The sequence below is a fragment of the Klenkia terrae genome (assembly GCF_900491935.1).
Classification (GTDB): Bacteria; Actinomycetota; Actinomycetes; order Mycobacteriales; family Geodermatophilaceae; genus Klenkia; species Klenkia terrae.
The window spans coordinates 1,764,126-1,819,045 of sequence record NZ_UEXK01000004.1 but is presented as its reverse complement, the minus strand read 5'-3'; the positions used below and the strand labels follow the sequence as shown (position 1 = coordinate 1,819,045).

Below are 54,920 nucleotides of genomic sequence, written 5' to 3'. Positions count from 1 at the left end.
CGGCCCGCCGAGGTCCGCGACCTGGTGCTCGGCCTCAGCGGCTGACCGCCGGCGGCCGCGCGGTGTGCCAGGCGGTCTGCTCCTGGAACCACAGCCCGGCCGCGAGCAGCACGTCCTCGGCGTCCACCGGCGCGGTCAGCTGCACGCCCACCGGCATCCCCGACTGCGGGTGCCGGCCCACCGGCAGCGCCAGCGTGGGCCCGGCGTGCAGCGACCACGGGTAGGTCAGCTGGCCCAGCCGCCGGGACACCCGCAGCACGTCGTCGGGGTCGGCGCGCGGCACGTCGACCGGCATCGTGGGGGTGAGCAGCAGGTCGACGCCGTCCAGCGCCGCGGAGATCCGGTCCTGCAGCGCCTGCCGGGCGAGGACGGCGGCCGCCCGCTCGTCAGCGGTGATGCCGCGGCCCAGGCCGACCCGGACCAGCGTGTCCGGGTGGAACCGGTCCGGCTCCGTGGCCAGCCGGTCGGCGTGGATCCGGGCCAGGTCGGCGTAGACCAGCGTGTAGACGATGTCCTGGGCGTCGAGCAGGCCCTCGACCTCGATCGGCACGACCTCGGCCCCGAACACCGCCACCGCGGCGTCCACCACCGCCCGGACGCCGGGGTCGACGTCGGTGAGCAGCTGCACCGGCAGCCCGATCCGGCGCGGGACGGCGGGTGCGGGCAGCGCCGCCGTCGAGCAGGTCAGCACCCGCTGCGCCCGGGCCACCAGTGCGACGTCCCTGGCCAGCGGGCCGACGGTGTCCACGTCGTCGCAGACCGGGAAGACGCCGTCGGTCGGGATCGAGCCGATCGTGGGCCGCAGCCCCACGACCCCGCACGCCGAGGCCGGCAGCCGGATCGACCCGCCGGTGTCGGTGCCCAGCGCCAGGTCCACCACCCCGGCGGCGACCGCCGCACCCGACCCGCCCGACGAGCCACCCGGCACCCGGTCGAGGTCCCACGGGTTCCGGCACGGCCCGGCCGCGGAGTTCTGGTTGGTCACCCCGACGGCGAACTCGCTCAGGTTCAGCGTCGCCACGAGCTGGGCGCCGGCGGCGGTCAGCCGTTGCACGACCTCAGCGTCCGCGCCGGGCACCCGGTCGGCGAAGAACGCCGACGCGCAGGTCGTCGAGCCGCCGGCGACGTCGATGTTGTCCTTCACCCCGAGCCGGATCCCGGACAGGGTGCCCCCGGGGACGACGGGGCGGTCGACCCGGCGGATCACGGAGTTGGTGCGGGCGTCGTCCATCGGTCCTCCACGGGTCGAGGGGTTGCGCGCGTAATCATCAGACGTTTACCGTCCGGCTGTCGAGGGAGGTCTCCATGACCACACACCCAGCCGTCCTGGGTCGGTACTTCGAGGACTACGTCGTGGGCGACGTCTACCAGCACCCGCTCGGCCGCACGATCTCCGAGGCCGACAACACCTGGCTGACCATGCTGACGATGAACACCAACCAGCAGCACGTGAACGCGCACCTCGCCGCGCAGAACCCCATCACCGGCGGCCGCGTCATCGTGAACTCGGGGCTGACCATCGCCCTGACGCTGGGCCTGAGCGTGCTGGACATGAGCCAGAACGCGGTGGCGAACCTGGAGATGACCGACGTCCGGCTGACCCACCCGGTCTACGTCGGCGACACCCTCTACGCGGAGAGCCTGTGCACCGGCCTGCGGGCGTCGAAGTCCCGGCCCTACGCGGGCATCGTGTCGATGGTGACCCGCGGGCTGACCTCCGAGGGCGACGAGTGCATCTCGTTCAAGCGCTCGGTCATGGTCGCCACGAGGGAGTCCGGCATCGGGCAGGGCCACTTCCCCGAGGCCAAGACCGGGCCGCTGACCGCATGAGGCCGCTGGAGGACGTGCGGATCATCGCCCTGGAGCAGTACGGCGCCGGCCCGTTCGGCAGCGTGCACCTGGCCGACCTCGGCGCCCAGGTCATCAAGATCGAGGACCCGCGCACCGGCGGGGACATCGGCCGCTACGTCCCGCCGTACGTGCACGGCGAGGAGTCGCTGTTCTTCGAGACCTTCAACCGCAACAAGCAGAGCCTGTCCCTGGACATCTCCACGCCGGCCGGGCGCGCGGTGTTCGAGGACCTGGTGCGCACCAGCGACGCCGTCTGGTCCAACCTGCGCGGCGACGTCCCGGCCAAGATCGGCATCCGGTACGCCGACCTCGCGCACCTCAACCCGGCCGTCGTCTGCTGCAGCCTGACCGGCTTCGGCATGACCGGCCCGCGCGCGGCCGAGCCCGGCTACGACTACGTGCTGCAGGGCATCGCCGGCTGGATGAGCCTGACCGGCGACCCCGACGGCCCGCCGACCAAGACCGGGCTGTCGCTGGTGGACTTCTCCAGCGGTTTCGTCGCCGCGCTGTCGCTGATGGCCGGGCTGCACGCCGCGCGGCGGGACGGCGTCGGCGGGGACTGCGACGTCTCCCTCTACGACACCGCCATGTCGCTGCTGACCTACCCGGCCACCTGGGCGATGACGGCGGGGTACGAACCGGTCCGCACCGTCGACTCCGCGCACCCCTCGCTGGTCCCGTTCCAGGCGTTCCAGGCCGCCGACGGCTGGCTGGTCGTCGGCTGCGCCAAGGAGAAGTTCTGGCAGCGGCTGGTCGCCGTCCTCGAACGGCCCGACCTGGGGGACGACGACCGGTTCGCCACCTTCCAGCTCCGCGACGTGCACCGCGCCGAGCTGTTGCCCCAGCTCAAGGCGGTGTTCGCCGCCGACACGGTGGCGCACTGGATGGCGTTGCTGCAGGCCGCGGGGGTGCCGTCGTCCCCGATCAACGACGTGGTCCAGGCGCTGGCCGACCCGCAGGCCGCCGCCCGGGGGCTGCTGCTGGAGACCGAGCACCCGCACTGGGGCACCGTGCGGCAGGTGGGCAGCCCGGTCCGCTTCGGCGACCAGCCCACCGAGCACCGCCGCGCCCCGCACCGCAACGAGCACCAGGATGCGATCACCGACCTGCTCGGCTACCCACCCGAGAAGGTCGCCGCACTGGCCGCCGCCGGCGCCTTCGGACACCAGGAGCACTGACGTGGACTTCACCCTCAACGAGGAGCAGCGCGACTTCCAGCAGGCGCTGCGCCGCTTCGTCGACCGCGAGATCGTGCCGGTGGCCTCGGAGTGGGAGCGCACCGGCCGCTACCCGACCGAGATCGTCGACCACCTGAAGGCGATGGGCCTGTTCGGCCTGACCACGCCCGAGGAGTTCGGCGGCCTGGCGCTGGACATGGTCAGCTTCACCCTCGTCTACGAGGAGATCAGCCGCGGCTGGATGGGCATCGCCGGCATCCTCGGCAGCCACGGGCTCTCGGCCTGGATGATCGCCAAGCACGGGACCGAGGAGCAGAAGCAGCGCTTCCTGCCCAAGCTGGCCACCGGCGAGTGGCGCACCGGCGTCGGCCTCACCGAGCCCGGCGCGGGCACCGACCTGCAGGGCATCGCCACGACGGCGGTGCTGGACGGCGACACCTACGTCGTCAACGGCACCAAGACCTGGATCACCAACGCCCGGCACGCGAACGTGCTGCCGGTGCTGGTGAAGACCGACCCGAAGGCCGAGCCCCGGCACCGCGGCATGTCGCTGCTGCTGGTGGACACGTCGTCCCCGGGCTTCGAGGTCAGCCGGGACCTGGGCAAGCTCGGCTACAAGGGCACCGAGTCCTGCGAGATCTCGCTGGTCGACGTCCGGGTGCCGGCCACCGACCTGCTCGGCGGCGTCGAGGGCCTGGGCATGAAGCAGGCCCTGAGCGGCCTGGAGATCGGCCGGCTCAACATCGCCGGCCGCAGCGTCGGCGTCGCCCAGGCCGCCTACGACGCGGCGCTGAAGTACGCGGGCGAGCGGGAGGCGTTCGGGCACCCGATCGCGGAGTTCCAGGCCATCGCGCTCAAGCTGGCCGAGATGGCCACCCAGCTGCAGGCCGCCCGGCTGCTCACCTACTGGGCCGCCTCCAAGGCCGACGCCGGCCAGCGGGTGGACGCGGAGTCCGGCATGGCCAAGGTGTTCGCCTCGGAGACCGCGCTGGCGCTGTCCCTGGAAGCCATGCGGATCCACGGCGGCTACGGCTACTCCACCGAGTTCGTCGTCGAGCGGCTCTACCGCGACGCCCCGCTGATGGCGATCGGCGAGGGCACCAACGACGTGCTGCGCACCGTCATCGCCAAGTCGCTGGTCGCGGGCACGACGGTCGTCGGGTGACCGTCCGCAGCTGGCTCTACGTGCCCGGCGACCGGCCCGACCGGTTCGCCAAGGCGGTCGCCACCGGGGCCGGGGCCGTCGTCCTCGACCTGGAGGACGCCGTCCCGCCGGCCGGCAAGGACGCCGCCCGGGCCGCCGTCCTCACCCTGCTCGGGGAGCGGCCGGCGGCCCAGGTGTGGGTACGGGTCAACACCGGCGAGCGGGGTCGGGACGACGTCGACGCCGTGGCCCGGGCGCCCTGGCTGACCGGCGTCGTGCTGCCGAAGGCGGCGTCCCGGGAGCTGCTGGAGCGGGTGCACAGCCAACTGCTGGCCGCCGAGGAGGCCACCGGGCGCTCGCCGGGGGGCATCGGGGTCAGCCCGCTGGTGGAGAGCGCCGCCGGGGTGCTCGCCGCCCCCGCGCTGGCCGGCGGGCCGCGGGTGCGCTGCCTGCAGCTCGGCGAGGTCGACCTGGCCGCCGACCTCGGCGTCACCCCCGGCCCGGACGGCGCCGAGCTGCTGCTGGCCCGCAGCGCCGTCGTGCTCGCCTCGGCCGCCGCCGGCATCGCGCCGCCGCCGGCCGCGGTGTCCACCGAGTTCCGCGACCTGGCCGCCTTCGAGGCGCAGACCCGGGCGCTCACGGCGATGGGCTTCCGCGGCCGGGCGTGCATCCACCCGGCGCAGGTCGAGGTGGTGGAGCGGGTCTGCCGGCCCACGCCCGAGGAGGTCGCCGAGGCCCGCGACGTGCTGACCCGGCTGGCGGCGTCCCCCGGGGTGGCGATCGGTGCCGACGGCCGGATGCTCGACGAGGCCGTCGCCCGCCAGGCCCGCAGCACCCTCGCCCTGTCCGGCTGACGCACAGGTGTCCGTAGCCTCCGGAGGGTGACCGATCGGCCCGCCGTCCCCCGGCCTCGCTGGGGACGCCTGCCGGATGCGGCCCGCCGGGCGGTGTCCGGCACCGGGCCGCCCACCGAGCCGCTGGCCCTGCGCGCCCGGCCCAGCGGGGTGGACGTCGAGACCGCGCGGTCGGCGCTGTCGCTGGCCCTGCGGATCGGCGAGTCGATGATGGCCGTGGGCGCCTCGGCGGCCGACGTGACCGCCGGCGTCCTGCGCGTGGCGGCGGCCTACGGGCTCACCGACTGCCAGGTGGACATGACCTTCACCTCGCTGACCATCGGCTACGACCCCGACGACGTCCCGCCGCTGGTGCTGATGCGGATCGTCCGGCCCCGGGGCGTGGACTACACCCGGCTGCGGGGCATCGCCGAGCTCGCCGCCCAGGTCACCACCGGGGGCCTGCCGCTGGAGGAGGCCCACCGCCGGCTGGACGACGTGCTGGCCGCCCCGAACCCCTACCGCCGGCAGATCCACGCGCTGGGCTGGTCCGGCGTGGCCGCGTGCGTGGCCTTCCTGCTCGGCGGCGACTGGCTGGTCGCCCTCGTCGCGGCGGTCACCACCGCGGCCGTCGAGCGCACCATCCGGGCGCTCAACCGACGGGGTCTGCCCGTGTTCTTCCAGCAGGCCGCCGGCGCCGCCATCGCCACCGGCACGGCGGTGCTGCTGGTGGTGGCCGGGATCGACGTCCGGGCGTCGCTGGTGGTCGCCGCCGGCATCGTGGTGCTGCTGGCCGGGTTGTCGCTGGTGGGCGCCGCGGAGGACGCGATCAGCGGCTTCCCGGTGACGGCCGCGGCCCGGGCCTTCGAGGTGGTCACGCTGACCACCGGCATCGTCGTCGGCATCGCCGCGGTGCTGGACGTCGCCCAGCGGTTCGAGGTGCCGCTGCGGGTGATCGACCCGGCCACGGTCGCCGTCCCCTTCGTCGTGTCGCTGACCGCCGCGGCCGCGATGGGCGGGTCGTGGGCGCTGGCCTCCTTCGCCCGGCCGCGGGCCATGGCGGTCGCGGTGCTGGCCGGCGCGGCGGCGTGGGCGACCTCCAGCGCCGCCGGCCTGGTGGGCGCCGGCCCCGCGGTGGCCGCTGCTGCCGCCGCGGTCGTGGTGGGCTTCTCCGGCGAGGCCCTGGGTGACCGGCTCGGGGTCCCCGCGCTGCTGGTCGCGGTGTGCGGCATCGTGCCGCTGCTGCCGGGTCTGGCCATCTACCGCGGCCTGTTCGCCGTGGTGGTCGACGGCGACGTGCCCGGCGGCACCGCCCGCCTGGTGGGCGCGGCCGCAGTGGGGCTGGCACTGGCCGCGGGCGTCGTGCTGGGCCGCTACCTGGGCCGGCCGCTGGGCGGCCGGATCGACCGGTTCGAGCGGCGGGTGCGCGGCCGGGCGATCCGGCGCGACTGAGCAGAGGCATGCGCGGTCGAGGGTCGGGTCGCTACTGTTCCCGTCGTCGGAAGACCCGTGCACGACGGGATCCGTGGGGGAGGCCGTGATGTCGGAGCGTCCGCCGATGGCGTTGGACGACACCTCGCGCGCGATCATCGAGCAGCTGCAGCAGGACGGACGTCGTCCCTACGCCCGGATCGCCGAGGCGGTCGGGCTCAGCGAGGCCGCCGTCCGGCAGCGGGTGCAGCGCCTGCAGGACTCCGGCGTCATGCAGATCGTCGCGGTGACCGACCCGCGGCAGGTCGGCTTCCCGCGGCAGGCGATGGTGGGCATCCGCACCGAGGGCGACTCGCGCCTGGTCGCCGATGTGGTCGCCGGGTTCGACGAGGTCGACTACGTGGTCATCTCCGCGGGCTCGCTGGACCTGCTGGTCGAGGTGGTCTGCACCGACGACACCCAGCTGCTGGACACCGTCAGCCGGATCCGCGCGGTCGAGGGCGTCACCTCGACCGAGACCTTCCTCTACCTGGGGCTGCGCAAGCAGACCTACGCCTGGGGCACCCGCCGCGCCGACCCCGGACCGGCGGTCTGAGCCACAGGCTGCGCACACGTGCGCATGGGTTGATGGGCGCCAGTCACCACCCCTCACGGAGGACCCTGTGCCCGAGACCCTGTTCGGCCTGCCCGCGCACCCGTTGATCGTGCACGCCACGGTGGTGCTGGTCCCGCTGGGCGCCCTCCTCGTGCTGCTGCACGCGCTCTGGCCGGCCGCCCGCCGCCGGCTGGGCATCGTCACGCCGTTGGTCGCCCTGGTCGGGGTGGTGCTGGTGCCGCTGTCGACGGAGAGCGGGGAGAACCTGGAGCACGCGCTGGGCCGCAGCGAGCTGATCGAGGCGCACTCCCGCCTCGCCGACGGGCTGCTGCCGTGGATGGTCGGGCTCTTCGTCATGGCGGTCGCCGTCTACGTGCTGGGCCGTCGTCCGGCCGGGCCGCGGCTGGTCGGCGTCCTGGCCGCGGTGCTCGCCGTGGTCGCCGTGGTCGGGGTGACCCAGCAGGTGGTCCGCATCGGGCACTCCGGCGCCGAGGCCACCTGGTCCGACACCGCCTCGGCGGACGGTGACTGAGGGCACGCAGCCGAGCCTGACCTTGCTGGCACGCGGTGCCGGGGAGCCCTACCGTCGCGCCGTGAGCACCGATCTGCCCGTCACCCACACCGGGGAGCCGCACGCCGGCGCCCTCGGCACCCGGCTCAACTGGCTGCGCGCCGGCGTCCTCGGCGCGAACGACGGCATCGTGTCCACCGCCGGCCTGGTGGTCGGCGTGGCCGGGGCGACGACGGCGCACGCCCCGGTCCTCACCGCCGGTGTCGCGGGCCTGGTCGCCGGGGCGGTCTCGATGGCGCTGGGCGAGTACGTGTCGGTGAGCAGCCAGCGCGACAGCGAGCAGGCGCTGCTGGACAAGGAGCGCCGCGAGCTGGTCGAGATGCCCGAGCAGGAGCTCGCCGAGCTGGCCGCGATCTACGAGTCCAAGGGCCTGTCGCCGCAGACCGCCCGCACGGTCGCCGAGGAGCTGACCGCCAAGGATGCGTTCGCCGCGCACGTCGAGGCCGAGCTGGGCATCGACCCCGACGAGCTCACCAACCCCTGGCACGCCGCGGGTGCCTCCGCGGTGGCCTTCACCGTCGGGTCGCTGCTGCCGCTGGCCGCGATCCTGCTGCCCCCGCCCGGCGCCCGGGTGCCGGTGACCTTCCTCGTGGTGCTGCTGGCCCTGGCGCTGACCGGTGCGGTCGGCGCGCGGCTGGGCGGGTCGCCGGTGGCCCGGGCCGTCGTCCGGCTGGTCGCCGGCGGCGCGATCGCGATGGCGGTGACCTTCGCGATCGGCGCCCTGGTCGGCGGCCTCGGCGTCTAGCGGTTGAGGGCCAGGACGCTGAGCAGCTCGTAGGCGACGTGGCTTGCCGCGATCGCGGTCAGCTCGGCGTGGTCGTAGGCGGGGGACACCTCGACCACGTCGGCGCCGACGACGTCCAGGCCGACCAGGCCGCGCAGGGTGTTGAGCAGCTCGCGGCTGGTCAGCCCGCCGGCCTCGGGGGTGCCGGTGCCCGGGGCGTGCGCCGGGTCCAGCACGTCGATGTCCACCGACACGTAGACCGGGCCGTCGCCGAGCCGGCGGCGCATCCGCTCCACGACGCTGGCCACGCCGTCGACCTCGTAGTCGTCGCTGCGCACCACCTGGAAGCCGAGCACGGCGTCGTCCTCCAGGTCCTGCTTGGAGTACAGCGGGCCGCGGATGCCCACGTGCATCGACCGCTCCAGGTCGATCAGCCCCTCCTCGCTGGCCCGGCGGAACGGGGTGCCGTGCGTGTACGGGGCGCCGAAGTAGGTGTCCCAGGTGTCCAGGTGCGCGTCGAAGTGCAGGACGGCGACCGGTCCGTGGTCGCGGGCCACCGAGCGCAGGATCGGCAGCGCCACCGTGTGGTCCCCGCCCAGGGTCAGCACCTGGGCGCCGTCGGCCCGCAGCGCGCTGATCCCGGCGTCGATGGTGCCGATGGCCTCCTCGATGTCGAACGGGTTCACCCCGAGGTCGCCGGCGTCGGCCACCTGCTGGGTGCCGAACGGCATCGCGTCCAGCGCCGGGTTGTACGGGCGCAGCAGCTTGGACCCGGCCCGCACGTGGCCCGGGCCGAAGCGGGCGCCCGGGCGGTAGCTGACGCCGGAGTCGAACGGGATGCCGACGACCGCGACGTCGGCCCGGGAGACCTCGTCGAGCCGGGGCAGCCGGGCGAAGGTGGCCGGCCCGCCGTAGCGGGGGACCTTCGTGGCGTCGACGGGGCCGATCGGGGTGCTCACGGGGTGTCTCCAGACGGTGAGAGGTGTTCGTGGACGACGAGCCAGCCCGCGCCGTCCCGGGCGAGGACGACGGTCTCCCGCTCCTGCGTGGTGGCCTCGCCCTCGTGGGTGGCCACCGTCGTCGTCACGTGGTGGGTGACCAGCGCAGTCTCCCCGACCCACTGCAGCTGCTGGTCGGTCGAGGTGCAGGCCAGCACCCGGAAGCCGTCCTCGGCGACCCAGGTGCGCCAGGCGTCCCGGTACTCCTCGCGGGAGCCGAACCGGGGGCTGCCGGGCAGCACGAAGGTGGCCTCGGGGTGCAGGCAGGCGAAGTAGGCGTCCTCGTCGGAGGAGGCGAACGCCGCGACCAGCGCGTCCAGCGCCTCGAGCGGGGTCATGCCGGCAGGTCCGCACCGGGCCGGCGGACCGGGTCGGTGATCGGCGGTGCCTCGCCCGCCGCGCGGGGCACCCAGCGCGGGCCCTGCGGCCCGAAGACGTAGCGCGGCCCCGGGAAGAGGAACAACGACCCCAGGTAGAGGACGGCGGCCAGCAGCAGCGCCCCCGGCAGGCTGACGTCGACCCCGCCGAACGCATTGGTGAACGGCCCGACGATCAGCGGCGGGTAGTTGGCGAACAGCAGCCCGATCACCGCCGAGGGGATCCAGGCCACCATCCCGCGCCAGTTCACCCCGCCGGAGAACCAGTAGACGCCGCCCTCGCGGCCCTGGTTGAACACCTGGACGGCGGCCGGGTCGTAGTAGCCGCGCCGGACGACGTAGCCCAGCGTCATGATCACCATCCACGGCGTGGTGCAGATGACGATCGCGCCGATGAAGGCGTTCACGCTGCCGACCAGGTCGAAGGCCAGTCGGCCGACCACGATGAACACGAAGCTCAGCGCCCCGATGACCAGCGAGGCGCGCACCCGGGACAGCCGCGGCAGCACCGAGGAGAAGTCCAGCCCGGTGCCGTACAGCGAGGTGACGCCGGTGGACAGCCCGCCGAGGACGGCGACCACCATCAGCAGCAGGGCGTACCAGAGCGGCGAGGCCTGGACCAGCGCGAAGACGTAGTCGACCTCACCGGCCACCAGCGTCGCCGTCCCCACGCCGAACAGGAACGGGACCAGCGTGGCCAGCTGGGCCACCACCGTCGCCGACAGCAGCGACCGGCGGGAGGTGTCGGCCGGGATGTAGCGCGACCAGTCGCCGAGGAAGGCGCCGAAGGAGACCGGGTTGCCCATCACGATCAGCACCGACAGCACGAACGTCGGGGCGAAGGAGCCCAGCGCGTAGGCGTCCGGGCCCGGGTCGTAGGACAGGTCGAAGACGTTCGCGTAGGCCACGATCCCCAGCAGGATCAGCACCGTGTTGCCGACCACCACGACCTTGTTGACCAGCAGCATGAACTGGTAGCCGTAGACCACGACGACGATCACCAGCGCGCCCAGCACGGCGTAGACCAGCGCGCGGGTCAGGTCGCCGTCGGGCAGGCCGAAGAGCCGGTTGCCCGCGGCGACCAGGGCGTCGCCGGAGACCCAGACCGAGATCGAGTAGAACGCGATCGCGGTCAGCAGGGACAGGAACGACCCCAGGATCCGGCCGCGGACGCCGAAGTGCGCCGAGGACGACACCGCGTTGTTCGTCCCGGTCTTGGGGCCGAACAGGCCCATCGGGGAGAGCACCAGCCCGCCGAGGACGACGCCGACCACCGTGGCGAGCACCGCCTGGCCCAGCGAGAGCCCGAGCAGGATCGGGAAGGTGCCCAGGATGATGGTCGCGAAGGTGTTGGCACCGCCGAACTGGATGCGCAGCAGGTCCAGCGGCCGCGACGTGCGTTCGGCGTCGGGGATGGTGTCGATGCCGTGCTGCTCGACCTCCAGCGCGCGGGGGCGCCGGGTCGGGTCTGCGCTGGGGGCCATCGCGGCTCTCCTCGGTCGGGGGTGACGGGGGCCACCGGCCGGTACCGTAAGGCCACTGTTGCCCGCAAGGCAACGAAAGTTCACCGGGACGAAACGAGGACACGTGCGCGTCACACGGCTGGTCGACCTGTCCGTCCCGGTCGACGCGGGCACGCAGGTGTTCCCGGGGGACCCGGTGTTCGCCTCGCAGCCGCACACCACGGTGGCCGCCGACGGCTACAACGTGCAGGCCGTGCGCATGGGCTCGCAGACCGGCACGCACGTCGACGCCCCGTTCCACTTCGCCCCCGACGGCCTGCGCGTCGACGAGCTCGACCTCACCCGGCTGACCGGGTCGGCCGTGGTCGTGGACGTCCGCGGCCGGGCGCCACGCAGCCGGCTGACCTGGGACGACGTCGCCGACGACCGCATCTCCGTGGGCTCCATCGTGCTGCTGCACACCGGCTGGTCGGCGCACTACGGCACGCCGGCCTACTTCGACCACCCGTTCCTGGACGCCGACGCCTGCCGCCGGCTGCTGGCCGCCGGGGTGCGCACGATCGGTCTGGACGCCCCGAACATCGACCTCACGCCCACCGACGACGACCCGGGCGAGGGCTACCCGGTGCACCACCTGGTCGCCGCCGTCGACGGGGTGATCTGCGAGAACCTGACCAACCTCGCCGCCGTCGACTTCGCCGACCCGTTCGTCTCCCTGCTGCCGCTGCGGCTGACCGGCGCCGACGGCGCCCCGGTGCGCGCGGTGGCGATGCAGGTGCAGCCGTGACCCGACCGACCCCGCCCGAGGCCCGGATCGGCGCCCGGCTGCGGGCGGCCCGGCAGGCCCGCGGGCTGACCCTGGACCAGGTCGCCTCCGCGACCGAGCTGACCAAGGGGTTCATCAGCCGGCTCGAGCGCGACGAGGTGTCGCCGTCGGTGGCCTCGCTGGTCGCCGTGGCCGGGGTGCTCGGCCTGGGCATGGGCGAGCTGTTCGACCCGCCGTCCACCCAGCTGGTGCGCGCCGGCCCCGGCCCGCCGATCGCGTTCGGCGGGCAGCGGGTGCACGAGACGCTGCTCACCCCGGGCACCCAGCGGGAGCTGCAGGTCATCCACTCCCGGCTCGAGCCCGGCGGCACCGGCGGGGCGGACCTCTACACGCTGCGGTCGGCGGTGGAGTTCGTCTACGTGGTGGCCGGGTCGCTGGACGTCGTCCTGGCCGACGAGGTGATCGCGCTGCAGCCGGGGGACGCGCTGACCTTCCCCGGTCGGACGCCGCACACCTGGCGCAACGGCTCGGACGCCGAACCGGCCGAGGTGCTCTGGGCGCTGAGCCCGGCTCCCTGATCCCCCGTGCGGGTCGGGCCGCGTCGATCGCGCGGGCGACGGCGGCCCACGGCTGGTCTACTTGCGCGGGACCGGGTCGAGGCGAGGAACGGGGGTGGGTGTGGCGCTGTCGTTGCACGCTGCCGCGCGCTCGCACACCGGGCCCCGGCCGGACAACCAGGACTCGGGTCTGGTGTCGCCCTCGCTGGTCGCCGTCGCCGACGGCGTCGGCGGCAACGTGGGCGGTGCCGTGGCCTCCTCGCTGGTCATCGGCTGGCTGGCCCCGATGGGCCGGGAGCTCGAGGCCGACCTGCCCGACGGCGGCCTGGCCGACCTGGTCTCCGCCTGCAACGAGCGGATCCGCACCGCCGTGGGCCACCGGCCCCGGCTGGAGGGGATGGCCACCACGCTGTCGGCGATCGGCGTGGTCGGCGACGCCGCCGTGCTGGTGCACATCGGCGACTCCCGGGCCTACCGCTGGCGGGCGCCCGAGCTGGTGCAGCTGACCCGCGACCACACCCTGGTGCAGGCCCTCATCGACGCCGGCTCGATCACCGAGGCCGAGGCGCTGGTGCACCCGCAGCGCTCGGCGGTCTACGCGGCGCTGCACGGCGGCACCGACGACGTCGAGGGCCTCGAGGTGCTCTCGGTCGACCTGCAGCCCGGCGACCGGCTGCTGGTCTGCTCCGACGGGCTGTCCGGCGCGCTGCCGCCGCAGGTGATGGCCGAGCTGCTGGCCGTCGCGGAGAACCCCGACCAGGCCGCGGCCACCCTGCTGGGTGCCGCCCTGGCCGCCCCCGCCTCGGACAACGTCACCGTCGTGGTCGCCGACGTCCTCGACGACATGGTCGACGGCATCCCGCCCACCCGGTACCGCACCGTGGGGGCGGCGTCCTCGGCCCGCGACGAGACCGTCGAGGTCCTCGAGGCGCTGTGGCCCGGCCCGTCGACCGGCGCCTTCCGCCCGGTCACCTCACCCGGCACCCCCACCGGCTGACCCCGGCGCTACAGCTCCGGTCGGCACCTGCCGACGACGGAGGCGTGACCACGCTGCTGGAGCGCTCCGCCCCGCCGGAGCTCGACGCCATCACCCTGCTGCCCGGCCGGGCCGCGCTGCTCGACGTCCTGGCGCTGCGCCGTCCCGCCGCGGGCGGGCCCGCCGTCGCCGGCGTCGTGCTGGTGGGGCTGCCGTCCCCCGCGCTCGTCCCGCTGGGCGCCGCCCTGCTGCTCGACGTCACCGCCGCGCTGTCCGGCGCCCTGGTCGAGGGCGAGTGGCTGGCCCGCTGCGGCCGGGCCGAGTTCGCCGTCGTCACCGACGAGCCCCTCGCCGCCGCCGCGGCCCGCCTGCGCGCCGTGCTGGACCTGCCGGTGGTGACCGGGACGCACCCGGTCACCGCCGACCACGCCGCCGCCGACGTGCTGGCGCTGGCCGCCCTCGACCTGGCGGCGGCCAGCCGAGGGTGACCTCAGTGGCAGTGCGAGCCCTTCGAGGGCGGCACGTCCAGGGTCGGGTTGCGGTCGAAGAAGCCGGTGGGCTTGAGCTCGAACCGCACGATGTCCACCGGCATGACCGGCCAGTCCTCGACCCGCGGCACGTGGTGCAGCCCGAACACGTGCCACAGGACGACGTCGGTGGCCTCGGTGGAGCGGCCGGCCTTCGTCCACTCGGGCAGCCCGGCGTCCTGCGAGCTCTGGTTGCAGAACTCCCCGGAGGGCCAGCGCTCCGCGGCATCGAACGGGGTCACCCACACCGGGTGCGCGACCACCCCGGCCCGCTGCATCAGCGGTGACCCGGGCCCGGCCAGCGCCGGGATCGCCGCGGTCGGCACCAGCTTGTAGCTGGTCGGGGCGCCCCAGGCGTTCCGCCGGGACGCTGAGGTGACCTTGTAGCCGCGCTGCGAGGCCCAGTCCAGGTCGTAGCCGCCCTCGGTGGTGACCGGCGTCGACCGGGAGACCAGCGCCATGCCGTAGGGGTTGCCCGGTCCGGTCGGCGGTGCCTCGGTGTGCACCTGGACGACGGTGTTGTCCGGGGTGTCCACCTCCATGTCCAGCCGCGCCACGATGAAGTGCTGGTGGATCGGCGCGGTGGTGTGGTCGTCGACGACGGTGCCGTGCGGCGGCGGGGTGCCCTCGAACGTCGAGGTCACCATGATCCCGGTCGCCCGGACCTCGCACTCGATCTGGCCGTCCTGGTAGAAGCGCCAGTACACGAGGTACTCGTAGTTGGCCACGGTCGCGTGGAAGCTGACCACCAGCCTGCGGGACCGGCGCACCTCGGCGCCGGCGTTCTCGTCGACGTGCTTCCACAGGACGCCGTCGTCCTCCTCGTGGATGCAGATCGCGTTCTTGATCGCGTAGGGCTCGGCGTGGCTGTCGTGCAGCACGGCGTCGACGTAGGTGATCTCGCCCAGGCAGTCGCAGCCCAGCTCGAGCGACGTCGTCATGAAGCCCAGGCCCCACTCGCCGATGTCGAAGGCGGTGCGCCGGTAGTGGTCCTCGCCCGGGTCGCGGTAGGGCACGACCATCTCCGCGAAGCTCATCCGGTGGGCGACCGAGCGGCCGTCGATGCCGACCCGGTGCAGCACCAGGCCCTCGCGGTGGTTGAAGCCGATCCGCATCGACCAGCCCAGCCAGGTCAGCTCGTTGCCCTCCAGGGCGAACGAGACGCCCTCGGGCTGGGTGACCTCGAAGGTCTTGATGTCCTCGCGCTGCACCAGGCCGGGCACCAGGGCGGGGATGTACTCACCCATCGCACCGGTCGGGGCGGCGACGGAGAACGTGTCCTCGATGTCGAGGAGCTCCATGGTGTTGAGGTCCACCACGTGGTGCAGCCCGTTGACCGGGTGCGCGTAGGGGTTGCCGTTCGGGGTCTCGCGGACCCACACGTCGGTCCAGCCCACCCGGCGGTCGGCGAACTGCTGCGGGATCAGCGAGTGCCCGTAGGCCCAGGTGTCGATCAGCACCAGGTCCAGGTCGGTGATGCCGCGGGCGGCCAGCGAGGCGATGACCCGCTCGTCGGCGATCAGCGCGACGTGCGCCTCGTGCCACTCGTCGACGGTCATGTTGGGCTGCTGGCCCGGGACCGCCGTCCACTCCAGGACGGCGTCGTCGGTCAGCGAGACGACCGCGGTGTAGGCCGCGTTCGCCGCCCGGTCGAAGCAGGTGACCCGGGCCGCGCGCGGGTTCGGGTCGCCGGGCTGCCAGCTGCGGACGACGTCCTTGGCCGGCTCGCGCAGCTCGATGCCGGCGAACCGCCAGCCCTCGCCCACGCCCTTCTCCCGGCGCAGGACGGCGGCCGCGGCGCGGAACTCGTCGGCGGTCAACGGATCGAGCGGGTGTGCGGTCACGGGAGGTTCCTCTGGTCGAGCAGCGGGAGGGAGGGGTCGAACGGGACGCCGGTGCGGCGGCGGGCGATCGCGCTCAGTGCCTCGAGCACCACCCGGTTGGCCAGCGCGGCGGTGATGTCGGCGTGGTCGTAGGGCGGGGACACCTCGACGACGTCGATGCCGACCACCGGCAGCTCCAGGCAGATCCGGCGGACGGCGTCCAGCAGCTCGCGGGCGGTCAGCCCGCCGGGCTCGGGGGTGCCGGTGCCCGGTGCGTGCCCGGGGTCGCAGACGTCGATGTCGACGGAGAGGAAGACCCCGTCGCAGTCGTCGGTGGCGATGGTGAACGCCTCGGTCAGGCAGGCGGCGAGCCCGCGGTGCCCGATCTCGGTCATCTCGTAGGAGCGCATGCGCTGCTGGGCCATCCAGTCCAGCGTCTCCGGCGGCGGCCAGTAGCCGCGCAGCCCGACCTGCAGGAAACGGTCCCCGCGCAGCGCGCCGGACTCGATCAGCCGGCGCATCGGCTGGCCGTGGCCCCACAGCGAGCCGAACTCGATGTCCCCGGTGTCGGCGTGCGCGTCGAAGTGGATCATCGAGACCCGGCCCTGCCCGAGGACGTCGGCCACCCCGCCGGCGTCGGCGAAGGCGATGGAGTGGTCGCCGCCCAGCACCACCGGGATCGCCCCGGCCCGGACGACGTCGGCGACCGCGGCGCGCAGCGCGGGCAGCGCCACCTCGATGTCGCCGGAGTACATCTCCACGTCGCCGGCGTCCAGCACCCGCAGGTCGCGCAGCCCGTCGGTGCGCAGCGCCAGGCTGGGCCGGGAGCCGTCGTGCGGCAGGTAGTCGGTCATCCGGATCGCCTGCGGCCCGAACCGGGTGCCCGGCCGGTGGCTCGTCCCGCCGTCGAAGGGCGCCCCGAGGACGACGACGTCGGCGCCGGCCATCGACGCCGGGTCGGTGTGGTCGCACCGGTCCACGCCCAGGAAGGTGATGTCCGGACCGAACTGCGGGCCGTAGCGGGCCACGACGTCCTCCTGGGTCGGCGACGGAAACCGTCGATCTGCGGCGTCCCGGCGACGCTATCCGTTGTTGCCACCCGCGTCGAGGTGTGTTGCCATACCGTCGACCCGAACCTCTGATCGGAGCCCTCCATGAGCGAGTACGCCGTCGTCGACCCCGCCACGGGGGAGACCGTCGCCAGCTACCCGACCGCCACCGACGAGCAGGTGGAGCGGGCGATCACGGCCGCGACGTCGGCGCACCGCGGCTGGTCGCGCAGCTCGACGGCCGCCGAGCGGGGGGCGCTGGTCCGCCGGGTCGCCGAGCTGCACCGGGAGCGGCGCGATGAGCTGGCCGCCCTGATCGTGCGGGAGATGGGCAAGACGATCACCGCCGCCGAGGGCGAGGTGGACTTCGCCGCGGACATCTACGAGTACTACGCGGACAACGCCGAGCGGATCACCGCCGACCAGCCGATCGACCTGGTCGCGGGCTCCGAGGGCACCGCGGTCATCCGCCGGGCCTCGCTGGGGCCGCTGCTGGGGATCATGCCGTGGAACTTCCCGTACTACCAGGTCGCCCGGTTCGCCGGACCGAACCTGGCGATCGGCAACACGATCATCCTCAAGCACGCCCCGCAGTGCCCGGAGTCCGCCGCGGCGATCGAGACGATCTTCCTCGACGCCGGGTTCCCCGAGGGCGCCTACGTCAACGTCTACGCCAGCAACGACCAGGCCGCGACGATCATCGGTGACCCGCGGGTGGCCGGGGTGTCGCTCACCGGTTCGGAGCGCGCCGGCACCGCCGTCGCCGAGGTGGCCGGCCGGCACCTGAAGAAGGTCGCGTTGGAGCTGGGCGGGTCCGACCCGTTCATCCTGCTGTCCACCGACGACCTGGACGGCGCGGTCTCCTCCGCCGTCGAGGCGCGGATGGACAACAGCGGGCAGTCCTGCAACGCGGCCAAGCGGTTCGTGGTGCACGCCGACCTGTACGAGGACTTCCTGGCCGGCGTCACCGCCAAGATGACCGCGATCGTGCCGGCCGACCCGACGAAGGCCGAGACCGAGCTGGGCCCGCTGTCCTCGCTGCGCGCTGCCGAGACCCTCGATGCCCAGGTGCAGCGGGCGGTCGCGCACGGCGCCACGCTGGTCGCCGGCGGCAAGCGGGACNCCCCCGCCCCGCCCAGCCCCCCTCGGCGCCCCCGGCCGCCGTGCCCGTCCCCGACTACCCCGCCGACACCGCCGGCGAGGCGGGTGAGCGGCCTGCGCGGCGGACGGGCCGGGCGCGGGTTGCGCTGGTCGCGGCGGCGGTCGTCGGGCTGGTCGCCGTCGGCGGGGGCGGGTTCGCCGTCGGTCGTGCCACGGCGCCGGAGACGGCGTCCACGACCACCGACCAGCAGTTCCCCGGGGGCGGTGGGCCGATGGGCACCCCGCCCGACGGCGGCCGGGTGGGCACCCCGCCCGACCAGGACGGCACCACCACCGACGGCACCACGACCGACGGGACGACGTCCGACCCCCTCACCTGACCCGCTCCCCGCCGGCGGATGGGAGCTCGGCGTGGTTGCTGGGCATTCGGCGGGTGGAATGCGCACCGACCACGCCCAGCTCGACACCGGGAGGTCGACATGGGTGGCGACCACGTCCCGCCTGCCCCCAGCGGGGTTGATCGCAGCGGCGGCATCCAGCTGTTGCCGGAGGCGGCGCGAGGCGGAGGCTCGGCGTGGTTGCTGTGCATTCCGCAGCTCGAATGCACAGCAATCACGCCCAGCTACCCGCGGATGGCTGGGATGCGTGGCGGTGGCGTGTCGCTGGTGCCTCTCTCGGCCCGCTGCTGCCGGCCGTTGCGCAGCCACGGTGCGGTGGCGGCGTGGGCGCGCACCGACGCGGCGGGTGCGCGGGCAGGCGGCATCGCGGCTGCAGTGGGCGGCATGGGCGCGCAGTGTTCGGGCGGGTGCGCTGCCAGGCCGGGGTCGGCGCGGGATGGGCGGCGTGGGCGCGCAGCGGCGTGGCGGGTGCGCGACAGCGCGGTTCCGGGACGCGCAAGCCGCGGCGATGAGTTCTCGGCGCCGTGGTCGTCTTGGTGGTGACGGGGCCAGGAGGACCGGCCCGAACCGACCGAGGGAGCACACCGTGCGCATGATCTTCGTGAACCTGCCCGTCGCCGACGTGGCGGCGGCCAAGGCGTTCTACGCGGGCCTGGGATTCCAGCAGAACCTGCAGTTCTCCGACGACGAGACGGCGTCCTTCGTCATCGAGGAGAACATCACCGCGATGGTGATGACCCGGGAGAAGTTCGCCGGGTTCCTGCCGGCCGGGGCCAGCGCGGGCGACCCCGCCCAGCACGTGTCGGTGATGAACGCGTTGTCCGCGGCCAGCCGCGAGGAGTGCGACGACCTGCTGGCCAAGGCCCTGGCGCACGGAGGACGCCCGTTCAGCGACCCGCAGGACCACGGCTTCATGTACGGCACCAGCTTCGCCGACCCGTCGGGCAACGTCTGGGAAGCCGTGTGGATGGACCCCGCTGCGCTGGAGGGGTGAGCCCAGGGCCCACCCCTCCAGGAGGCGTCAGCGGCGGGCGAGCTGCCGTTCGCCGTTGACGCCGGTGGAGTAGGGCAGCTGGTAGTGCGCGAACACCTTGGGCTCCTCCTCGGCGGTGAGTTCGCCGTCGGTGTCGATGCTCGGGGCGGCCTTGGCCAGGTCGCGCGGGTAGGCCACCCGGACCTCGCGCGGCCCGACGGTCGCGTCCTTGAGCGGGACGAACACCAGGCTCTTGCCGCCGATCAGGCCGCCGACCTCGACCCCGACGAAGGAGGGCTGGTCGGTGACCACGTCGACGTAGATGGACTCCAGGGTGCCGATCTTGTGGCCCTCGGGGTCGACGACGTTCTCGCCGCGCCAGTCGCGGATGTTGCCTGCCGGGATCATGCGATGTCCTCCACGGTGGGGTGCAGCTCCGCGGTCACGGAGCACGTCGCACCGTGGGTGCCCCGGACCGGTGGTGCGCAACCGTCCTGGTGGGGAAAGACTTACACCGTCAGCTGCGCCTCGATCGCCGTCCGCACCTCGGGGGAGTCCGGCTGGGTCTGCGGCCGGAACCGGCCGACGACCTCGCCGGACGCCGACAGCAGGAACTTCTCGAAGTTCCACGCGACCGGCCCGGCCTCGCCGGTGGCGTCCGGCACGGCGGTGAGTGCCCGGGACAGCGGGTCGGCGTCCGGGCCGTTGACGTAAAGCTTGTCGGTCATGGGGAACGTGACGCCGTAGGTGGCCGAGCAGAACTCCTCGATCTCGGCCGCCGTCCCCGGCTCCTGCCCGGCGAACTGGTTGCAGGGCACGCCGACGACGGTGAACCCGCGGTCGGCGTACTCCTGCTGCAGCGCCTCGAGCTGGGTGTACTGCGGCGTCAGCCCGCACTTGCTGGCCACGTTCACCACCAGTGCGGGTCGTCCGCCGGTGAGCTCGCCGAGCGTCGTCGGGTCGCCCTGCAGCGTGCGGACGGGGGAGGAGAGGAGATCGCTCATGATCAGGCCGAACCGGGGAGGCTCGGCGGCTGTTCCGGCCAGCCCGACAGGTCGTCGGGGACGTCGACGGCGTGCGCGCGCAGCAGCTCCAGCGGCACGACCTCCAGGGCGCGGGCGTTGGTCGCGGCCAGCACCACGCCTGCCGGCGACCCGGCCTCCGCGGCCTGCCGCCACCGGGCGGCCACCACGCACCACCGGTCACCGGGGGTGAGCCCGGGGAAGCCGTACTCCGGGCGGGGGGTGCCCAGGTCGTTGCCCAGGGCGGCCTGCATCGCCAGGAACTCCGCCGACACCACCGTGCAGACGGTGTGGCTGCCGATGTCCTCGGGGCCGGTGCAGCAGTACCCGTCCCGGTAGAAGCCGGTCACCGGGTCGGTGCCGCACTGCTCCAGCGGCCCGCCCAGCACGTTGCGCTCGCCGGGGACGAACGGTCCCGCGGTGCTCACGCCGGGCCGTCCGAACCGGCCGGGTAGTCGACCAGCGGGATGTCGTCGGCGGCCCAGGCGTCCAGCACCGGCTGCACGATCCGCCAGCCCTGCTCGGCCTCGACGTCCGAGATCGACAGCGTCGGGTCGCCCGACAGCATCTCCTTCAGCAGCAGGCCGTAGGCCGGCAGGTCCTGCGGCGGCGAGGTCGTCTGCAGCACCTCGCGCTCCAGGTCGAACGGGTCCCCGGCGCCGTTGAGGTTGATCTCCAGCGCGATGCCGTCGGGGGACAGCTGCAGCCGCAGCACGTCGGGCTCGGGCTGCTCGTCGGCGAAGGCCAGGTGCGGCACCGGCTTGAACCGGACGACGATCTCCTTGCGCCGGGTGCCCAGCGCCTTGCCGGTGCGCAGCCGGAACGGGACGCCGCTCCACCGCCAGTTGTCGACGGTGACGGTGAACTCGGCGTAGGTCTCGGTGCCGCGGGCGGGGTCGACGCCGTCCTCGGAGACGTAGTCGGGCAGCTCGCGGCCCACGATGGTGCCGGCGGTGTACCGGCCGCGGACGCTGGTCGCGACGTCGGCCTGCACCGCGCGCAGCACGTCGGACTTGCGGGCCTGCAGGGTCGCGGCGTCCAGCGACTGCGGCGGCTCCATGGCGACGACGGCGAGCAGCTGCAGCAGGTGGTTCTGCAGCATGTCGCGCAGGGCGCCGGCCTTGTCGTAGTAGCCGGCCCGGCCCTCCAGCCCGAGGTCCTCGTCGAACACGATGTCCACGGAGTCCACGTGCTGGGCGTTCCAGACGGGCTCGAAGACCCGGTTGGCGAACCGCAGGCCCAGCACGTTGAGCACGGTCTGCTTGGCCAGGAAGTGGTCGATCCGGAACACGCCGGACTCCGGGACCAGGCCGTGCAGCACCTCGTTGAGCTGCCGGGCGTCCTCGATGCCGGTGCCGAACGGCTTCTCCACCACGACCCGGGCGCCCTCGGGCAGCCCGACCTCGCGCAGCGCGGTGAGCGTGGGCAGGAAGACGGTGTTGGGCAGCGCCAGGTAGACCACCGGGACGCCGTCCACCCGGGCCAGCGCCCGGCGCAGGTCGTCGGGGCTGGTGACGTCGCCGTGCTCGTGGCCGAGCTGGGCGACCACCCGCTCGCGCTCGTCGGCACCCAGGTCGGGGGCGTGCGCGGTCAGCCGCTCCCGCGCCCAGTCCCGGTAGGCCTCGTCGTCCCAGTCCTGCTGGCTGACCGCGAGCACCTCGACGGCCTCGTCGAGCACGCCGCGCTGGTAGAGCTCGGCCAGGCTGGGCAGCAGCAACCGACCGGTGAGGTCACCGGAACCACCGAGGACGACGAACGAGCGCTTCACGGTCGGCCTGCTTCGGTCTGCGGGATGGTGCGGGGCTGCCGGCCACGGTCTCGGGTCGGCGGGCGGGTCGGCACAGGTGTCTCCAAGGTGTCGGCTCGTCGTCCCGGCCCCAGTGCCCGCTCCGGGACCGGTCGAACCCCCCGGGATCTGGCAGGGTGCGTGGCGTGACGCTGTGGTCGCCGACACCCGAGTCCATCGCCGCCTCCCAGCTCGGCCGGTTCGCCGCCTGGGTCGACGAGCGCCGGGGCCTGTCCCTGGGCCAGGACTACGACGCGGTCTGGGCCTGGTCGACCTCGCACCTGGACCAGTTCTGGGCCGACGTCGCCACCTGGTTCGACGTGTTCGAGGGCGAGGAACCGGTCCGGGACGACGAGGTGCTCGGGTCCCGCACCATGCCCGGCGCGCAGTGGTTCCCGGAGCGGACGCTCAACCTGGCCCAGCTGGCGCTGCGGCACGCCACCGACGAGCGGCCGGCGATCGTGGCCGTGCGGGAGACCGCCGAAGGGCTCGCCGAGCCCGAGGAGCTGTCCTGGGCCGACCTGCGCGGGCAGGTCGGTGCGTTCGCCGCGACCCTGCGCCGGCTCGGCGTGCAGCGCGGCGACCGGGTGGCCGGCTACCTGCCCAACGTGCCCGAGGCCGTCGTCGCCTTCCTCGGCTGCGCCGCGGTCGGTGCGGTCTGGTCGGCCTGCGCACCGGACTTCGGGCCCCGCGCCGTGCTCGACCGGTTCGCGCAGATCGAGCCGGTGGTGCTGGTCGCCGTCGACGGCTACCGGTTCGGCGGTCGCGAGCACGACCGCCGGGACGTCGTCGCCCAGCTGCAGGCCTCGCTGCCCACCGTGCGGACGACGATCGGGCTGCCGCGGCTGTTCCCCGACGAGCTGCCCGTCGGTGCGCTGGCCTGGGCCGACGCCGTGGTCGACGTCCAGCCGCCGGTGTTCGAGGCGCTGCCGTTCGACCACCCGCTGTGGATCGTCTACTCCTCGGGCACCACCGGGCTGCCGAAGGGGATCGTGCACGGGCACGGCGGCGTGGCCGTCGAGCAGCTCAAGCAGGCCGGGCTGCACATCGACATCGGGCCCGGCGACCGGTTCTCCTGGTACGCCTCCACCGCCTGGATCATGTGGAACATCGCGGCCTGCTCGCTGCTCACCGGCGCGACCCTGGTGGTGCACGACGGCGCCCCCGGCTTCCCCTCGCTGGACGCCCAGTTCGCGGTGGCCGCCCGGTGCGGCACCACCTACCTGGGCACCAGCGCCGGGTACCTCACCGCCTGCGAGAAGGCCGGACTGCGGCCCGGGGACGACCACGACCTCGCGGCACTGGCGGGCATCGGGTCCACCGGGTCGCCGCTGCCGGCCTCGACCTTCGAGTGGGTGTACGACGCGGTGAAGCCCGACGTGTTCCTCGGGTCGCTGTCCGGCGGGACCGACGTGGCCACCGGGTTCATCGGCTCCTCGCTGCTGCTGCCTGTGGTCGCCGGCGAGCTGCAGCGGCCGATGCTGGGGGTGGCCGCGGCGTCCTGGGACGAGCAGGGGCAGCCGGTGGTGGGCGAGCTCGGCGAGCTGGTGGTCACCGAGCCGATGCCGACGATGCCGCTGTACTTCTGGGCCGACCCTTCCGGGGAGCGGTACCGGGAGGCCTACTTCGAGCCCTGGCCCGGGGTGTGGCGGCACGGCGACTGGCTGGAGATCCTGCCCACCGGCAGCTGCATCATCACCGGCCGCTCGGACTCCACCCTCAACCGCGGCGGCGTCCGGATGGGGACGGCGGACCTGTACGCGGCGGTGGAGTCCATCCCGGCGATCGCCGACTGCGTCGTCCTCGGCGTGGAGCAGCGCGACGGCGGCTACTGGATGCCGCTGTTCGTGCAGCTCGCGCCCGGGTTCGAGCTCACCGACGCCCTGGTCGCCGAGATCCGGGAGGCGGTGAAGCGGGACGCCAGCCCGCGGCACGTGCCCGACGAGGTGCTCGTCGTCCCCGGCGTGCCGCACACCCGCACCGGCAAGCGCCTGGAGGTCCCGCTCAAGCGGCTGTTCCAGGGCGTGCCGCCGGAGAAGGCGCTGAACATGGGAGCCGTGGACGACGCCGAGGTGGTGCAGCACTACGTCCGGCTGGCAGCGGACCGCGGCGCCCGCTGAGGCCACCGGCCGGCCCGGGGTCAGCCGTTGGGGCGGCCGCCACCGCCGCCGGGCATCCCGCCGCCGCCTCCGCCGCCCATCCCTGTGCTGGCGCCCTCGCCGGCGGTGACCGTCGTCGAGCTGCCGCCGTCCACGGTGACCGTGTAGGTCTCGCCGGTGGTGAGGTCGGGGGAGGAGATCACCACCGACTGCACGTCCTTGGTCGGCGTGTAGGTGGCGACCACGGTGCCCGAGCTGTCGGTGACCTCCACGGTCGAGCCGGCCGACGCGGTGCCCGACCAGGCCAGCCAGCCCTGCGCGGAGTCGGCGTCGGGGGTCTCGGCCATGCCCGCGCTGCCGCCGGCGAGCAGGGTGCCGCCGCTGACCGTGATGCCGGCGTTGGAGTCCAGCGCCCCGTTCCCGCTGCCGGTCGGGCCGTACACGGTGGTGGTGCCGCCGGTGATCGTGGTCGAGCCGTTGGAGTCCAGGCCGTCGCCCTCGGCGTCGACCACCAGGGTGCCGCCGCTGATGGTCAGCGTGCTCCCGTCGTCGCCCATGCCCCCGCCCATGCCGCCGCCGGAGTCGGTGCTGGTCCCGGTCGAGGCGTTGACGCCGTCGTCGGAGGTGGTGACCGTGGTGTCGCCGCCGGCGATGGTGATGGCCGCGCTCTCCAGGCCCTCGACGGCCTCGGCGACGTCCAGGGTGCCGCCGGAGATGGTCAGGTCGACGTCGGCGTGCACCCCGTCGTCCCCGGCGGTCAGCGTCTGGGTGCCCCCGGTGATCGAGATGGCCCCGTTCGAGTGCAGGGCGTCGTCCGCCGCGTCGACGGTCAGGTCACCGCCGCCGACCACCACGCTCACGTCGCCCTTGACCCCCTTGACCGAGGTGTCGCCGGACGGGTCGCCGCTGGTGGTGATGTCCAGGGTGCCGCCGCCCACGAGGACGTCGGTCGAGGCGGCGATGCCGTCGCCCTCCGCGGTCACGGTCACGGTGCCGTCGGCGACGTAGACGTAGCCGCGGGTGGGGTCCTCGGTGTCGTCGCTCTTCAGCCCGTCGCCGCCGGCGGTCACGGTGACGTCGCCGTCGAGCACGACGACCGAGTCCTGGCCGCGGATGCCGTCGTCGGCCGCGTCCACGGTGACCGTGCCCGACTCGACGGTCACGCCGTCCGAGCTGTTGATGCCGTCGTTGCTCGCGCCGGTCACCTCGAGCGTGCCGGTGCCGGTGACGACCAGGTCGGCCGCGGAGTCGATCGCCGCGCTGGTGCCGTCGTCGGCGTGGTCGGCGGTGTCGGCCAGCGTGTTCGTCGTCCCGTCGGCCAGTGACAGGACGACGGTCTCGGCGTTCGTCACCGCGACCGCCGCGCTGGTCGGCGAGGTGATCGAGGCGTCGTCGAGCACCAGGACGACGTCCTCGGCGTCCGCGGTGTCCACCACGACCTGGCCGGTCAGGTCGCCGGTGAGCACGTAGGTGCCGGCCGCGGTGATGGTCACGGTGCTGCCGTCGACGGTCACCCCGGCGGCGTCGCTCGTGGCGGTGTCGCCGCCGAGGGTGATCGCCTGCCCGTCGGAGGTGGTCCCCGACGAGGTCACCCAGCCGTCGTTCGCGGCCAGGGCGGCGTCGATCGTGGTGCCGGCCGCGGCGGTGACCTCCGCGGAGGCCGCGGTGGTCGCCGCCGTCGTCGTGGTGGAGGTGTCGGTGGTGCCGCAGGCCGCGATCAGGGTGGCGGCGGCGCCGGCCACGAGGGCGGCGCGCAGTCGGCGCAGGGTCACGAGGTCTCCTGGAGGTGTCGGGTGAGGGTGGCGTGCCAGCGGTTGCGCGGCAGGTCGGGGTGCAGGGCAGCGAGGCCCGTGCCGTACTTGGAGATGCGGGCGGGGCGGTGGCCGGACCGCCAGAGCAGGCGGTCGGCGGCCGAGGGTGCGGAGCCGGACTTGGTCTCCACGACCACCCGGTCGGTCAGCGGGAGCAGGCCCCCGGACGGCGTGCGCCAGACCAGGTCGGTGTCGACGGTGACCCGGGCGCCGGCCAGCAGCAGGGTCGACCGGGAGTAGCGGGTGCCCAGGACCGGGACCAGCTCCCGGTCGGTCAGGTCCCCGACGCCGGAGCTGCGCAGGACGTCGTCGACGAACCCGCGGGCCCCGGCGAGGTCGTCGGCGGCGACGCGTTCCTTGACCGTCGACCCGCGCGGCCCGCGGGTCTTGACCTCCACCCAACTGTCGCCGGTGTCGGTGTAGGTCCGTCGGCGCACCTTGAACCGGCGGCGTCGCCCGCGGGCGGCCAGGTGGTACCCGGCGAGGTCGGGGGTGTCGGCGTAGAGGGAGTCGTAGCCGAACGTCCGCCGGTCGCCGATGGTGAGCACCCGGGCGTCGGGGAGCCGGCCGAGCACCGCGGCGGCATCGGCCGGGGTGAGCACGTACTTGCGGTCCACCCGGGTCAGCAGCGCCGCCGTCCCGACCAGCTCCTCGAGGGAGACCGGCGGCAGCGCGCCGAGCCCGGTCAGGGAGGTGCTCACCGGACGTCGGCCCGGTGCAGCGGTCCGGTCATCCGCGGCTCCACCGGCACCGCCGGGCTGCGGGCGCCGAGCTCGAGGCGGACGTCGACGGTGGTGGTGTCGTCGACCAGGTCCACCTGCTGCACGGTCACCTGGTGCACCCGGGCGTCGAACAGGCCCTCCAGGTGCGCGACCAGGGCGGTCTCGTCGGTGAACGCCCGGTCCACGACCACCTGCTGCTGCCGGTAGCGGCGCATCAGCCGCGGGTGCCCGCCGGCCCACATGACCGCGACGACCAGCGCCATCAGCCCGGCGACCAGCAGCTCCGCGCCCGTGGTGCCCGCGCCCAGCCCGCCCAGCAGGCCCAGCGCCAGCGCGGCGAAGTAGAAGGCCACCTCGGTCTGGGCCAGCTCGGTGGAGCGCAGCCGGATGATCGACAGCACCCCGAACAGGCCCAGCCCCAGCCCGACGCCCACCGTGCTCGAGGACAGCGCGGTGGCCACCGCGAGCACGCCGACGTTGACCCCGAGGTAGGCCGCCACCAGGTCGCGGCGGCGGTGCCGGGGGAAGTAGACGCCGAGGACCAGGACGCCGATGGCGACGAGGTCCGCGGCGATGAGCACGAGCTGGGGCATGACGATCCGTCCGTCCGGGGTTCAGGTGATGCCCACCCTCGGGCCGCCGGTTGTGCCCGCGCCCGCTCCCCGCTGAGCGCTCCCTGTGCGCATCTGGTGCACACCGGTCGCACAGCCGGCGCTGGGGGAGGCGCCCGACCGTCGTCCCCATGACTCCGACGCAGACCCCTCCCGCGCCGCCCGCTCCCCGCCGGATCAGCCGCCGGGGCTTCCTCGGCGGGACCGCCGGTGTCCTGCTCGCCGCGGCCGGCGGGGGCAGCTGGTGGGCGCTGGACCGGTTCGTCGTCGACCACGTGGAGATCTCCGACGCGTCGGCCTACGAGGCGGCCTCGGGCGTGGACACCGGGACGACGTCGACCTCGAACGGCTCGGTGGACGGCGCCACCTACACCTCCGACCAGGCCACGATCAGCATCTCGACCGTCGTGACCGGCAGCGGGGACTCCACGGTCACCTACTTCGTCGCCGACGTCGTCCTCACCGACGCGACCGTGCTGCGCTCGGCGTTCGCGAACGACGAGTTCGGGCTGAACATCGTCGACGAGCCCAGCGACATCGCCGCCGGCGTGGGTGCGGTGTTCGCGGTCAACGGCGACTACTACGGCTTCCGCGAGACCGGGATCGTCATCCGCAACGGGGTCGCCTACCGCGACGCCGGCGCCCGCGAGGGCATGGCGTTCTACCGCGACGGCACCGTGCGGATCTACGACGAGACCGCGACCACGGCGGCCGAGCTGGCCGCCGACGGGGTCTGGAACACGCTGTCCTTCGGGCCCGCGATCGTCGAGGCCGGCGCCGTCGTGGCCGGCATCGACGAGGTCGAGGTGGACACCAACGTCGGCAACCACTCGATCCAGGGCGACCAGCCCCGCACCGCGGTCGGGGTGATCGACACCAACCACCTGGTGTTCGTGGTCGTCGACGGCCGCAGCGAGGGCTACAGCGAGGGCGTCACGCTGCCCGAGCTGGCCGACATCTTCGTCGGGCTGGGCGCGGTCACCGCCTACAACATCGACGGCGGCGGCTCCTCGACGATGCTCTTCGACGGCGCTCTGGTGAACGACCCGCTGGGCAAGGGCTCCGAGCGCGGCACCTCCGACATCCTCTACATCGCGTGACCGGCGTCGTCCTGCTGGTCCCGGCCTACCAGCCCGACGAGCGGCTGCCCGCGCTGCTGTCCGCGGTGGCCCGGCTGGACCCGTCCATCGACCTCATGGTGGTGGACGACGGGTCCGCGCCGACGCCGGTGTTCGACGCCTGCCGGGCCCTGGGCGCCGTCGTGCTGCACCACGGGGTCAACCGGGGCAAGGGTGCGGCGCTGCGGACCGGGCTGGCGCACGTGCTGCTGGTGTCGCCGTCCGCCGCCGCGGTCACCGCCGACGCCGACGGCCAGCACCTGCCCGAGGACGTCGTCCGCGTCGCGCAGCGGGCACCGCAGGGGCTCGTGCTCGGGGTGCGGTCCTTCGACGGGGCCGGCGTGCCGCTGCGGTCGCGGGTCGGCAACCGGGTGTCGGCTGTGCTGGTGCGGGCGGCGACCGGCCGGGCGCTGGCCGACACCCAGACCGGGCTGCGCGGGTTCGCCCCCGACCTGCTGCCCTGGCTGCTGGCCGTGCCCGGCGACCGGTTCGAGTACGAGCTGCGGGTGCTGCTGGAGGCCGCCCGGCGGGGGACGCCGATCGAGCAGCTGCCGATCACCACGGTGTACCTGGCGGGCAACGCGTCGTCCCACTTCTCGCCGGTCCGGGACTCGCTGCGCGTCTACCGCCCGCTCGCGCTGTTCCTGGCCTCGTCGCTGTCGGCCTTCGTCGTCGACCTGGTCGCGCTGCTGGTTCTCGGAGCGGTGACCGGCTCGCTGTGGCTGTCGGTGGTCGGCGCGCGGATGCTCAGCGGGACGGTGAACTACCAGGTCAACAGGCGGGTCGTGTTCGGGGCGGCGCGCAGCCGGCGGTCGGTGCTGGGCTACGTCGCGCTGGCCGGCGCGCTGCTGCTGGCCAACCTGGCGGTGATCAGCGGGCTGACGTGGCTCGGTGTCCCGCTGCTGGCCGCCAAGCTGCTCACCGAGCTCGCGCTGGTGGCGGTCAGCTTCACGGTGCAGCGCTGCGCGGTCTTCCGTCGACGGTCGGCCGCCCGGCAGCCGGTCGCCCTGCAGGGATCCGGTCACGGCGTGCGGTGACCGGATCCCGCTCGGGTGACCGACTGCGGTGTGATCTGGGTCGGGACCGGGGGCGATCTCGGTTACCGGACGGTAACTTCGGCGGCGACCCCGCCCGACGACGTGCAGGAGACCCGCTGTGACCAGCTCGACCGACGAGACGACCACCGGCACCGTCGAGATGGAGCCCCGTCGTCCCGACCTGCTGCCGCCCTGGCACACCCCCGAGCGCGAGGCCCTGCAGCTGCAGGCGCGGGCGTTCGCGATGGACGAGGTGCTGCCGGTCGCCGACGAGCTGGACCCGCAGAAGGGCGAGATCCCGCAGCGGATCCTCGAGCGGCTCGGCGAGCTGGGCTACTTCGGCATCACCGTCGACCGTGAGCACGGCGGGATGGGCCTGGGCGTCTTCGAGTACTGCATGGTCAGCGAGGAGCTGGCCCGGGCGTGGATGAGCGTCGCCTCGATCCTGGCCCGGTCCCAGGGCATGGGGACGTCGGTCGCCGACGCCGAGCGACGGGACGCGCTGCTGCGGAAGTCGGCGGCGGGCTCGTGGATCGGCGCCGTCGCGCTGTCCGAGCCCGACGCCGGCTCCGACCTCGCCAACGTGCAGACCCGCGCCGTGCGGGACGGCGACGAGTGGGTGATCACCGGGCACAAGCGCTGGTGCGGCAACGCGAAGGCCGCCGACTTCATCCAGGTGCTGGTCCGGGTGGCCGACCCGCAGCCGGGGGAGTCCCGTTCCCGCGGGCTGCGCAACGTGCTGCTGGCCAAGGAGCGCGGCACCTTCCCCGAGGGGTTGATCGGCTACCCGATCGACAAGGTCGGCTACCACGGCTTCCTGACCTGGGACCTGCAGTTCGACGGCGTCCGGATCCCCGCCGACGACCTGATCGTCGGACCCGGGGACGGCGACGGGGACGGCGGCTCCAAGGCCGGGTTCGCCGAGGCGCAGGCCTTCCTCAACACCGCCCGGGTGCACACCGCGGCCCGCGCGGTGGGGCTGGCCCGCGCGGCGGTGGAGGACACCACCACCTACCTGCAGGAGCGCGAGCAGTTCGGCCACCCGATCGGCGACTTCCAGGCGCTGCGGTTCGCGCTGGCCGACATGGCCGCCCAGGTGGAGGAGTCCCGGGCGTTCTACCGGCAGGTCGCGCACTTGCTCGACGTCGGCGTCCCGTGCGAGCGCGAGGCCGCGATGGTGAAGCTGCAGGCCACCGAGATGGCGGTGCGGGTGACCAACCAGGCCATGCAGCTGCACGGCGGCAACGGCTACACCACCGAGCGGCAGGTGGAGCGGCACTGGCGCGACGCCCGGCTGACCACCATCTTCGAGGGCACCAGCGAGATCCAGAAGCGGATCATCAGCGACCGCATGCTGCCGAGGTCCCCCCTCACCTGACCCGGCGCCCGGCGTGGATCAGCTGGGTTGATCCACGGCCGTCCTGGCTCACCGACGCCGGTGAGCCAGGACGCACGTCGGTGAACCCAGCTGATCCAAGCCGGGGGCGTCAGGCGAGGTGGGCGCGGAGCTGGCGGCAGCGGTGCGCGGTCTCCGCGGCGGCCTCGGCCTGCAGGCGGCAGGTGCGCAGCTCCAGGTGCTGGGCGCCGAGGTGGGCGCTGCGGTCCAGCGCGTGCACCGTCGTCCCCAGGATCGAGCGGACGACGGCGCTGCCGGCGGGGGTGTTGCGGGCCAGGATGTGCCGGGTCACCGCGGCCAGGTCGGCGGCGTCCTGGGTGGCCGCGATGACCGCGCGCAGCCCGGAGACGTCGGGGCCGCCCATCAGCGTGGCGACGCTGGTCAGCGCTACCTGCTCGTAGCCGGCGAGGGCATCGAGCGTGCCGGCGAGCTGGTCGGGCGCGGTGGTCAGCGGGACGGTGCGGGCTTCTTCGCGCAGCATCGTGGTGGTCGACTGCATGGCTTCCTCCTGGGTTCGACGTGCGGGGACCACAGGACGCCCGCAGCCCGGGAAACAGCTGTGGACCTGCTCCCGGGTTGCTGTCGGACCGGTGCGGACCGGCTGTGCGGCCCGACGATGGGCGGCATGGACAGACCGCGGCTGCACGGCGTGGACGTCGCCCGCGGGCTGGCCGTCGTCGGCATGCTCTTCGTCGACAACCGCGGCAACAGCTCGATCGGCACCCAGTTCGTGCACGCCCCGTGGCACGGGCTGCGGGTCGCCGACGTGGTCTTCCCGGTGTTCCTGCTGGTCGTCGGGGTGTCCATGCCGTTCTCCCGGCGGGCGGACCGGCCGCGCGCGGTGCTCGTGCGGGTGCTCAAGCTCGCCGTCCTGGGGGTCCTGGTCGTCGGCGCCAAGTACGGGTTCGACGTCGTCGGCGCCGGGGTGCTCGGCCACATCGCCGGGGCCTACCTGCTGTGCTGGCTGCTGCTCCGGCTGCCGCGGCGGGCGCAGGTGCCCACCGCGGCGGGGGTGCTCGCCGTCCTCACCGCCGTGGCCGTGCTGCTGCCGGTCCCCGGGTCCGGCCGGACGGCGGTCGAGCCCGACCTCTCGTGGGCGCACTGGTTCGACGACCTGCTCGGGCTGGACTTCTCGGCCGAGGCGCCGCACTCCTACCTGCCCAGCGCGGTCACCGTGTTCCTCGGCGTGCTGGCCGGCCGGGTGCTGCTGGACCGGGGTGCCCGCGGCGCGCTGTCCCGGATCGTGGCCGGCGCCGGGGTGCTGCTGGTGCTCGGCCTGCTGCTGGCGCCGCTGCTGCCGGTGAACAAGCGGCTCTGGACGCCGTCGTTCGTGTTGGTCACCGGAGGGATCGGCCTGCTGGTGCTGGCCGTGGCGATCTGGCTGGTCGACGTCCGCGGGGTGCGCCGGCCGTTCCGCCCGGCCGAGGTGCTCGGCCTCAACGCCATCGTGGCGTTCGTGCTGTCCGAGCTGCTGTTCCGGGCGGTGCTGCGGTACCGGTTCCAGCCGCTGGTCGACGGCTGGCTCACCGACCTCACCAGCGCGACGACGTCGGCCTACCTCTACGCGGCGTTCTCCGTCGTGGTGGTGTGGGCGGTGTGCCAGGTGCTGGCCCGGCGGGGGATCGTCGTCCGGGTCTGACCCCCCGCCGGCCGGATCAGTACGCGGCGACCACGTCGAGCACCCAGGTGACGCCGAACCGGTCCGTCACCATGCCGTACAGCGGGGAGAAAGCGGCCGGGCCCAGCGCCGCGCGGACGGTGCCGCCCTCGGCCAGGCCGTCGAAGAACCGGGTGATCTCCGCGGGGTCGTCGCCGCGGACCGAGACGTAGACGGCGTCGGTGCCCTGGTCGTGGGCGCGGCCCGGCGGGACGTCGAAGGCCATGATCGAGAACCCGGCCGGCGAGGTGACCCCGCCCCAGATGACCTGGTCGTCGACGGCGCCGTCGGCCCGGTCCCGGTCGGTGCCGCCCTGCGCGAACGTGAAGGCCTGGACCTCGCCGCCGAACACGGCGGCGTAGTGGTCCAGGGCGGCGCGGGCCTGGCCGCGGAAGTTGAGGTGGGTGGTCGTCGTGATGCTCATGGCGACCACTGTGCCGGGGGTGGCGGCCAGTTCCTGACCTATACGGGGGGCATGCTGGGGCGGTGAGCGGAACCCCCGGCCGGCTGCTGGCGCTGCTGTCGCTGCTGCAGTCCCGCCGCGACTGGTCCGGCTCCCTGTTGGCGCAGCGGCTGGAGGTCAGCCCGCGGACCGTGCGCCGGGACGTCGACCGGCTGCGCGAGCTCGGCTACCCGGTGCAGGCCGCGATGGGTCCCGACGGCGGCTACCGGCTGGCCGCCGGCGCCGACCTGCCCCCGCTGCTGTTCGACGACGAGCAGGCGGTGGCGCTGGCCGTGGCGCTGCAGCTGGCCCCCGGGGACGCCGCCCACCGCGCGCTGGCCACCGTGCGGCAGGTGCTGCCCGCCCGGCTGCGGCACCGGGTGGACGCCGTCCAGGTCGCGCCGCTGCCGGCCGCACCGGTGCCCGAGGTCGACCCGCAGGTGCTCGTCGCGGTCAGCGGCGCGGTGCGCGCCCGGCAGGAGCTGCGGTTCGACCTGGGGGACGCCGTCCGCCGGACCCAGCCGCACGCCGTCCTCGCCCGGGGCGGCCGCTGGTACCTGCTGGCCTGGGACCTGGACCGCGACGACTGGCGCACCTTCCGGCTGGACCGGATCACGCCGCGCACGCCGCTGGGCGCGCGGTTCACCCCGCGCGAGGTGCCCGGCGGGGACCCGGGTGCCTTCGTCGCCGCGCTCTTCCGCGGCTCCCGCGACCCGGCGGGGGACTGGCCGTGCCGGGGCCGGGTGGTGCTCGCCGTCCCCGCGTCGGAGGTCCTGCCCTACGCGGGGGACGCCGAGGTCGAGCCGCTGGACGACGACCGCTGCCGGGTGTCGGCCGGTGCCTGGTCCTGGACCGGCCTGGCGGCGCACCTGCTCCGCCTCGACGCACCGGTCTCCGACGCACACCCCCGCGAGCTGGCGCAGGCGTTCACCGACCTCGCCGCCCGCTGCGCCGCCGCCGGCGTCAGTTCCCCGGCACCGCCGGCTGGCCGCCGATCGGCTCGGGGTCGCTGAGCGCCAAGAGGCGGTTGGCGCTCATCAGCGTGATCCCGCGGTCGGCGATCTGCTGCAGCGCCGAGGGCAGCGCCTGCACCTCCAGCTCCCGGCGGTCGGCGAGGGCCTTCGCGAAGGAGGCGTCGGGGTCGAACGTGCCCTGGCCGATGCCGTCGTGCAGGCCCAGCACGTCGCCGGCGACCACCGTCTGCCCCATGTAGTCACCGATGTGGGTCACCGAGCCGGAGTCCCCGGGGCCGCGGGTGACCGACCAGATGTAGGTGTCGTAGCCGAGCTCCGCGGCCACCCGCAGCGCGTACCCGGTGATCTCCCCGCGCGGCGGCCGGAAGCTGGTGAACGGCACGTCGACCAGCGCGGACACCTCGTCCCGGCAGCGGATCAGCTCGTCCCGGGTCTGCGCCGCGGTGAGCGTGGTGAGGTCCTTGTGGGTCCAGGTGTGGTTGCCGATCTCGTGGCCGGCGGCGACCACCTCGCGCAGCAGGTCGGGGTGCTGCACCGCGTTGTAGCCCATCACGTTGAACGTGGCCGTCACCCCGGCGGCGGCCAGCGCCTCCAGGATCCGCGGCGTGTACTCCGGGGTGGGGCCGTCGTCGAAGCTGATGCAGGCGATCGGCGAGCTGACCGCGGTGTTCCACACGACCCGGTGGGTGCCCAGGCGGGCGACCGCCTCGCCCTCGTCGGCGGCGCCGCCGGCCTCCGTGAACTGCTGCTGGGCCCGCTCGCGCTCGGCGGCCCGCACCTCGTCGTCGCTGCTCGCGACCAGCGCGCCGACGGTGCCGCCCACCGCGCCGCCGACCATCAGCCCGCCCACCCCCAGCCNGCCCGGCCCGGCCGAGGAACTGCCTCCTGCTGCTCATGGCCCCGTTCTACCGGTGGCAGCCTGGGAGGACGCTGCCGGTTCGGCATCGTGGGCTGTGGGTGTGCTGGGAGCCGGGTCCGCCGGGCCCCGGCTCGACGTGAGCACCCGGCGTGGATCAGGTGGGACGACGACCGTGCATCCTCCGCACCCGACGTCGGTGGCGGAGGACGCACGGTCGTCGTCGGACCTGATCCACGCCGCGGCGGAGGGGCGGGATCAGGCGGCACCCAGCAGCAGCGACGCCGCCAGCGCAGCCATGACCACGGCGATGACCCCGTCGAGCACCCGCCAGGCCGCGGGCCGGGCGAACACCGGGCGCAGCGCGCGGGCGCCGTACCCCAGCCCGGTGAACCAGAGCAGGCTGGCCGCGCAGGCCCCGACGGCGAACCACCAGCGGTCCGCACCGTGCGTGCCGGCCACCGAGCCCAGCAGCAGCACCGTGTCCAGGTAGACGTGCGGGTTCAGCCAGGTCAGCGCCAGCGCCGTGCCGAGGACGGCGCCGCGGGAGGCCCGGGCGCCACCGGCCTCGGCGGCCAGCGCCGTGGGCCGCAGCGCCCGACGGGCGGCCAGCACCGCGTAGCCGGCCAGGAACAGCGCCCCGGCCACCCGGACGACGGTGACCAGCCACGGCACCCGCTCCAGCACCGCCCCGGTGCCGGCCACCCCGGCCAGGATCAGCACGACGTCGGACACCGCGCAGACCGCGACGACGGCGGCCACGTGCTCCCGGCGCAGGCCCTGGCGCAGCACGAAGGCGTTCTGCGCCCCGATGGCGACGATCAACGACAGACCCAGGCCGACCCCGGCCAGTGCAGCAGCTCCCACACCCACGACGCTAGGACTCCCCGTGCGACAGCAGCACGACGGGAACTGCAGCGCCGTAAGCTGCGCTGTCGATGGACCTCCCGCAGCTGCGTGCCCTGGTGGCCGCCGTCGAGACCGGCACCCTGGACGCCGCCGCCGGGGTGCTGCACGTGACGCCGTCGGCGGTCAGCCAGCGGATCCGGGCGCTGGAGTCGGCGACCGGCCAGGTGCTGCTGGTGCGCAGCCGCCCCGTCGTCCCCACCGAGGCCGGCACCGCCGTGCTGCGGCTGGCCCGGCAGGTCGAGCTGCTGGTCGCCGACACGACCGCCCAGCTGACCGGGGCACCGGGGGCCGGCCCGCCGGTGCTGCCGCTGGCGGTGAACGCCGACTCGCTGGCCACGTGGTTCCTACCGGGGGTGGCACCGCTGGCCGCCGACGTCCAGCTCGACGTCCGGGTGGCCGACCAGACGATGACCTCGGGGCTGCTGCGCGAGGGCACGGTGATGGCCGCGGTGACCGCCGACCCCGAGCCGGTGCCGGGGTGCTCGGTCGAGCGGCTGGGGGCGATGACCTACCGCCCGCGGGCCACCCGGGCCTTCGTCGAGCGGTGGTTCCCCGCCGGGGCCACCCCGGCCGAGCTGCGGCGCGCCCCGACGGTGGCCTTCGACCGCACCGACGACCTGCAGGACGCCTACCTGCGCCGGCGCACCCACGACCGCCCCGCGCCGCCGGTGCACCACGTGCCCTCCAGCGCCGACTACCTGGCCGCCGTCCGGCTCGGCATGGGCTGGGGCATGCTGCCCGACCTGCAGACCGGCCCGGACGACGGCCTGGTGGTCCTCGACCCGGCCGGCGCGGTCGACGTCGTGCTGTGCTGGCAGCAGTGGAAGCTGCGCTCGCCCGGCCTCGACCGGGTCGCCGACGCCGTGCGCCGCACCGCCCGGGCGGCCCTGGGCGGGACGCCGTGAGCCGGACCGGCCTGGCGCCGACCGGCGGGGACCTGATTCGCTGTGGACGACGGAGGACCCAGGACGACCGCGAGCCGGACCCGGCGAGGCAGGGGGGCGCATGACCGACAAGGCCGAGACGCTGGTCATCCGGGACGTCGCCCAGCTGCGGGTGCTCTCCTCCTCCGTCCGCTTCATCGCCTTCGAGGAGCTGTTCGCCCTCCAGCGGCCGATGACGCCCACCCAGCTCGCCGTCTTCACCCGGGTGAGCCCGAGCTCGATGAGCTACCACCTGCGCGAGCTGGAACGGGTGGGCCTGGTCCGGCGCGCGGAGCCCGGCCCCGACGCCCGCGAGCGCCGCTGGGAGGCCCCGGCGCACGTCTACGACATCGTGCTCAGCGCCTTCGACGACCCGGCCGGCCGGGTGGCCCTGGTCGACACCTACCTCTCCCCGCTGCGCTCGCGGGTGCTGGGCACGCTCGAGCGCCGGGCCGAGGAGGGCAGGGCGGGGGACGACACCGAGATGGCCCTGGGCATGGGCCGGCTGCGGCTCACCCGGGACGAGCAGCGCGCGCTGCGGGCCGAGGTCGCCGCGGTCTGGCAACGGTTCGAGCAGGTGTCCCGCGAGCACGAGGGACCCGGTACCGACCTGCGGACGGTGCACTACGTCTGGTCGCTGCTGGGCGATCCCTGACCCCGGTCCCCGGTCCGGTGTCGAGAACCGCGCACCGGTTCCGTCCCCCGGGTGGAGCGGCCAGGATGGGCCGCCCGACGACGAGGAGACCGAGATGGCCAAGTACCTGCTGCTCAAGCACTACCGCGGCGCGCCGAGCCCGGTGAACGACGTGTCGATGGACCGCTGGACGCCCGAGGAGGTCTCGGCGCACATGCAGTTCATGGACGACTTCGCGACCCGGTTGCAGGCCGACGGGGAGTTCGTCGACGGCCAGGCGCTGGCCCCCACCGGGGCCTGGGTCCGCCACGACGGCGAGGGCCGGCCGCCGGTCGTCGACGGTCCCTTCGCCGAGACCAAGGACCTGATCGCCGGCTGGATGGTCATCGACGTGGACACCTGGGAGCGGGCGGTGGAGCTGGCCGGCGAGCTGTCGGCCGCCCCGGGTGCCGGCGGCCGCCCGATCCACGAGTGGCTGGAGGTCCGGCCGTTCTACGGCGTGCCGGCCACGATCACCGAGTGATCGACGACGTCCGGGCGCTCGTGCCGCAGGTGATCGGCGTCCTCGTCCGCCGCGGGGCCGACTTCGCGATGGCCGAGGACGCCGTGCAGGAGGCACTGGTCGAGGCGCTGCGCGTCTGGCCGGTCGACCCGCCGCGCGAGCCCCGGGCGTGGCTGGTGACCGTGGCCTGGCGCCGGTTCCTCGACGCCACCCGGTCCGACGTCGCCCGGCGGCGCCGGGAGGAGGCCGTGGCGGAGCAGGAGCCCGAGCCCGGGCCGGTGCCGGGCACCGACGACACGCTGCAGCTGTACGCCCTGTGCGCGCACCCGTCGCTGTCGCCGTCGGCGGCGGTCGCGCTCACCCTGCGGGCGGTCGGCGGGTTGACCACCCGGCAGATCGCTGCGGCCTACCTGGTGCCCGAGGCGACGATGGCCCAGCGGATCAGCCGGGCCAAGCGCACCGTCGCCGGCGTCCGCCTGGACCGCCCCGGTGACGTCGGCGTCGTCCTGCGGGTGCTCTACCTGGTCTTCAACGAGGGGTACTCGGGCGACGTGGACCTGGCGGCGGAGGCCATCCGGCTGACCCGGCAGCTGCGTGCGGCCGTCGACCACCCGGAGGTGGCCGGGCTGCTCGCGCTGATGCTGCTGCACCACGCCCGCCGGGGCGCCCGGACCGCCCCAGACGGCAGCCTGATGCCGCTGGCCCAGCAGGACCGCAGCCGCTGGGACCGGGACCTGGTCACCGAGGGCACCGGCATCCTGCAGGCCGCGCTGGCCCGGGACGGGCTGGGCGAGTACCAGGCGCAGGCCGCGGTGGCCGCCCTGCACGCCGATGCGCCGACGGCCGAGGAGACCGACTGGGTGCAGGTGGTCGAGTGGTACGACGAGCTGCTGCGGCTCACCGCGGGGAGCCCGGTCGTCGCGCTGAACCGGGCGGTCGCGGTCGGCGAGGCCGACGGCCCGCGGGCCGGCCTCGCCGCGCTGGCCGCCGTCCCGGCGACCGTGCCGCGGTGGACCGCCGTCGAGGCCTACCTGGTCGAGCAGGACGGCGACCTGCCGCGTGCGACGGAGCTCTACGTGCAGGCCGCGGCCCGGGCGGGGAACGCCGCGGAGCGGGACCACCTGACCCGGCAGGCGGCCCGGCTCCGCGCCGGCTGACCCGCCCGGTCAGTCCTCGCCGGTGTGCCGGCCGCGCAGCCGCGCCTGCACCCGGCCGGCCTCGACCCGGACGGCGAGCTTCTCCTGCGGCACGGCGGCCGGCCCGCGCCGGGGCTGGCCGAGGTCGAGGTCGAACGCGGAGTCGTGCCACGGGCAGACCAGGCAGTCGCGGCTCCCCACCCGGGTCACCTCGCCCTGGGAGAGCGGGCCACCCAGGTGCGAGCAGGCGTCGAGGAACACGTCCACCCGGGTGCCGCGGCGCACGACGGCCAGCGGCACGGGCTCGCCCTGGCCCTCCCCGGCGCGCTGCACCGGCCGGCCGTCGGGCAGGTCGTCCAGCGGCCCCAGGTCGACCCACTCGTGGGTCAGCGAGCGGGCGGCCGCGGCGGAGTGGGAGGCCCCGGAGCTCTGCGCGTAGCTCATGTGGCCGCCGACCGCGGCGGACCCGCTCGCCAGCGCCAGCCCGGCGTAGGCGAGCACCCGGCCGGCCGTGCCGGCGCCGCGCCCGCGGGCCACCAGCGACCCGACGTAGAGCCCGAGGGCGGCGCTGTTGAGCACCGCGTGCAGCACGCCGACGCGGCGGACGCCCACCTCCTGCTCCGACCAGTCGGCGGCCCCGGCCAGCGCGGTCGGGACGGCGGCGGCCACCCCGGTGCCGATCAGCACCGCGGCGGCCGGCCGCAACCGGGGGACGGCGTCCAGCACGCCGGCGGAGATCCAGCTGCCGACGGGCACCTGAGCGAGGACCGGGTGCAGCGGGTGCCCCAGCCAGGTGCCGTGCAGCGCGTCCTTGACGGCGGTGGGCCGCAGGACCTTCGCGACGGCGGTGCGGGCAGGGCGGTCGACGCCGTCCAGGGCGGGGCTGTCGGCGACGCGGTCGAGGAATCCGAGCAGGCTCATGCACCGCCACCTACCCGGGTGACCCCCAGGCGGAACCGGTCGGTGCGGAACTCGTGGCGCCGGCTCAGATGCCGGTCTGGGGCAGGTCGACGTCGACCTGGGGGTCGGCGGTGACCGGGGGCAGGTGGTGGGCGCCGGTGTCGAGCATCGTCTGCAGCCGGTCGAGCAGGCTCTCCAGGGACTCCTCGAACTCGGTCAGCGTCTCGTCCAGCGACAGCAGCGGCTGCAGCTCGGAGATCAGCGGGAACTCCACGAGGTCCATGGGGTTCGCGGTGGGGGAGCCGTCCGGGTCGTCGATGGCGTTGATCGCCACCCCGCGCTGGGCGACCTCGAGGAGCAGGTGGCCCAGCAGGAAGCTGGTGTAGGCCCGGTAGGCCACCACCGCCTGCACGCTGGAGAACCCGTTGGTGTGCAGCGCCCGCAGCAGCGACTCCACCCACTTCAGGCTGCGCAGCGGGGGGCGCACCCAGGGCGCCGACGGCGGCCGGGTGGCGACCAGCGGGAACAGCGCCGGGTGGGTGAGGGCGATCCGCCGCACCCCGTGCGCCAGGCGCTGAAGGTAGTCCTGCCAGCCGTGCTCGGGCTCGAAGAGCACGTCCGGGTCGGCGAACAGCTCGTCGACGACGGTGTCCACCACCCCGTCGAGCAGGTCCTCGCGACCGGGGACGTAGCGGTAGAGGCTCATGGCCTCGACGCCCAGCGCGGCACCGAGCCGGCGCATGGTGAGCATCGGCAGGCCGTGCGCGTCGACGAACGCGATCGCGCCGTCGATGATCCGGGCCCGGTCCAGCGGTACCCGGGTGCCCAGGTCCGGCGGTCCCACCGCGTCCTCGGCGGCCCGCAGCCCGCGGTTCTCGGGCAGGTCGGGGTCGTCCGGGTGGTCGGGCGGCTCGATCCCGCCCGCGACGACCGCGCCGTCCTGCAGCGGTTCCTCCTCGGTGGGGCCGGGTGGGCGCGGTGGCACGGTCCTCCTGTCGATCACGGGTCGTCGTCCATCTGAGCTTGGCACCGCGTGTCGCCCCCGGCATGTCGGCCCCCGATCGGGTGACGGAACGAAGTAGTCCGCGTTCGCCAGGTTTGCCAGGGCGCCTTACGGCGTAATGACGGGTTGTCCGGTTCGACTTACGCCGTAGGAACGGTGGTGGTCGATCGGATGGCGGGCGATCCATCGTCCGTGACCCCCGCGGCGCTCCGGCGCCCGACGACGAGGAGTTCAGACATGAGCGCCATCGACAAGATCAAGAACAAGGCCGAGGAGCTCGTCGGCGACGCCAAGGAGGCCGTGGGCAAGGCCACCGGCAACGAGGAGCTGCAGGCCGAGGGCCAGCGCGACCAGGCCGCCGGCAACACCAAGCAGGCCGGCGAGAAGGTCAAGGACATCTTCAAGTAATCGAAGGACCCCGTCCTCCTCATCCCGAGCACGCTCGGGACGAGCCTCGGGACGGGGCCGGTAGGGCCGGGGGGCTGATCAGCCCCCCGGTCCGGCCTCGCACAGCTCGCCCTCGCCGTGAGGTGCGGCACCCACCACCCCCGCACCCGCGGACGAACCCACCAGGAGACCTCGTGTCGCTCGACCCCGAGACCCGCCCCGCCGCGGCGCACGCCGCCGGTGAGCCCACCGTCGTGACCCCCAGCCGGCACGACGTCGTCGCCGCCGAGAAGAGCCGCGCCGGCGGTGTGAAGATCGGCTCCGCCTTCTTCGGCTGGCTGACCGCCACCGGCATGTCGGGGCTGCTCGTCGCCCTCGTGGCCGCCGCCGGCACCGCCGTCGGCCTGGCCACCGACACCTCCCTCGCCGAGGCGGCCGACCAGGCCAGCGCCGACCCGTCGTCGGTCGGGCTGGGCGGCGGCATCGCGCTGCTGGTGATCCTCTTCCTGGCCTACTACAGCGGTGGCTACGTCGCCGGCCGCATGGCCCGCTTCCACGGCATCCGCCAGGGCATCGCCGTCTTCGGCTGGGCCGTCGTCATCGCCGTCGTGGTGGCCGTGCTGGCCGCCGTCGCCGGTGACCAGTACGACGTCCTCGGCCAGCTCAACGCCTTCCCCCGGCTGCCCGTCAACGAGGGCGACCTGACCACCACGGCGATCGTCGTCGCGCTGCTCGTCGCCGCCGTCGCGCTGGTCGGCTCGATGCTCGGTGGCCTGGCCGGCATGCGCTTCCACCGCAAGGTCGACCGCGCCGGTCTGGGCGACTGACCCACAGCACGGCACAGCACCGCACCGCACCGCACGGCCCGGCTCCCCGACAGGGGCGCCGGGCCGTCCGGCGTCCGGGGTCAGCCGGGCAGCAGGCCGGCCAGCACCCGGAGGCCGGCCGCCGCGATCCAGGCCGCGGGCACCAGCAGCACCAGCGCCACCGCCCGGGTCCGGCCGTGCCGCGGCAGTGCGCCGGCCACGACCAGCGCCACGAGCACCCCGGCGACGGCCTGCACCGGGTGCAGCGGGGTCCCGGCCGGCAGCTCCCCGACCGCGGCCAGCCACAGCTGCGCGACGGTGCCGTCGGCCACCGCGAGCGCCCCGGCCCCGGCGAGCAGGACCCCGGGCAGCGCGCCCCGTCGGGTCGCCGCCCAGCGCACGGCCACCGCGAACAGCGGCACCGCGGTCGCCGACAGCATCAGCCAGGCCGCCAGCAGGACGGCGTTGGCGCGCAGCCCGAACCCGAGGACGACGACCGCCCACCCGTAGTAGGCCACGCTCATCACCGCGAAGAACGCCGCCGCACCGACCCCGGCAGCCCGGGTGGACGGCGCGCGGCAGCCGAGCAGCGCGACCGCCAGCACCCAGGCGGCCGGGTAGGACCCGAGGTCGGCCAGCCAGCCCGGCCCGACGGCGTCGGCGACCTTGGCCGCCGCCCCGACCACCGCGCCGAGAGCTGCTGCCCCCGCCGTCCAGCGGGCCGTGGTCCGGGTCGGCCGCCGGACCGCCGTCGAGGGGTGCACCCCGCGATCGTCGCAGCCGGGCCCGGACGTGCCCGGCTGCGACCGGCGGTCAGGCCCGGAAGTTGGCCCGGATCCGCTGCAGCAGGAACTCCCCGGCGGTGATCGGCTCGTGGCTGCCGGCCGGCGGCTCGATCACCACGTCCTTGTCCGCCTGGGCGAAGAAGGCGATCGAGTACCGGGGGTCGGTGGACTCGCCCCGGGCCGGCGCGGCGACCCGGTGGAAGTTCGAGGGCAGCCGGTCGTCGCTCCAGCGCATGAGCATGTCCCCGATGTTGCAGGTGATCGCCTCGTCGGTGGCGGGGACCGGCGTCCACGCGTAGCCGTCGGCCGAGGGCGCCACCGCCTCGGTGCCGGGCAGCACCTGCAGCCCGGCCTGCCCCTCCCGCTGGAAGAGCAGGGTCAGGCAGTCGAAGTCGGTGTGCGCACCGGCCCGCCAGGTCCCCGGGACGTCGAGCAGCTCGTCGGGGAAGGCCATGTAGTGGATCAGCCGCAGCGTGGACTGGTACTGCGGGTTGGCCGGGTCGTGCCGGGCGGCGAAGAAGTCCCGCGGCAGGCCGAGCACGTCGGCGAAGCAGGACAGCACCGCCATCGCCACCTCGCGGCAGTGCGCCTCGAAGGCCAGCAGGGTCTCCCGGAAGCCCTCGACCTCGTCGTCGGTCGGCCAGAGACCGGCCATGTGCGGCCGGGTGAGCTGGAAGGACTCCTTCTGGTCGGCGGTGCCCACCGACGGGCGCACCTGCGACTTGAACTCGTAGCCGGAGTTGAGGCCCTTCTTCAACGGGTACTGCGCCTTGACCTCCGCGGGCAGGGCGAAGAACGCCTGCGAGGCGGCGAAGGCGGCATCCACCTCGGTGGGGGAGATGCCGTGGTCGACCACCTGGAAGAAGCCGATGTCGGTGGCGGCGGCCCACAGCTGGGCGGTGATCTCCGCCCGGCGGGCCCCGAAGTCGGCCAGGGAGATCTGCCGGACCTCGCGGTCGGTGGTGAGCGGGCCGGGTGCGCCCATGCGGGCCTCGCGGTCGAGCTCGGTCAGGGTGCTGGTCATGGTGTCCCCCGGGAGGGAGGGCCGCACGGCAGCTGCCGCGGCTCTGCCCTGATGCAAACCTGCCGGCCGGCACCGGGCAAGGAGGGCGCGGCAGACGTAACGCAGCGTTCACCGGAGGACCCCGGGGGTCGTCGCTGCCCCCGACGACCCCCGGGTGGTCGAGCCGCCCGGGCCGGGATCGGCACGGCCCGGGCGGCGGTCATGGGGTGCCCAGCACCGTCGCGCGGACGTCGGTCTTGAGCACCTTGCCGACCGTGGAGCGCGGCAGGTCGGCCCACACCAGCACCTCCTTGGGTGCCTTCACGCTGCCGATCCGCTCCTTGACCGACGCGATCACCGCGGCCGGGTCGAGCACGGCCCCGGGCCGGGCCAGGACGACGGCGACCACCCGCTCGCCCCACTTCTCGTCCGGGACGCCGATCACCGCGCAGTCGGCGACGTCCGGGTGGGCCATGAGGGCGTTCTCGACCTCGGCGGAGTACACGTTGAACCCGCCGGTGATGATCATGTCCTTGGCCCGGTCGACGACGTACAGCCAGTTCTCGGCGTCCAGGTAGCCGATGTCGCCGGTGTGGTGCCAGCCGTGCGCGCCGGCCGCCGCGGTGGCCGCGGGGTCGCCCAGGTAGCCGGCCATCACCAGCGAGCTGCGGACGACGACCTCCCCGCGCTCGCCGGTCGGCAGCAGCGTGCCGTCCTCGGCCATGATCGCCACGGTGACCAGCGGCGAGGGGCGCCCGGCGGAGGTGAGCCGCTCGACCGCAACGCTGCCGTCGGGCCGGAAGTGGTCGGCCGGGGCCATCGTGGAGATCATCATCGGTGCCTCGGACTGGCCGAACAGCTGCGCCATCGGCCCGATCCGCTGCAGCGCCTCGGCCAGCCGGGCCGCCGAGATCGGCGCTGCGCCGTACCAGAAGCACTGCAGCGACGACAGGTCCGTGGCGTCCAGCCGGGCGTGGTCCAGCAGCAGGTAGACCAGCGTCGGCGGCAGGAACGTGTGGGTCACCCGGTGCCGGGGGACGGCGTCCAGGAAGTCGTCCAGCACCGGCTTGCGGAGGACGACGACGTGCCCGCCCAGCGCCATCACCGGGAAGCAGAGCACCCCGGCGGCGTGGGTCAGCGGGGCCAGCGCCAGGTAGACCGGTCGCCCGGCGAACGGGTAGCTCATCAGCGTGATCGCCGACATCGTCTCGATCGACCGCGAGGTCAGCAGCACGCCCTTGGGGCGCCCCGTCGTCCCGCCGGTGCCGACCACCATCACCACGTCGTCCACCGGCTCGACCTCGACCGGCTCGGCCGGGACGTCGGCCAGCCACTGCGGCAGCGAGGGCACGTCGCCGTCGGGGGCGTCCAGGCAGACCAGGGTGGTCAGCGCGGGCAGCTGGTGGCGGATCTGCGCCACCAGCGGGGCGAACGCGGCCTGGTACAGCAGCGCGGTGCAGCCGAAGAGGTCCAGCAGCTCCTGGTTCTCCGCGGCCTGGTTGCGCGGGTTGACCGGTGCCCAGACCGCCGCGGCGCGGGCGATGCCGAACACGCAGGAGAACGCCACCGGGTCGTTGGCGGACAGCACCGCCACGCTCTGGCCGGGCAGGACGCCCGAGCGCGCGAGCGCCCGGGCGACCTGCCAGCTGACCTCCTGGACGTCGCCGTAGCTGTAGGTGGTGTCTCCGGCGGTCAGGCACGGGGCGTCCCGGCCGAGGGAGGCGCCCTTGTCCAGCCACGACGTCAGGCCCGCAGAGGTCAGCGACATCAGCGGTGCTCGGTGACGACCGGCTCCAGCACCAGGCCGAACTGGCGCAGCACCCCGAGCAGCTGCCGGTGGCCGAACGCCTGGCAGCCCGAGGCGAACCCGGCCCGCAGCGGCTTCTGCTGCAGCAGCGACATCGCGGCCCAGGCCTGCAGCAACCCGGTCTGCTTGTAGTTGCTGTTGCCGTGGATGACCACGTGCTTGCGACCCAGCGGACCCGAGGCGTGGACCGAGTCGATCGAGGTGTTCAGCCGCGGGTTCTCCCGCGGCGGCATCCCGGCGCTCCACGCCTTGGCGATCTCGGCGAGCTTCTCGTCCCACTGGTCGCGGGGCAGGGTCTTGATCTCGCTCTCGACCATCGCGGTGGTGGCCACGACGGCCTCCATGACCGGCTTGTTCATGACACCGCCGGCGACCTTGACCGTGGACACCCGCGGGTCGTCCTTGAACCAGACCGGGTGCGAGGTGCCGCCCCACGGCACGGCCAGCGCCAGCTCGTGGCTGCCGGGCACGACGACGTCGAACGTGGTGGTCGGCTCGAACTGCACGTACTGGTTCTCCTGCAGGTGGAACCAGTCCGCCTTGAGGATGGTGAAGATGGTCTCGGTGGAGGCGGTGGTCGGGAAGCCCTTCCACAGCACCAGGACGTCGAGGGTGTCCAGGCCCGGGGTCTCCAGCGCGATGTTGATCGCGATCTCGCCGGTCGTGTACATCTGCGCGATGCCGGGGGAGAGCAGCAGCCCGGCGTCGGCGAACTCGGTGCCCCAGCGCTGCTGGCACTCCAGCACCCAGTCCTGCTCGCCGGTGGTGTCCAGGTAGTGCGCACCGGCGGCCAGGCAGGCGTCGACCACCTGCGGGCCCAGGTTGATGAACGGCCCGACCATGTTGCAGACCACCTGCGCGCCGCGGAACAGCTCGGTGAGCGCCTCGACGGTGTGCTCGACCTCGACCACCTCGTAGGAGGCGGTCTCGATGCCGGGGATCTTCTCGACCACCTCGCGGACCCGGGCGGCGTCGCGGCCGGCGGCGACGAAGGGCACGCCGAGCTCGCGCAGGTACTCGCAGACCAGCCGGCCGGTGTACCCCGAGGCGCCGTAGACGACGACGGGCTTGGGCTTGGGCTTGGGGGTGCTGTCGGTCGCGGCGGTCACGAGCCCATCCCGCCGTCCACGGGCAGGCCCGCGCCGTTGACGAACCGGGCGGCGTCCGAGGCCAGGAAGACCACGGCGTCGGCCATGTCGGCGACCTCGCCCAGCCGGCCGGACGGCGTCAGGGCGATCACGGTGCCCACGGCCTCCTCGACCGAGGGGAACAGGCCGAGCTCGGCCATGTCCACGGCGAGCTGGTTGCCCATCGTGGTGGGGACCAGGCCGGGGTACACGCAGTTGACCCGCACCCCGTAGCCGAGCTTGCCCGACTCGGCGGCCGCGACCCGGGTCAGCCGGTCGACGGCGGACTTGGTGGCCGAGTACCCGGAGATGCCCGGGAAGGCGATGGTCGCCGCGACCGAGGAGATGTTGACGATCGAGCCGCCGGACCCGGCGACGCCGCCGGGGCGCATCGCGCGCAGGCCGTGCTTGATGCCCAGCGCGGTGCCCAGCACGTTGACCTCGAGCATGGTGCGCAGGTCGGCGGGCTTGAAATCGGTGATCAGCGCGGAGATCTCGACGCCGGCGTTGTTGACCAGCACGTCCAGGCCGCCGAGCTGCTCGGCGGCCTCGGCGGTGCCGGCCTCCCAGCTGGCCTCGTCGGTGACGTCCAGGGGGACGAAGCCGGTGGTGACGCCGTGGGTCTCGGCGATCTGCTCGGCGACGGCCTTGCCGTCGGAGTCCAGCAGGTCGGCGATGACCACCGACGCGCCGTGCCGGGCGAGCGCCTCGGCCATGCCCTGCCCCAGACCGCGCGCACCCCCCGTGACGAGTGCCTTGCGTCCTGCGAGGTCGAAGACGGACATCGACCAACCTCCGTGTCGTCGCGCCACCCACGCCCCGGCCCACGCTGGCCGGCGGTCGTGCTGTGACGTGGGCCATGCTCGCTAGGTGTCTTGACGACTGTCAAGAGTTTCTTGGACGATCGTCAAGAATCGGTCGTCGGGCTACCCTCGGCCGGACCACGGAGGGAGGCGGGATGACCGAGCGGGTGGACAAGTTCGCGGCGCGGCGGGCCGAGCTGGCCGCGGCGACGCTGCGGACGCTGGCCGAGCTGGGCTACGCCCGCACGAGCCTGCGCGAGATCGCCCAGAACTCCGAGTTCAGCCACGGCGTCCTGCACTACTACTTCCGGGACAAGGTCGACCTGATCACGCACTGCGTGCGCGAGTACAAGGCGATCTGCGTGACCCGCTACGACCAGGTCGTGGCGACCGCGACCACCCCGGCGCAGCTGCAGGAGGGGTTCCTGGACAAGCTGGCGCAGACCCTGGTCGAGGAGCCGCAGATGCACCGGCTCTGGTACGACCTGCGCAACCAGTCGATGTTCGAGGAGACCTTCCGGGCCGACGTCGCGGCCATCGACGCCAGCCTCGAGCGCATGGTCTGGCGGGTGGTGACCCGGTTCGCCGAGCTCGTGGGCACCACGCCGCTGGTCACCCCGTCGGTCATGTACGCCCTGTTCGACGGCCTGTTCCAGCAGGCGCTGGTGCGCCAGCTCGCCGGGGAGGCCGGTGCCGCCGCCGACCTGCGCGCCGCCGTCACCGCCGTCGTCGCCCAGGTGGTACCGCTCGACCGCGAGCCCGCGCTGCGCTGAGCGGTCTGGTTGGGTGGTCGGCGAACGCCGGGACCCGCCCGGCTCCGTGCACGAGGAGGCCCCCGTGGCCGAGCTGACCCGCCCCGACGTCGAGCCGCCGACCGGTCCGGCCCCCGCCGACCTGGTGATCGAGGACATCACCGTCGGCGACGGCGCCGAGGCCACCTCCGGCAGCCTGGTCTCCGCGCACTACGTCGGGGTGACCCACGAGGGCGGCGAGCAGTTCGACGCCTCCTGGGACCGCGGCGACCCGCTGGAGTTCCGGCTGGGCGTCGGCATGGTCATCGCCGGCTGGGACGAGGGCATCGCCGGCATGAAGGTCGGCGGCCGCCGCCGGCTGACCATCCCCGCGCACAAGGCCTACGGCGACCGCGGCGCGGGCGGGGTCATCAAGCCCGGCGCGACCCTGGTCTTCGTCGTCGACCTGGTCGGCGTCCGCTGACCGGTCCGACCCCGGGCTCGGCCGGCTGGGCGTTCGCCTCGCGCGTGCACCAGCTGGCCGGGTCCAGCCCGTACACCGTCGTCCCGGCCGAGGGCGGTTTCGACGTCGTCCTGGACGCCGTCGACGCGCAGTGGACGACGCTGGCCTTCCGCAACGGGCTTCGCAAGACCGTCACCCACCAGGTCCGCCTGGACGAGGCGGCGAAGCGGTTCACGGTGAACGACCGGACCTTCGACCTGGACTGGCAGGCCGGGGTGGAGCTCGGCGGCGGGCAGCCGCGGTTCGTGCTGCGCGGCACGGCCGAGATGACCTCCGGGCGAGCCGTCGGCTTCCAGAAGGGCCGCGAGTACGGCCTGCGCGACGACGGCACCCTCGGGGTCGCCGCCGGGTGGGACTTCCGCCTCGGCGAGGGCCGGGAGCTGGTCCGCTGGGCCGCCCGCGAGCAGGGCTGGGACGAGTCGCTCCCGCGGGACGCGAAGATCGGCCTCTGGGTCGCCGGGGTCACCGTCGCCCTGCTGGTGGTCGCCGGCCTGGTGGTCGGCCTGCTGGCGCTGCTGGGCCGGCTCTAGCCGACCGTGTGGTGCACGGCCTCGGCGTTGTTGCCGTCGGGGTCGCGCAGGAACGTGCCGTAGTAGCCGGGGTGGTACTCCGGGAAGACCCGCGGTGCGTGCAGCACCTCGAACCCGGCGGCCACCGCGGCGGCGTGCACGGCGTCCACGGCCGCCCGGTCCGGGGCGGCGAAGGCCAGGTGGACCTCACCCGCGGTGGCGCCGCCGTGCGGGGAGAGCCAGAAGTGCGGAGGGCCGTCGCCGTCCGCGAGGCCGATGACCGGGCCGGCCGGGGTCGGGAAGCGCATCGCCTCCCGGAACCCCAACGGCGCGAACGCGGTCAGGTAGAAGGCCAGCGCGGCCTCGGGGTCGGCGCAGGGGATGCCCAGGTGGTCGAACACACCCCCGATCCTGGCCCGGGAACACCGCGCGGGGAAGAGCTGTTGGCGCGCACGTGAAGGTGGAGATCTGGTCCGACGTCGTCTGCCCGTGGTGCTACATCGGCAAGCGCCGGTTCGAGACCGCGCTGGCCCGGTTCGAGCACGCCGACGCCGTCGAGGTGACCTGGCGCAGCTTCCAGCTCGACCCGTCCGTCGCCGAGGGCGACGTGCACCCGACGCTGCCCGCGCTGGCCCGCAAGTACGGCCGCACCGAGGAGCAGATGCGCGAGCAGATGACCTCGATGGACGCCCTCGCCCTCCGCGAGGGGCTGCACTACGACCTGGCCAACGGGGTCGCCGGCAACACCCTGCTGGCCCACCAGCTGCTGCACCTGGCCGCCGAGCACGGGCTGCAGGGCGAGCTCAAGGAGCGGCTGCTGCACGCGCACTTCGAGCAGTCCACGTCGGTGTTCGACGTCGACTCGCTGGTGCAGCTCGGCACCGAGGTCGGCCTGGACGCCGAGGAGGCCCGGGCCGCGCTGACCGACCGCCGGTACCTGCCCGCCGTCGAGGAGGACATCGCCACCGCCCGCGCGCTGGGTGCCACCGGGGTGCCGTTCTTCGTCGTCGACCGCACCTACGGCGCCTCCGGCGCCCAGGACCCCGACGTGCTGCTGCAGCTGCTGGACCGCGCCTGGGCCGACAGCCACCCGCTGGCCACCGTGCCCCCGGCCGCCGGCTGCGAGGGCGACAGCTGCAGCGTGTGACCTGACGTCCCGGTGACCTAGGGTCGGGGCATGGAGGAGTCGCGCCGGTACCGGATCTCCGACGCCGACCGGGAGCACGCCGCCCAGCGCCTGCACACCGCCATGGCCGAGGGCCGGATCACCTTCGCCGAGCTCGACGAGCGGTTGGGCCAGGTCTACGCGGCGCTGTACGCCGACGACCTCGAGCCGCCGCTGGCCGACCTGCCCCCGGAGCACCCGACCGGCCTCGCCGCGCAGCCCGGCGCCCCGGCGGTGTGGCAGCCGGCGCCGCCGGAGGACCCGGCGCCGGTGGTGCTCAAGTCCACCGTCGGCGACGTCAAGCGCACCGGTGGGTGGCAGGTGCCCCCGGTGTTCGAGGTGCAGAGCACCATGGGCGACGCGGTACTGGACTTCTCCCGTGCGGTGGTGCCGCAGCAGGTCGTCGAGGTGCGGCTCAAGCTGGGCGCCGGCACGGCCCGGCTGCTCCTGCCCGACGGCGCGACAGCCGACGTGGACGGCGTGGTGGTCGGGTTGGGCAGCGTGAAGAGCAAGGTGCCGGGCGGTCCGCAGCCGGGCCGGTTGCACCTGGTCGTGCGCGGCAAGGTCTCCATGGGCGACGTCGTGGTGCGCTACCCCTACGAGGTCGGCCGCTTCCGGTTCTGAAGCCGGGGTAGGGGAGGGCGATGACCGAGTCCCCGGCTCCCGGCCCTGCCCTCCGGCACGCCGACCCGTTCCCCGACCGCACCGGCCCGGCCGTCGTCCTGCTGCCGGCGTTCCCGCTGGACCACCGGCTGTGGGACGACGTCGCCGCGTCGCTGCCGGCCCCGCTGCGGCCGATCGCGGTGGACCTGCCCGGCCTGGGCTCGCCGACCGTCGGGGAGCCGTCGCTGGATCTCGCCGTCGACGGCGTGCTGGCCCTGCTCGACGAGCTGGGCCTGGACCGGGCCGTGGTCGCCGGGCTGTCGACCGGCGGCTACGTCGCGGCGTTGCTCGCCGGCCGGGTGCCGGGGCGGGTCGCCGCGCTGGCGCTGTGCGACACCACCACCGAGGTCGGGCCGCCCGACGTCCCGGCCGACCGCCGCCGCACCGCCGACGACCTGGAGCAGCACGGCATCGAGGTGGTGCTCGACTCGGTCGCCGAGGGCCTGGGTCCGCACGCGGGGCCGGAGCTGGCCGGCCGGGTGGAGTCGGTCATCCGCTCGATGGACCCCGCCGAGGTCGCCTGGGTCTGCCGCGCGCTGGCTGCCCGCCCGGACACCTCCGCCGCGGTCCGCGACTTCCCGGGTCCGGTGCTGCTGCTGTTCGGCGAGCTGGACGGGCCCACCCCGCCGGCGGAGCGGTTGACCGCGCTGCAGGCGCTGCGCCCGGACGCCGAGGCCGTCGTCGTCCCGGGGTCGGGCCACCTCACCGCGCTGGAGGCACCGACCGAGGTCGCCGCCGCCCTGGCCGCCCTCGCCGCCCGCGCCCGACCCTGAGGGCCGGTGCGCGGGACGACCGGGTCAGGCCTGCTGCTCGGTGAGCTGCTCGTCGGGTGCGCCGGCGGGGTCGTCGGCGACGTCGGGCTCGTCGGTGCCGGCGGCCTCGGGGTCGTCCTCGGTGGAGGCCAGGTCGGCGCCCTGACCGGCTGCGCCGGGGTCGGCCTGCAGGGCGCGGGGGTCGTTCGCGGGGTCCGGGACGTCGGGATCGGTGACGGTCATGGGCGTGTCCTGCCCGGCCCGGGGAGCTCCGAACCGGCCCGTGCCGACCCGTAGACGTCCCAGACGTATTACCCGCGGGTAGACGTCAGATACGTCTCACCCGTTTCGGCTGTCGGAGCCCCCGCCGCGGCGCTAGCCTCCACAGATCGCATCCGCCGAGCGGCTGCGACGCACCACCGCCGGCGCGAGCTCCGCGCCGACGGGAACAGAGGATGGAGACGCCCTGTGACGTCCGTGGCCACCCCCGGTCTGGAGAACGCCCCCACCACCCACACCCGGCTGCTGGCCTGGGTGGCCGAGATGGCGGAGCTGACGACCCCGGACCGCGTGGTGTGGGTGGACGGCAGCGACGCCGAGTACGCCCGGCTCACCGACCAGCTGGTCGACGCGGGCACCTTCACCCGGCTGGCCGCCAAGCCGAACAGCTTCCTGGCCCAGTCCGACCCCAGCGACGTCGCCCGGGTCGAGGACCGCACCTACATCTGCTCGGTCGACGAGGCCGACGCCGGTCCCACCAACAACTGGATGGAACCGGCCGAGATGAAGGCCGTCATGACCGAGCTGTACCGCGGGTGCATGCGCGGCCGGACGATGTACGTCATCCCCTTCTGCATGGGCCCGATCGAGGCCGAGGCGCCGATGTTCGGCGTCGAGCTCACCGACTCCGAGTACGTGGTCGTCTCCATGCGGGTCATGGCCCGCATCGGCACCGCGGCGCTGGAGGCCATGGGCACCGACCGCCCCTTCGTGCCGGCCATGCACTCCCTCGGTGCCCCGCTGGACGAGGGCCAGGCCGACGTCCCGTGGCCCTGCAGCGAGACCAAGTACATCGTCCAGTTCCCCGAGGAGCGGATGATCTGGTCCTACGGCTCGGGCTACGGCGGCAACGCCCTGCTGGGCAAGAAGTGCTACTCGCTGCGCATCGCCTCGGCCATGGCCCGCGACGAGGGCTGGCTGGCCGAGCACATGCTGATCCTCAAGCTGACCAACCCCGAGGGGAAGGTCCACTACATCGCCGCCGCGTTCCCCAGCGCCTGCGGCAAGACCAACCTGGCCATGCTCGAGCCGACCATCCCCGGGTGGAAGGTCGAGACCCTCGGCGACGACATCGCCTGGATGCGGTTCGGCGAGGACGGCCGTCTCTACGCGCTGAACCCGGAGTTCGGCCTGTTCGGGGTCGCCCCGGGCACCGGCTGGGACACCAACCCCAACGCGATGCGAGCCATCGACCAGGGCAACTCGGTGTTCACCAACGTCGCGCTCACCGACGACGGCGACGTCTGGTGGGAGGGCATGACCGACGAGCCGCCGGCCCACCTGACCGACTGGAAGGGCCGCGACTGGACGCCGGACTCCGACGAGCCCAGCAGCCACCCCAACAGCCGGTTCTGCACCCCGATCACCCAGTGCCCGATCCTGGCCACCGAGTACGACGACCCCAAGGGCGTGCCGATCTCGGCCATCCTCTTCGGCGGCCGCCGCAAGACCACCATCCCGCTGGTCAGCCAGGCCCGGGACTGGAACCACGGCGTGTTCATGGGCGCCACGCTGTCCTCGGAGACCACCGCGGCCGCGACCGGTGCCGTCGGCGTCGTCCGCCGCGACCCGTTCGCGATGCTGCCGTTCATCGGCTACAACGCCGCCGACTACTTCAACCACTGGGTCGAGACCGGCAAGTCGGCCGACGCCGCCAAGCTGCCGTCGATCTTCTACGTCAACTGGTTCCGCCGGGACGACGAGGGCGGCTTCCTGTGGCCGGGCTTCGGGGAGAACTCCCGGGTGCTCAAGTGGGTCGTCGAGCGGCTGGAGGGCACCGCGGCCGCCGTCGAGACCCCGGTCGGCCACGTGCCCACCCCGGACTCCCTCGACGTCGCGGGCCTGGACATGTCCCGCGACCAGGTCGAGGCCGCGCTCGCGGTGAAGACCGACGAGTGGCGTGCGGAGATCCCGCAGATCACCGAGTGGTTCCAGAAGTTCGGCGACAAGCTCCCCACGACGATGTGGGACGAGCTGTCGATCCTCGAGAGCCGCCTCTCTTGACCGCCGCGCCGGGGCCCGCCGTCAGCGTCGACGGCGGGCCCCGACGCGGCTAGCTTGTGGCCATGAGGCACCTGTTCGGTTTCTTCCTCGGTGTCGTGCTGGTCGCCGTGGCCTCCGTCGTGCTGGTCTTCGGCCTGGGCGAGGTCGCCGCGCGCGAGGGTCGGGTCAGCACCACCGGGTTCACGCTGCTGTGCGTCGCCGGCGTCCTGTTGGGGCTGCTCGTCGTGCTGCGCCGGATGTCCCCGCTCGCCCCGCTGGTCGGTGGCCTGCTGCTGCTGGCCGCCGGCATCGCCGCCTGGGTGCGGCCGGCGTTCTACGCCGACGTGCGCACCGGGGTGGACCAGCTGCAGGCCGGCCTGCCGGTCGTGCTGCAGCTGGGCATCGCGCTGCTGCTGGGCTCGCTGCTGGTCGTGGTCGGCCTGCTGCCGGGCGGCCGACGCCGGGTCCGCGAGACCCGGGACGAGCGCGACGACCGCGAGGACCGGGACGACGACTACACCGTCCTGCCGCGCTCGGAGCCCGAGGCCTGGCGGTCGCCGTCGGGCCCCGGCACCAACGCGTACCCCACGGCCACGCCGTACCAGCGGCCGCCCCTGGAGCGCCCGCCGTCCTGACCCTCGCCCGGGCGTGGGGTGCGGTCGCCGGTCAGCGCCTGGCTCTCCACCACCTCAGTCGCTGCCGCGGCGACCGTCTGGTGCGCCTT

General features: G+C 74.2%; 60 protein-coding genes (1 of these 60 only partly in view). 34 read left to right on the top strand and 26 right to left on the bottom strand.

Going from position 1 to position 54,920, the window contains the following annotated elements:
* Positions 1-45: the end of an alpha/beta hydrolase gene (locus LFA75_RS09400; protein ID WP_225233380.1), read on the top strand. It extends 660 nt beyond the left edge of the window; 45 of the gene's 705 nt are visible here — the last part of the coding sequence; its start codon lies beyond the left edge, outside the window; the stop codon is at positions 43-45.
* Here the strand turns inward: LFA75_RS09400 and LFA75_RS09395 are convergent.
* Positions 35-1,231 carry an amidase gene (locus tag LFA75_RS09395; RefSeq protein ID WP_225233379.1) on the bottom strand — a complete coding sequence of 399 codons (1,197 nt, stop codon included), beginning with the start codon at positions 1,229-1,231 and terminating at the stop codon, positions 35-37. The genes LFA75_RS09400 and LFA75_RS09395 overlap by 11 nt on opposite strands.
* Positions 1,232-1,305: 74 nt before the next feature.
* On the opposite strand from LFA75_RS09395, the gene LFA75_RS09390 reads away from it, so the two are divergent.
* The 8 genes from LFA75_RS09390 to LFA75_RS09355 all read left to right on the top strand — a co-directional run bounded on the left by LFA75_RS09390 (position 1,306) and on the right by LFA75_RS09355 (position 8,348).
* Positions 1,306-1,830, top strand: coding sequence for a MaoC family dehydratase (locus LFA75_RS09390; RefSeq protein WP_225233378.1), 525 nt, complete (start codon positions 1,306-1,308; stop codon positions 1,828-1,830).
* Complete coding sequence (locus LFA75_RS09385; protein ID WP_225233377.1) at positions 1,827-3,029, top strand: CaiB/BaiF CoA transferase family protein; 1,203 nt, start codon at positions 1,827-1,829, stop codon at positions 3,027-3,029. The genes LFA75_RS09390 and LFA75_RS09385 overlap by 4 nt, the downstream gene beginning before the upstream one ends.
* Before the next feature lies 1 nt (position 3,030).
* The gene (locus tag LFA75_RS09380; RefSeq protein ID WP_225233376.1) at positions 3,031-4,194 is read left to right on the top strand and encodes an acyl-CoA dehydrogenase family protein; all 1,164 of its coding nucleotides are present in this window, start codon (positions 3,031-3,033) and stop codon (positions 4,192-4,194) included.
* Positions 4,191-5,027 carry an HpcH/HpaI aldolase/citrate lyase family protein gene (locus LFA75_RS09375; RefSeq protein WP_225233375.1) on the top strand — a complete coding sequence of 279 codons (837 nt, stop codon included), beginning with the start codon at positions 4,191-4,193 and terminating at the stop codon, positions 5,025-5,027. Before LFA75_RS09380 ends, LFA75_RS09375 begins: the two co-directional genes overlap by 4 nt.
* 27 nt (positions 5,028-5,054) lie before the next feature.
* Positions 5,055-6,458 (top strand): threonine/serine exporter family protein, encoded by a 1,404-nt coding sequence (locus LFA75_RS09370; RefSeq protein WP_225233374.1) that lies wholly within the window; start codon positions 5,055-5,057, stop codon positions 6,456-6,458.
* Between the two features lie 106 nt (positions 6,459-6,564).
* Positions 6,565-7,032, top strand: a complete 468-nt coding sequence (locus tag LFA75_RS09365) for an Lrp/AsnC family transcriptional regulator (protein WP_225233373.1) — start codon at positions 6,565-6,567, stop codon at positions 7,030-7,032.
* Positions 7,033-7,099: 67 nt separating this feature from the next.
* Positions 7,100-7,564: a DUF2231 domain-containing protein gene (locus LFA75_RS09360; protein ID WP_225233372.1), complete on the top strand. Its 465-nt coding sequence runs from the start codon at positions 7,100-7,102 to the stop codon at positions 7,562-7,564.
* 61 nt (positions 7,565-7,625) lie between these two features.
* A complete protein-coding gene (locus LFA75_RS09355; protein WP_225233371.1) occupies positions 7,626-8,348 on the top strand; it encodes a VIT1/CCC1 transporter family protein in 723 nt (240 codons plus the stop codon).
* On the opposite strand, the gene speB (LFA75_RS09350) is transcribed toward LFA75_RS09355, so the two are convergent.
* Genes speB (LFA75_RS09350) through LFA75_RS09340 form a run of 3 tightly spaced genes read right to left on the bottom strand, consistent with a single transcriptional unit; the run spans position 8,345 to position 11,186 of the window.
* Positions 8,345-9,286 (bottom strand): agmatinase, encoded by a 942-nt coding sequence (speB, locus tag LFA75_RS09350; RefSeq protein WP_225233370.1) that lies wholly within the window; start codon positions 9,284-9,286, stop codon positions 8,345-8,347. The two genes, LFA75_RS09355 and speB (LFA75_RS09350), sit on opposite strands and share 4 nt — an antisense overlap.
* On the bottom strand, positions 9,283-9,663 hold the full coding sequence (locus LFA75_RS09345) for a YybH family protein (RefSeq protein ID WP_225233369.1): 381 nt from the start codon (positions 9,661-9,663) through the stop codon (positions 9,283-9,285). The genes speB (LFA75_RS09350) and LFA75_RS09345 overlap by 4 nt, the downstream gene beginning before the upstream one ends.
* A complete protein-coding gene (locus LFA75_RS09340) occupies positions 9,660-11,186 on the bottom strand; it encodes a purine-cytosine permease family protein (protein WP_225233368.1) in 1,527 nt (508 codons plus the stop codon). The genes LFA75_RS09345 and LFA75_RS09340 overlap by 4 nt, the downstream gene beginning before the upstream one ends.
* A gap of 103 nt (positions 11,187-11,289) precedes the next feature.
* Here LFA75_RS09340 and LFA75_RS09335 point away from each other — a divergent pair, with 103 nt between their 5' ends.
* From LFA75_RS09335 to LFA75_RS09320, 4 genes are all read left to right on the top strand, one after another.
* On the top strand, positions 11,290-11,952 hold the full coding sequence (locus tag LFA75_RS09335) for a cyclase family protein (protein WP_225233367.1): 663 nt from the start codon (positions 11,290-11,292) through the stop codon (positions 11,950-11,952).
* The gene (locus LFA75_RS09330) at positions 11,949-12,509 is read left to right on the top strand and encodes a helix-turn-helix domain-containing protein (protein ID WP_225233366.1); all 561 of its coding nucleotides are present in this window, start codon (positions 11,949-11,951) and stop codon (positions 12,507-12,509) included. The genes LFA75_RS09335 and LFA75_RS09330 overlap by 4 nt, the downstream gene beginning before the upstream one ends.
* Positions 12,510-12,603: 94 nt before the next feature.
* Entirely contained in the window at positions 12,604-13,485 is an 882-nt protein-coding gene (locus tag LFA75_RS09325; protein ID WP_225233365.1) for a PP2C family protein-serine/threonine phosphatase, read from the top strand.
* Positions 13,486-13,529: 44 nt separating this feature from the next.
* Positions 13,530-13,952, top strand: coding sequence for a hypothetical protein (locus LFA75_RS09320; protein WP_225233364.1), 423 nt, complete (start codon positions 13,530-13,532; stop codon positions 13,950-13,952).
* Positions 13,953-13,954: 2 nt separating this feature from the next.
* Here LFA75_RS09320 and LFA75_RS09315 read toward each other — a convergent pair whose 3' ends face one another.
* Entirely contained in the window at positions 13,955-15,835 is a 1,881-nt protein-coding gene (locus tag LFA75_RS09315; RefSeq protein WP_225233363.1) for a primary-amine oxidase, read from the bottom strand.
* Positions 15,832-16,842, bottom strand: coding sequence for an agmatinase (speB, locus tag LFA75_RS09310; protein WP_225233362.1), 1,011 nt, complete (start codon positions 16,840-16,842; stop codon positions 15,832-15,834). The genes LFA75_RS09315 and speB (LFA75_RS09310) overlap by 4 nt, the downstream gene beginning before the upstream one ends.
* A gap of 126 nt (positions 16,843-16,968) precedes the next feature.
* Between speB (LFA75_RS09310) and LFA75_RS09305 the strand changes: the two genes are divergently transcribed.
* Positions 16,969-19,356 (top strand): aldehyde dehydrogenase family protein, encoded by a 2,388-nt coding sequence (locus LFA75_RS09305; RefSeq protein ID WP_225233361.1) that lies wholly within the window; start codon positions 16,969-16,971, stop codon positions 19,354-19,356.
* A gap of 27 nt (positions 19,357-19,383) precedes the next feature.
* On the opposite strand, the gene LFA75_RS09300 is transcribed toward LFA75_RS09305, so the two are convergent.
* From LFA75_RS09300 to LFA75_RS09285, 4 genes are all read right to left on the bottom strand, one after another.
* Positions 19,384-19,743 carry a PRC-barrel domain-containing protein gene (locus tag LFA75_RS09300; protein WP_225233360.1) on the bottom strand — a complete coding sequence of 120 codons (360 nt, stop codon included), beginning with the start codon at positions 19,741-19,743 and terminating at the stop codon, positions 19,384-19,386.
* 101 nt (positions 19,744-19,844) lie between these two features.
* Positions 19,845-20,339 (bottom strand): glutathione peroxidase, encoded by a 495-nt coding sequence (locus tag LFA75_RS09295; protein WP_225233359.1) that lies wholly within the window; start codon positions 20,337-20,339, stop codon positions 19,845-19,847.
* A gap of 2 nt (positions 20,340-20,341) precedes the next feature.
* Complete coding sequence (locus LFA75_RS09290) at positions 20,342-20,785, bottom strand: DUF2237 family protein (RefSeq protein ID WP_225233358.1); 444 nt, start codon at positions 20,783-20,785, stop codon at positions 20,342-20,344.
* Positions 20,782-22,125 (bottom strand): glucose-6-phosphate dehydrogenase, encoded by a 1,344-nt coding sequence (locus tag LFA75_RS09285; RefSeq protein WP_225233357.1) that lies wholly within the window; start codon positions 22,123-22,125, stop codon positions 20,782-20,784. Before LFA75_RS09285 ends, LFA75_RS09290 begins: the two co-directional genes overlap by 4 nt.
* A gap of 164 nt (positions 22,126-22,289) precedes the next feature.
* Between LFA75_RS09285 and LFA75_RS09280 the strand changes: the two genes are divergently transcribed.
* The gene (locus LFA75_RS09280) at positions 22,290-24,263 is read left to right on the top strand and encodes an acetoacetate--CoA ligase (RefSeq protein ID WP_225233356.1); all 1,974 of its coding nucleotides are present in this window, start codon (positions 22,290-22,292) and stop codon (positions 24,261-24,263) included.
* A gap of 20 nt (positions 24,264-24,283) precedes the next feature.
* Here LFA75_RS09280 and LFA75_RS09275 read toward each other — a convergent pair whose 3' ends face one another.
* Genes LFA75_RS09275 through LFA75_RS09265 form a run of 3 tightly spaced genes read right to left on the bottom strand, consistent with a single transcriptional unit; the run spans position 24,284 to position 27,368 of the window.
* Positions 24,284-26,014: a carbohydrate-binding domain-containing protein gene (locus tag LFA75_RS09275; protein ID WP_225233355.1), complete on the bottom strand. Its 1,731-nt coding sequence runs from the start codon at positions 26,012-26,014 to the stop codon at positions 24,284-24,286.
* The gene (locus LFA75_RS09270; protein ID WP_225233354.1) at positions 26,011-26,754 is read right to left on the bottom strand and encodes a polyphosphate polymerase domain-containing protein; all 744 of its coding nucleotides are present in this window, start codon (positions 26,752-26,754) and stop codon (positions 26,011-26,013) included. The genes LFA75_RS09275 and LFA75_RS09270 overlap by 4 nt, the downstream gene beginning before the upstream one ends.
* Positions 26,751-27,368: a DUF4956 domain-containing protein gene (locus tag LFA75_RS09265; protein ID WP_225233353.1), complete on the bottom strand. Its 618-nt coding sequence runs from the start codon at positions 27,366-27,368 to the stop codon at positions 26,751-26,753. Before LFA75_RS09265 ends, LFA75_RS09270 begins: the two co-directional genes overlap by 4 nt.
* Positions 27,369-27,517: 149 nt before the next feature.
* Between LFA75_RS09265 and LFA75_RS09260 the strand changes: the two genes are divergently transcribed.
* The 3 genes from LFA75_RS09260 to LFA75_RS09250 all read left to right on the top strand — a co-directional run bounded on the left by LFA75_RS09260 (position 27,518) and on the right by LFA75_RS09250 (position 30,919).
* Positions 27,518-28,486 (top strand): phosphodiester glycosidase family protein, encoded by a 969-nt coding sequence (locus tag LFA75_RS09260; RefSeq protein WP_225233352.1) that lies wholly within the window; start codon positions 27,518-27,520, stop codon positions 28,484-28,486.
* Entirely contained in the window at positions 28,483-29,541 is a 1,059-nt protein-coding gene (locus tag LFA75_RS09255) for a glycosyltransferase (protein WP_225233351.1), read from the top strand. The genes LFA75_RS09260 and LFA75_RS09255 overlap by 4 nt, the downstream gene beginning before the upstream one ends.
* A 118-nt stretch (positions 29,542-29,659) precedes the next feature.
* The gene (locus LFA75_RS09250; RefSeq protein WP_225233350.1) at positions 29,660-30,919 is read left to right on the top strand and encodes an acyl-CoA dehydrogenase family protein; all 1,260 of its coding nucleotides are present in this window, start codon (positions 29,660-29,662) and stop codon (positions 30,917-30,919) included.
* 109 nt (positions 30,920-31,028) lie between these two features.
* On the opposite strand, the gene LFA75_RS09245 is transcribed toward LFA75_RS09250, so the two are convergent.
* Entirely contained in the window at positions 31,029-31,436 is a 408-nt protein-coding gene (locus tag LFA75_RS09245) for a hypothetical protein (protein WP_225233349.1), read from the bottom strand.
* 126 nt (positions 31,437-31,562) lie between these two features.
* Here LFA75_RS09245 and LFA75_RS09240 point away from each other — a divergent pair, with 126 nt between their 5' ends.
* Positions 31,563-32,576 carry a heparan-alpha-glucosaminide N-acetyltransferase domain-containing protein gene (locus tag LFA75_RS09240; RefSeq protein WP_225233348.1) on the top strand — a complete coding sequence of 338 codons (1,014 nt, stop codon included), beginning with the start codon at positions 31,563-31,565 and terminating at the stop codon, positions 32,574-32,576.
* Between the two features lie 16 nt (positions 32,577-32,592).
* Here the strand turns inward: LFA75_RS09240 and LFA75_RS09235 are convergent, their stop codons facing one another.
* Entirely contained in the window at positions 32,593-33,018 is a 426-nt protein-coding gene (locus LFA75_RS09235) for a VOC family protein (protein WP_225233347.1), read from the bottom strand.
* Between the two features lie 62 nt (positions 33,019-33,080).
* Between LFA75_RS09235 and LFA75_RS09230 the strand changes: the two genes are divergently transcribed.
* Positions 33,081-34,049, top strand: a complete 969-nt coding sequence (locus LFA75_RS09230) for a helix-turn-helix transcriptional regulator (protein WP_225233346.1) — start codon at positions 33,081-33,083, stop codon at positions 34,047-34,049.
* Here the strand turns inward: LFA75_RS09230 and LFA75_RS09225 are convergent.
* Together LFA75_RS09225 and LFA75_RS09220 are read right to left on the bottom strand one after the other, a co-directional pair.
* On the bottom strand, positions 34,000-34,860 hold the full coding sequence (locus LFA75_RS09225; protein WP_225233345.1) for a polysaccharide deacetylase family protein: 861 nt from the start codon (positions 34,858-34,860) through the stop codon (positions 34,000-34,002). The genes LFA75_RS09230 and LFA75_RS09225 overlap by 50 nt on opposite strands.
* Before the next feature lie 264 nt (positions 34,861-35,124).
* A complete protein-coding gene (locus tag LFA75_RS09220; RefSeq protein ID WP_225233344.1) occupies positions 35,125-35,733 on the bottom strand; it encodes a LysE/ArgO family amino acid transporter in 609 nt (202 codons plus the stop codon).
* A 71-nt stretch (positions 35,734-35,804) separates the two neighbouring features.
* Here LFA75_RS09220 and LFA75_RS09215 point away from each other — a divergent pair, with 71 nt between their 5' ends.
* The 4 genes from LFA75_RS09215 (at position 35,805) to LFA75_RS09200 (ending at position 38,991) form a co-directional block, all read left to right on the top strand.
* Positions 35,805-36,680, top strand: coding sequence for a LysR family transcriptional regulator ArgP (locus tag LFA75_RS09215; protein WP_225233343.1), 876 nt, complete (start codon positions 35,805-35,807; stop codon positions 36,678-36,680).
* A gap of 100 nt (positions 36,681-36,780) precedes the next feature.
* Positions 36,781-37,353 carry a winged helix-turn-helix domain-containing protein gene (locus LFA75_RS09210; protein ID WP_225233342.1) on the top strand — a complete coding sequence of 191 codons (573 nt, stop codon included), beginning with the start codon at positions 36,781-36,783 and terminating at the stop codon, positions 37,351-37,353.
* Positions 37,354-37,447: 94 nt separating this feature from the next.
* The gene (locus LFA75_RS09205; protein ID WP_225233341.1) at positions 37,448-37,855 is read left to right on the top strand and encodes a YciI family protein; all 408 of its coding nucleotides are present in this window, start codon (positions 37,448-37,450) and stop codon (positions 37,853-37,855) included.
* Entirely contained in the window at positions 37,852-38,991 is a 1,140-nt protein-coding gene (locus LFA75_RS09200) for an RNA polymerase sigma factor (protein ID WP_225233340.1), read from the top strand. The genes LFA75_RS09205 and LFA75_RS09200 overlap by 4 nt, the downstream gene beginning before the upstream one ends.
* Before the next feature lie 9 nt (positions 38,992-39,000).
* On the opposite strand, the gene LFA75_RS09195 is transcribed toward LFA75_RS09200, so the two are convergent.
* A complete protein-coding gene (locus LFA75_RS09195; RefSeq protein WP_225233339.1) occupies positions 39,001-39,891 on the bottom strand; it encodes a Rieske (2Fe-2S) protein in 891 nt (296 codons plus the stop codon).
* 64 nt (positions 39,892-39,955) lie between these two features.
* On the bottom strand, positions 39,956-40,855 hold the full coding sequence (locus LFA75_RS09190; protein ID WP_225233338.1) for a TetR/AcrR family transcriptional regulator: 900 nt from the start codon (positions 40,853-40,855) through the stop codon (positions 39,956-39,958).
* Between the two features lie 255 nt (positions 40,856-41,110).
* On the opposite strand from LFA75_RS09190, the gene LFA75_RS09185 reads away from it, so the two are divergent.
* Positions 41,111-41,281 carry a CsbD family protein gene (locus tag LFA75_RS09185; RefSeq protein WP_225233337.1) on the top strand — a complete coding sequence of 57 codons (171 nt, stop codon included), beginning with the start codon at positions 41,111-41,113 and terminating at the stop codon, positions 41,279-41,281.
* Positions 41,282-41,454: 173 nt separating this feature from the next.
* Positions 41,455-42,087, top strand: a complete 633-nt coding sequence (locus LFA75_RS09180; RefSeq protein ID WP_225233336.1) for a hypothetical protein — start codon at positions 41,455-41,457, stop codon at positions 42,085-42,087.
* A gap of 80 nt (positions 42,088-42,167) precedes the next feature.
* Here LFA75_RS09180 and LFA75_RS09175 read toward each other — a convergent pair whose 3' ends face one another.
* From LFA75_RS09175 to LFA75_RS09155, 5 genes are all read right to left on the bottom strand, one after another.
* Positions 42,168-42,830: a DUF6518 family protein gene (locus LFA75_RS09175; RefSeq protein WP_225233335.1), complete on the bottom strand. Its 663-nt coding sequence runs from the start codon at positions 42,828-42,830 to the stop codon at positions 42,168-42,170.
* A gap of 49 nt (positions 42,831-42,879) precedes the next feature.
* Positions 42,880-43,875, bottom strand: a complete 996-nt coding sequence (locus LFA75_RS09170; RefSeq protein ID WP_225233334.1) for an isopenicillin N synthase family dioxygenase — start codon at positions 43,873-43,875, stop codon at positions 42,880-42,882.
* A gap of 199 nt (positions 43,876-44,074) precedes the next feature.
* Positions 44,075-45,622 carry an AMP-binding protein gene (locus tag LFA75_RS09165; protein WP_225233333.1) on the bottom strand — a complete coding sequence of 516 codons (1,548 nt, stop codon included), beginning with the start codon at positions 45,620-45,622 and terminating at the stop codon, positions 44,075-44,077.
* Entirely contained in the window at positions 45,622-46,770 is a 1,149-nt protein-coding gene (locus LFA75_RS09160) for a DUF5938 domain-containing protein (protein WP_225233332.1), read from the bottom strand. The genes LFA75_RS09165 and LFA75_RS09160 overlap by 1 nt, the downstream gene beginning before the upstream one ends.
* Positions 46,767-47,573, bottom strand: a complete 807-nt coding sequence (locus tag LFA75_RS09155; protein WP_225233331.1) for an SDR family NAD(P)-dependent oxidoreductase — start codon at positions 47,571-47,573, stop codon at positions 46,767-46,769. Before LFA75_RS09155 ends, LFA75_RS09160 begins: the two co-directional genes overlap by 4 nt.
* Positions 47,574-47,746: 173 nt before the next feature.
* On the opposite strand from LFA75_RS09155, the gene LFA75_RS09150 reads away from it, so the two are divergent.
* The 3 genes from LFA75_RS09150 to LFA75_RS09140 all read left to right on the top strand — a co-directional run bounded on the left by LFA75_RS09150 (position 47,747) and on the right by LFA75_RS09140 (position 49,375).
* Complete coding sequence (locus LFA75_RS09150; protein WP_225233330.1) at positions 47,747-48,364, top strand: TetR/AcrR family transcriptional regulator; 618 nt, start codon at positions 47,747-47,749, stop codon at positions 48,362-48,364.
* Positions 48,365-48,428: 64 nt separating this feature from the next.
* Entirely contained in the window at positions 48,429-48,806 is a 378-nt protein-coding gene (locus tag LFA75_RS09145) for an FKBP-type peptidyl-prolyl cis-trans isomerase (protein ID WP_318249972.1), read from the top strand.
* A gap of 44 nt (positions 48,807-48,850) precedes the next feature.
* Positions 48,851-49,375, top strand: a complete 525-nt coding sequence (locus LFA75_RS09140; protein ID WP_225233329.1) for a hypothetical protein — start codon at positions 48,851-48,853, stop codon at positions 49,373-49,375.
* Here the strand turns inward: LFA75_RS09140 and LFA75_RS09135 are convergent.
* Positions 49,372-49,755: a VOC family protein gene (locus LFA75_RS09135; RefSeq protein WP_225233328.1), complete on the bottom strand. Its 384-nt coding sequence runs from the start codon at positions 49,753-49,755 to the stop codon at positions 49,372-49,374. The two genes, LFA75_RS09140 and LFA75_RS09135, sit on opposite strands and share 4 nt — an antisense overlap.
* 53 nt (positions 49,756-49,808) lie before the next feature.
* Here LFA75_RS09135 and LFA75_RS09130 point away from each other — a divergent pair, with 53 nt between their 5' ends.
* From LFA75_RS09130 to LFA75_RS09120, 3 genes are read left to right on the top strand one after another with little or no spacing between them, the layout of a single operon-like run.
* Positions 49,809-50,501 (top strand): DsbA family oxidoreductase, encoded by a 693-nt coding sequence (locus LFA75_RS09130; RefSeq protein ID WP_225233327.1) that lies wholly within the window; start codon positions 49,809-49,811, stop codon positions 50,499-50,501.
* A gap of 30 nt (positions 50,502-50,531) precedes the next feature.
* Positions 50,532-51,143 carry a DUF1707 SHOCT-like domain-containing protein gene (locus LFA75_RS09125; protein ID WP_225233326.1) on the top strand — a complete coding sequence of 204 codons (612 nt, stop codon included), beginning with the start codon at positions 50,532-50,534 and terminating at the stop codon, positions 51,141-51,143.
* A 20-nt stretch (positions 51,144-51,163) separates the two neighbouring features.
* The gene (locus tag LFA75_RS09120; protein ID WP_225233325.1) at positions 51,164-51,955 is read left to right on the top strand and encodes an alpha/beta fold hydrolase; all 792 of its coding nucleotides are present in this window, start codon (positions 51,164-51,166) and stop codon (positions 51,953-51,955) included.
* 24 nt (positions 51,956-51,979) lie between these two features.
* On the opposite strand, the gene LFA75_RS09115 is transcribed toward LFA75_RS09120, so the two are convergent.
* Entirely contained in the window at positions 51,980-52,177 is a 198-nt protein-coding gene (locus LFA75_RS09115; RefSeq protein WP_225233324.1) for a hypothetical protein, read from the bottom strand.
* 225 nt (positions 52,178-52,402) lie between these two features.
* Between LFA75_RS09115 and LFA75_RS09110 the strand changes: the two genes are divergently transcribed.
* Positions 52,403-54,217 (top strand): phosphoenolpyruvate carboxykinase (GTP), encoded by a 1,815-nt coding sequence (locus LFA75_RS09110; protein ID WP_225233323.1) that lies wholly within the window; start codon positions 52,403-52,405, stop codon positions 54,215-54,217.
* A 62-nt stretch (positions 54,218-54,279) separates the two neighbouring features.
* Positions 54,280-54,831 (top strand): hypothetical protein, encoded by a 552-nt coding sequence (locus LFA75_RS09105; protein WP_225233322.1) that lies wholly within the window; start codon positions 54,280-54,282, stop codon positions 54,829-54,831.
* Positions 54,832-54,920: the final 89 nt, after the last annotated feature.

What these genes read in the sequence shown, in the direction of transcription:
- LFA75_RS09390 (WP_225233378.1), top strand. Translation starts at nt 1,306, where the DNA reads ATGACCACACACCCAGCCGTCCTGGGTCGGTACTTCGAGGACTACGTC.
- LFA75_RS09120 (WP_225233325.1), top strand. Translation starts at nt 51,164, where the DNA reads ATGACCGAGTCCCCGGCTCCCGGCCCTGCCCTCCGGCACGCCGACCCG.
- LFA75_RS09395 (WP_225233379.1), bottom strand. Translation starts at nt 1,231, where the DNA reads ATGGACGACGCCCGCACCAACTCCGTGATCCGCCGGGTCGACCGCCCC.
- LFA75_RS09205 (WP_225233341.1), top strand. Translation starts at nt 37,448, where the DNA reads ATGGCCAAGTACCTGCTGCTCAAGCACTACCGCGGCGCGCCGAGCCCG.
- LFA75_RS09195 (WP_225233339.1), bottom strand. Translation starts at nt 39,891, where the DNA reads ATGAGCCTGCTCGGATTCCTCGACCGCGTCGCCGACAGCCCCGCCCTG.
- LFA75_RS09345 (WP_225233369.1), bottom strand. Translation starts at nt 9,663, where the DNA reads ATGACCCCGCTCGAGGCGCTGGACGCGCTGGTCGCGGCGTTCGCCTCC.
- LFA75_RS09295 (WP_225233359.1), bottom strand. Translation starts at nt 20,339, where the DNA reads ATGAGCGATCTCCTCTCCTCCCCCGTCCGCACGCTGCAGGGCGACCCG.
- LFA75_RS09215 (WP_225233343.1), top strand. Translation starts at nt 35,805, where the DNA reads ATGGACCTCCCGCAGCTGCGTGCCCTGGTGGCCGCCGTCGAGACCGGC.
- LFA75_RS09115 (WP_225233324.1), bottom strand. Translation starts at nt 52,177, where the DNA reads ATGACCGTCACCGATCCCGACGTCCCGGACCCCGCGAACGACCCCCGC.
- LFA75_RS09385 (WP_225233377.1), top strand. Translation starts at nt 1,827, where the DNA reads ATGAGGCCGCTGGAGGACGTGCGGATCATCGCCCTGGAGCAGTACGGC.
- LFA75_RS09260 (WP_225233352.1), top strand. Translation starts at nt 27,518, where the DNA reads ATGACTCCGACGCAGACCCCTCCCGCGCCGCCCGCTCCCCGCCGGATC.
- LFA75_RS09340 (WP_225233368.1), bottom strand. Translation starts at nt 11,186, where the DNA reads ATGGCCCCCAGCGCAGACCCGACCCGGCGCCCCCGCGCGCTGGAGGTC.
- LFA75_RS09245 (WP_225233349.1), bottom strand. Translation starts at nt 31,436, where the DNA reads ATGCAGTCGACCACCACGATGCTGCGCGAAGAAGCCCGCACCGTCCCG.
- LFA75_RS09365 (WP_225233373.1), top strand. Translation starts at nt 6,565, where the DNA reads ATGGCGTTGGACGACACCTCGCGCGCGATCATCGAGCAGCTGCAGCAG.
- LFA75_RS09240 (WP_225233348.1), top strand. Translation starts at nt 31,563, where the DNA reads ATGGACAGACCGCGGCTGCACGGCGTGGACGTCGCCCGCGGGCTGGCC.
- LFA75_RS09300 (WP_225233360.1), bottom strand. Translation starts at nt 19,743, where the DNA reads ATGATCCCGGCAGGCAACATCCGCGACTGGCGCGGCGAGAACGTCGTC.
- LFA75_RS09235 (WP_225233347.1), bottom strand. Translation starts at nt 33,018, where the DNA reads ATGAGCATCACGACGACCACCCACCTCAACTTCCGCGGCCAGGCCCGC.
- LFA75_RS09155 (WP_225233331.1), bottom strand. Translation starts at nt 47,573, where the DNA reads ATGTCCGTCTTCGACCTCGCAGGACGCAAGGCACTCGTCACGGGGGGT.
- LFA75_RS09265 (WP_225233353.1), bottom strand. Translation starts at nt 27,368, where the DNA reads ATGCCCCAGCTCGTGCTCATCGCCGCGGACCTCGTCGCCATCGGCGTC.
- LFA75_RS09170 (WP_225233334.1), bottom strand. Translation starts at nt 43,875, where the DNA reads ATGACCAGCACCCTGACCGAGCTCGACCGCGAGGCCCGCATGGGCGCA.
- LFA75_RS09125 (WP_225233326.1), top strand. Translation starts at nt 50,532, where the DNA reads ATGGAGGAGTCGCGCCGGTACCGGATCTCCGACGCCGACCGGGAGCAC.
- LFA75_RS09150 (WP_225233330.1), top strand. Translation starts at nt 47,747, where the DNA reads ATGACCGAGCGGGTGGACAAGTTCGCGGCGCGGCGGGCCGAGCTGGCC.
- LFA75_RS09185 (WP_225233337.1), top strand. Translation starts at nt 41,111, where the DNA reads ATGAGCGCCATCGACAAGATCAAGAACAAGGCCGAGGAGCTCGTCGGC.
- LFA75_RS09210 (WP_225233342.1), top strand. Translation starts at nt 36,781, where the DNA reads ATGACCGACAAGGCCGAGACGCTGGTCATCCGGGACGTCGCCCAGCTG.
- LFA75_RS09165 (WP_225233333.1), bottom strand. Translation starts at nt 45,622, where the DNA reads ATGTCGCTGACCTCTGCGGGCCTGACGTCGTGGCTGGACAAGGGCGCC.
- LFA75_RS09105 (WP_225233322.1), top strand. Translation starts at nt 54,280, where the DNA reads ATGAGGCACCTGTTCGGTTTCTTCCTCGGTGTCGTGCTGGTCGCCGTG.